Source organism: Acidovorax sp. SUPP1855 (assembly GCF_030158955.1).
Taxonomy (GTDB): domain Bacteria; phylum Pseudomonadota; class Gammaproteobacteria; order Burkholderiales; family Burkholderiaceae_C; genus Paracidovorax.
Map to the genome: position 1 here is coordinate 1 of NZ_BQXI01000038.1, position 41633 is coordinate 41633.

The 41633-nt window shown below is 69.9% G+C and carries 32 protein-coding genes and 2 pseudogenes; 14 read left to right on the top strand and 20 right to left on the bottom strand.

All coding sequences use genetic code 11. The features are described 5' to 3' along the window. Positions 1 to 148, bottom strand: a pseudogene (locus AVMA1855_RS23140) (isocitrate/isopropylmalate family dehydrogenase); the annotation flags it as partial. A 108-nt stretch (positions 149 to 256) separates the two neighbouring features. Here AVMA1855_RS23140 and AVMA1855_RS23145 point away from each other — a divergent pair. Next, positions 257 to 1207 carry a LysR substrate-binding domain-containing protein gene (locus AVMA1855_RS23145; protein WP_284427483.1) on the top strand — a complete coding sequence of 317 codons (951 nt, stop codon included), beginning with the start codon at positions 257 to 259 and terminating at the stop codon, positions 1205 to 1207. A 78-nt stretch (positions 1208 to 1285) separates the two neighbouring features. Here the strand turns inward: AVMA1855_RS23145 and AVMA1855_RS23150 are convergent, their stop codons facing one another. Together AVMA1855_RS23150 and rpsU are read right to left on the bottom strand one after the other, a co-directional pair. Next, complete coding sequence (locus AVMA1855_RS23150) at positions 1286 to 1732, bottom strand: GatB/YqeY domain-containing protein (RefSeq protein WP_284427484.1); 447 nt, start codon at positions 1730 to 1732, stop codon at positions 1286 to 1288. 118 nt (positions 1733 to 1850) lie between these two features. Next, positions 1851 to 2063, bottom strand: a complete 213-nt coding sequence (gene rpsU / locus AVMA1855_RS23155) for a 30S ribosomal protein S21 (protein ID WP_007833691.1) — start codon at positions 2061 to 2063, stop codon at positions 1851 to 1853. Between the two features lie 299 nt (positions 2064 to 2362). Here rpsU and AVMA1855_RS23160 point away from each other — a divergent pair, with 299 nt between their 5' ends. Further along, the gene (locus AVMA1855_RS23160; protein ID WP_284427485.1) at positions 2363 to 5677 is read left to right on the top strand and encodes an EAL domain-containing protein; all 3315 of its coding nucleotides are present in this window, start codon (positions 2363 to 2365) and stop codon (positions 5675 to 5677) included. Here the strand turns inward: AVMA1855_RS23160 and AVMA1855_RS23165 are convergent. Together AVMA1855_RS23165 and AVMA1855_RS23170 are read right to left on the bottom strand one after the other, a co-directional pair. Beyond that, positions 5635 to 6012, bottom strand: a complete 378-nt coding sequence (locus AVMA1855_RS23165) for an antibiotic biosynthesis monooxygenase family protein (protein ID WP_284427486.1) — start codon at positions 6010 to 6012, stop codon at positions 5635 to 5637. The genes AVMA1855_RS23160 and AVMA1855_RS23165 overlap by 43 nt on opposite strands. Continuing rightward, positions 6009 to 6404, bottom strand: coding sequence for an NIPSNAP family protein (locus tag AVMA1855_RS23170; protein ID WP_284427487.1), 396 nt, complete (start codon positions 6402 to 6404; stop codon positions 6009 to 6011). The genes AVMA1855_RS23165 and AVMA1855_RS23170 overlap by 4 nt, the downstream gene beginning before the upstream one ends. Positions 6405 to 6560: 156 nt before the next feature. Between AVMA1855_RS23170 and AVMA1855_RS23175 the strand changes: the two genes are divergently transcribed. The 3 genes from AVMA1855_RS23175 to AVMA1855_RS23185 all read left to right on the top strand — a co-directional run bounded on the left by AVMA1855_RS23175 (position 6561) and on the right by AVMA1855_RS23185 (position 11124). Next, positions 6561 to 7304, top strand: a complete 744-nt coding sequence (locus tag AVMA1855_RS23175) for an ArsR/SmtB family transcription factor (RefSeq protein ID WP_284427510.1) — start codon at positions 6561 to 6563, stop codon at positions 7302 to 7304. Between the two features lie 317 nt (positions 7305 to 7621). Next, a complete protein-coding gene (locus AVMA1855_RS23180; RefSeq protein WP_284427488.1) occupies positions 7622 to 9970 on the top strand; it encodes an FdhF/YdeP family oxidoreductase in 2349 nt (782 codons plus the stop codon). A 38-nt stretch (positions 9971 to 10008) separates the two neighbouring features. Then, entirely contained in the window at positions 10009 to 11124 is a 1116-nt protein-coding gene (locus tag AVMA1855_RS23185; RefSeq protein ID WP_284427489.1) for a catalase family protein, read from the top strand. 60 nt (positions 11125 to 11184) lie between these two features. On the opposite strand, the gene AVMA1855_RS23190 is transcribed toward AVMA1855_RS23185, so the two are convergent. Together AVMA1855_RS23190 and AVMA1855_RS23195 are read right to left on the bottom strand one after the other, a co-directional pair. Continuing rightward, positions 11185 to 12438, bottom strand: coding sequence for a BaiN/RdsA family NAD(P)/FAD-dependent oxidoreductase (locus AVMA1855_RS23190; protein WP_284427490.1), 1254 nt, complete (start codon positions 12436 to 12438; stop codon positions 11185 to 11187). An 8-nt stretch (positions 12439 to 12446) separates the two neighbouring features. Further along, the gene (locus AVMA1855_RS23195) at positions 12447 to 13571 is read right to left on the bottom strand and encodes a sterol desaturase family protein (RefSeq protein ID WP_284427491.1); all 1125 of its coding nucleotides are present in this window, start codon (positions 13569 to 13571) and stop codon (positions 12447 to 12449) included. Positions 13572 to 13690: 119 nt separating this feature from the next. On the opposite strand from AVMA1855_RS23195, the gene AVMA1855_RS23200 reads away from it, so the two are divergent. Next, positions 13691 to 14191 (top strand): acyl-CoA thioesterase, encoded by a 501-nt coding sequence (locus tag AVMA1855_RS23200; protein WP_284402939.1) that lies wholly within the window; start codon positions 13691 to 13693, stop codon positions 14189 to 14191. Between the two features lie 13 nt (positions 14192 to 14204). On the opposite strand, the gene AVMA1855_RS23205 is transcribed toward AVMA1855_RS23200, so the two are convergent. Then, the gene (locus AVMA1855_RS23205; protein WP_284427492.1) at positions 14205 to 14678 is read right to left on the bottom strand and encodes a hypothetical protein; all 474 of its coding nucleotides are present in this window, start codon (positions 14676 to 14678) and stop codon (positions 14205 to 14207) included. Positions 14679 to 15041: 363 nt separating this feature from the next. On the opposite strand from AVMA1855_RS23205, the gene AVMA1855_RS23210 reads away from it, so the two are divergent. Next, a complete protein-coding gene (locus AVMA1855_RS23210) occupies positions 15042 to 15230 on the top strand; it encodes a hypothetical protein (protein WP_284427493.1) in 189 nt (62 codons plus the stop codon). A 63-nt stretch (positions 15231 to 15293) separates the two neighbouring features. On the opposite strand, the gene cobA is transcribed toward AVMA1855_RS23210, so the two are convergent. From cobA to nirB, 5 genes are all read right to left on the bottom strand, one after another. Continuing rightward, positions 15294 to 16124, bottom strand: a complete 831-nt coding sequence (cobA, locus tag AVMA1855_RS23215; RefSeq protein WP_284427494.1) for a uroporphyrinogen-III C-methyltransferase — start codon at positions 16122 to 16124, stop codon at positions 15294 to 15296. Beyond that, complete coding sequence (gene ybiB, locus AVMA1855_RS23220) at positions 16121 to 17044, bottom strand: DNA-binding protein YbiB (RefSeq protein ID WP_284427495.1); 924 nt, start codon at positions 17042 to 17044, stop codon at positions 16121 to 16123. Before ybiB ends, cobA begins: the two co-directional genes overlap by 4 nt. Before the next feature lie 64 nt (positions 17045 to 17108). Beyond that, a complete protein-coding gene (locus tag AVMA1855_RS23225) occupies positions 17109 to 20048 on the bottom strand; it encodes a nitrate reductase (protein WP_284427496.1) in 2940 nt (979 codons plus the stop codon). 745 nt (positions 20049 to 20793) lie between these two features. Next, positions 20794 to 21192, bottom strand: coding sequence for a nitrite reductase small subunit NirD (nirD, locus tag AVMA1855_RS23230; RefSeq protein WP_284427497.1), 399 nt, complete (start codon positions 21190 to 21192; stop codon positions 20794 to 20796). Positions 21193 to 21258: 66 nt separating this feature from the next. Next, the gene (nirB, locus tag AVMA1855_RS23235; RefSeq protein WP_284427498.1) at positions 21259 to 23703 is read right to left on the bottom strand and encodes a nitrite reductase large subunit NirB; all 2445 of its coding nucleotides are present in this window, start codon (positions 23701 to 23703) and stop codon (positions 21259 to 21261) included. Here nirB and AVMA1855_RS23240 point away from each other — a divergent pair. Beyond that, positions 23666 to 24010, top strand: coding sequence for a hypothetical protein (locus AVMA1855_RS23240; protein ID WP_284427499.1), 345 nt, complete (start codon positions 23666 to 23668; stop codon positions 24008 to 24010). The two genes, nirB and AVMA1855_RS23240, sit on opposite strands and share 38 nt — an antisense overlap. Before the next feature lie 158 nt (positions 24011 to 24168). Here AVMA1855_RS23240 and AVMA1855_RS23245 read toward each other — a convergent pair whose 3' ends face one another. After that, positions 24169 to 24972, bottom strand: a complete 804-nt coding sequence (locus tag AVMA1855_RS23245) for a hypothetical protein (protein WP_284427500.1) — start codon at positions 24970 to 24972, stop codon at positions 24169 to 24171. Positions 24973 to 25236: 264 nt separating this feature from the next. Here AVMA1855_RS23245 and AVMA1855_RS23250 point away from each other — a divergent pair, with 264 nt between their 5' ends. Continuing rightward, positions 25237 to 25671, top strand: coding sequence for a GNAT family N-acetyltransferase (locus tag AVMA1855_RS23250; protein WP_284427501.1), 435 nt, complete (start codon positions 25237 to 25239; stop codon positions 25669 to 25671). Between the two features lie 1050 nt (positions 25672 to 26721). On the opposite strand, the gene AVMA1855_RS23255 is transcribed toward AVMA1855_RS23250, so the two are convergent. The 3 genes from AVMA1855_RS23255 to AVMA1855_RS23265 are packed head-to-tail and all read right to left on the bottom strand — an operon-like array spanning position 26722 to position 32826. Then, entirely contained in the window at positions 26722 to 28374 is a 1653-nt protein-coding gene (locus tag AVMA1855_RS23255) for an efflux transporter outer membrane subunit (protein ID WP_284427502.1), read from the bottom strand. Then, positions 28371 to 31529: an efflux RND transporter permease subunit gene (locus AVMA1855_RS23260; RefSeq protein ID WP_284427503.1), complete on the bottom strand. Its 3159-nt coding sequence runs from the start codon at positions 31527 to 31529 to the stop codon at positions 28371 to 28373. The genes AVMA1855_RS23255 and AVMA1855_RS23260 overlap by 4 nt, the downstream gene beginning before the upstream one ends. Before the next feature lie 13 nt (positions 31530 to 31542). Next, entirely contained in the window at positions 31543 to 32826 is a 1284-nt protein-coding gene (locus AVMA1855_RS23265) for an efflux RND transporter periplasmic adaptor subunit (RefSeq protein ID WP_284427504.1), read from the bottom strand. Between the two features lie 608 nt (positions 32827 to 33434). Here AVMA1855_RS23265 and AVMA1855_RS23270 point away from each other — a divergent pair. From AVMA1855_RS23270 to AVMA1855_RS23280, 3 genes and pseudogenes are all read left to right on the top strand, one after another. Continuing rightward, positions 33435 to 35188, top strand: a pseudogene (locus tag AVMA1855_RS23270) (methyl-accepting chemotaxis protein). Between the two features lie 131 nt (positions 35189 to 35319). Then, entirely contained in the window at positions 35320 to 35967 is a 648-nt protein-coding gene (locus AVMA1855_RS23275) for a DUF937 domain-containing protein (RefSeq protein WP_284427505.1), read from the top strand. 162 nt (positions 35968 to 36129) lie between these two features. Then, complete coding sequence (locus AVMA1855_RS23280) at positions 36130 to 36576, top strand: CBS domain-containing protein (protein WP_272568313.1); 447 nt, start codon at positions 36130 to 36132, stop codon at positions 36574 to 36576. 30 nt (positions 36577 to 36606) lie between these two features. Here the strand turns inward: AVMA1855_RS23280 and AVMA1855_RS23285 are convergent, their stop codons facing one another. The 3 genes from AVMA1855_RS23285 to AVMA1855_RS23295 are packed head-to-tail and all read right to left on the bottom strand — an operon-like array spanning position 36607 to position 38746. Then, a complete protein-coding gene (locus AVMA1855_RS23285; RefSeq protein ID WP_284427506.1) occupies positions 36607 to 37560 on the bottom strand; it encodes a DUF2145 domain-containing protein in 954 nt (317 codons plus the stop codon). Further along, entirely contained in the window at positions 37560 to 38018 is a 459-nt protein-coding gene (locus AVMA1855_RS23290) for a hypothetical protein (RefSeq protein ID WP_284427507.1), read from the bottom strand. Before AVMA1855_RS23290 ends, AVMA1855_RS23285 begins: the two co-directional genes overlap by 1 nt. A 59-nt stretch (positions 38019 to 38077) precedes the next feature. Further along, positions 38078 to 38746, bottom strand: coding sequence for a DUF3313 domain-containing protein (locus AVMA1855_RS23295; protein ID WP_272568316.1), 669 nt, complete (start codon positions 38744 to 38746; stop codon positions 38078 to 38080). A gap of 161 nt (positions 38747 to 38907) precedes the next feature. On the opposite strand from AVMA1855_RS23295, the gene AVMA1855_RS23300 reads away from it, so the two are divergent. Beyond that, positions 38908 to 39528 (top strand): TetR/AcrR family transcriptional regulator, encoded by a 621-nt coding sequence (locus tag AVMA1855_RS23300; RefSeq protein WP_284407248.1) that lies wholly within the window; start codon positions 38908 to 38910, stop codon positions 39526 to 39528. A 164-nt stretch (positions 39529 to 39692) separates the two neighbouring features. Further along, positions 39693 to 41363, top strand: a complete 1671-nt coding sequence (gene treF, locus AVMA1855_RS23305) for an alpha,alpha-trehalase TreF (RefSeq protein ID WP_284427508.1) — start codon at positions 39693 to 39695, stop codon at positions 41361 to 41363. Positions 41364 to 41633 lie beyond the last annotated feature (270 nt).

The window sequence follows — 41633 nt, forward strand, 5'->3', positions numbered from 1 at the left end:
CGCAGCTGGCCCAGTCGATGGTGCGGCATTCCAGCTCGAAGCCGAAGCGTTCGGCCGCGGTCTGGATGGCCCGCAGGCCTTCGGGCATGACTTCCTTGCCGATGCCGTCGCCGGGGATCACGGCGATCTGGTACTTGGTTTTTTGCATGGGGTTCCTTGTGGAAAAAAGGGGAGCGGCAGGTGCCGGATGGGGGAATTGTTCGGCAGTGCTGCGCAAAATACAATCAGCCGCCTGTGGTCTCATTCTTCACACTTCGTGCACAAGATTCCCTCCAACGACGACCTGCGCGTGTTCACCGTGGTGGTGCGCAAATCGAGCTTCGGCGAGGCCGCGACCGAGCTGGGCACCTCGCCCGCCTATGTGAGCAAGCGCATCCGACTGCTGGAGGAGGATTTGGCCGTCAAGCTGCTGCACCGCACCACGCGCCGCGTGGTGGTGACGGAGGAGGGCGAGCGCGTGTTCCACTGGGCGCAGCGCATCCTGGACGATGTGGACCAGCTGCTGCAGGAGGTGGCGGTCACGCGGCGCGAGCCCCGCGGCCTGCTGCGGGTGAGCTGCAGCTTCGGATTCGGGCGGCGCGTGGTGGCGCCGGCGTTGTCGCGGCTGGTGGAGCGCCATCCGGCCCTGCAGGTGCGGCTGGAGGTGTTCGACCGGCTGGTGGACGTGGCGGGCGAGGGGTTCGACCTGGACGTGCGCGTGGGCGACGAGATCGCGCCGCACCTCATCGCGCGGCGGCTGGCGGACAACCACCGGGTGCTGTGCGCGGCGCCCGCCTATCTGGCGCGCCATGGCACGCCGCGCACGCTGGCGGAGCTGTCCAGTCACGACTGCCTCGTCATCAAGGAGCGTGACCACCCGTTCGGCGTGTGGCGCCTGCGCAGCGGCGGCGTGGAAGAGTCGGTGAAAGTGCGCGGCCCGCTGTCGGCCAACCACGGGGAAATGGTGGTGCAGTGGGCCGTGGACGGCCGCGGCATCACGCTGCGCTCGCTGTGGGACGTGGGACCGCAGTTGCGTGCGGGGCATCTGGTGCCGGTGCTGCCCGAGTGGCGGCAGGAGGCGAATGTGTGGGCCGTCTATCCCACGCGTCTCCATCTGTCGGCCAAGGTGCGCGTGTGCGTGGAGTTTTTGCAGGAGCACTTCCGCCAGGAGTGGGCGGCCAGCGGTGATGCTGAACTCAGCGGTGCGGTGGACGGTGCCGGGGATTGAGAGGGAAGGGCAGCCGGGTGCGGTGCGCCGTCACCCGGCTTTGCAAGGACGCGCATTGCACGCATCCCGAGGGCCCGATCAGCCGGCCAGCGCGGCCTTCACGGCGGCCGACACCTGGCCCATGTCGGCCTTGCCGGCCAGCCGCGTCTTCACCACGCCCATGACCTTGCCCATGTCGCCGGGTCCCGCGGCACCCAGTTCAGCCACGATGGCTTTCACGGCGGCCAGGGTTTCCTCGGCGGACATGCGCGCGGGCAAGTAGGCCTGCAGCACGGACGTTTCGGACTTTTCCTTGTCGGCCAGGTCCTGGCGGCCCGCGCCTTCGAAGGCGGTGATGGAGTCCTTGCGCTGCTTGATGAGCTTGTCCAGGATGGCGACGACGGCAGCGTCGTCCAGCGTGATGCGCTCGTCGACTTCCTTTTGCTTGATCGCCGCCTGCAGCAGGCGGATGGTGCCCAGGCGCTCGACGTCCTTGGCGCGCATGGCGGTCTTCATGTCTTCGGTGATCTGCTCTTTGAGGCTCATGGTGTTCTCCGTTCAAACCAGGGGTGGGTGGGGTGGCGCGCTGTGCCCCAAACGAAAAAACCCGCGCTTGGCGTCCCTAGCGCGGGTTTTGCGGCGGTGAGGCCGGCTCTGTCAGAGCTTAGTACAGCTTCTTGGGCAGCTGCATGCTGCGAACGCGCTTGTAGTGGCGCTTGACGGCAGCAGCCTTCTTGCGCTTGCGCTCGGCGGTGGGCTTCTCGTAGAACTCACGGGCGCGCAGGTCGGTCAGCAGGCCGAGCTTTTCGATGGTGCGCTTGAAGCGGCGCAGGGCGACGTCAAAGGGTTCGTTTTCTTTTACGCGGATGGTGGTCATTAGCTAATGGTTTCCAAAATGTGCCCACAGAGGGTATCCAGGAGATCGGGCCTGAATGCCGTGTGTAGCGGGTTCCCCGTCTGTAACTAGTATTGGCCGACGGGGTATTGCCAGCAAAGCCGAAGATTATAGCCCTGTAATCCGCTCTGTGGATGGGTGCGGTCCGATCGCGTTGTCACCAGGCGTATGGCTTGGAATTTGCATGGGGCCCGGTGGCGCTGATTCGATTCATCCCCCCGTTCGTTCCCGCAACCGCCCCGCGCCGTTCTTTCCCCGCGCGGGGCCCCAAGCACGACACCATGGCAATCATGCACCGCGTATCGGGCTGGCTGGGCCGGCTCAGTGTGGGCCGCAAGCTCATGCTCATCTACCTGCTGGACCTGACGGCCGTGATCTACGTCTCGGGCATCCTGATCCACGAGAAATTCCTGGCCATCGATTTCGCGCGCAAGGAGATCGTGGGTACCGCCTATGCCTCGGTGGTGCGCGACGGGCTGATGGGGGCGTTCATGGAGGGCGACGGCATCGCGGGCATCCTGCTGATGGACCGCCTGGCCGCGGTGCGCAGCGCGCACGACGGCGCGCTCAAGACCGGCGAGCCGGCCGCGCGCTTCGAGGCGCTGCTGCGCCAGTCGGCCACCGGCGACCTGGCGGGGCGTGGAGCGGGGGGCGCGATGGGGGCGGCCGGCGAGCCGGTGCGCGGTCCCTTGCTGCGGCAGGGGCGCGAGCTGCTCACGACCGTGGGCAACCAGTCCAACCTGATCCTCGACCCCGACCTGGACAGCTACTACGTGATGTCGTTGATCCTGCTGCGCTTTCCGGAGCTGCTGCAGGTCACGCACGACACGGCGGCCTTCCTGAATGCGCCCGGCGCCCGCCAGGGCGACCACCGCGCGGCCGAACTGCTCACGCTGGCGGGCCGGCTCGATGCGGTGATGCTGGGCATCGATGCCGACTACGACCAGGCCTTCATCGCCGGCTCGCCCGCGCTGAGGGCGGCGCTGGATGCGCAGCGTGCGGCCTTGCGCCAAGCCGGCAACGACCTGCAGGCGCTGCTGCAGGGCATCGCCCAGGGCGAGGGGCGCACCGCCGCGGCCGAGCTGCCCGCGCGCCAGCGTGCGCTGCTGGGCGCGCTGCAGACGGCGTGGGTGCAGGGCACGGCGCAGCTGGACCGCCTGCTCTACGCCCGGGTGGACGACCTCTTTGCGCGCATGTGGCTGCACCTGGGCACGGCCGTGCTGCTGCTGGGCTGCATCCTGAGCCTGGTCACGCTGGTGGCGCGGCAGATCGCCAAGCCCCTGCAGCAGCTGGCCCGCGTGGCCGACGAGGTGCGCCGCAGCGGCGACCACACCCTGCGCGCGCACTGGACCAGCCGCGACGAGATCGGCCGGCTGGTGACGGCCTTCAACGGCATGCTGGCGCAGCTCGACCGCGAGCGCGTGCTGCAGCAGGAGCTGGCCGCCAGCGCGCGCGCCGCCGAGGCCCAGCGCGAGCTTGTGGAGGCGCTGCCCATTCCGATGGTGGTCACCTCGGTGCCCGAGCACGAGGTGCTGCACGCCAACGCCCCGGCCGGCCTGTGGCTGAACGGCACCACGCTGGACCCCTGGCGCACGGGCATGGAGCCGGGCGTGCGCGCGCGGTTTTTCCAGCGGCTGGCCGACCAGGGCGTGGTGGACGAGTTCGAGGTGCGCTGGAAGGGCAGCGCCGAGCCGCTGTGGGCCGTGCTGTCGGCGCGGCGCCTGCACTTCCAGGGGCGCGATGCCATGCTGACCGCCTTCACGCCCATCAACGTGCTCAAGGTGATGGAGCAGCGGCTGGAGCTGTGGGCCAAGGTGTTCGAGGCCTCGTCCGAGGGCATCATCATCATGGCCGCGGACCAGAAGATCCTGAGCGTGAACAAGGCGTTCTGCCGCAGCACGCACTACGACTTCTACGAGGTGATCGGCGAGAACCTGGGCTTCCTGCTGGAGGACCCGGGCGAGCCGCCGCTGGGCGCGCGCATCGCCCGCACGCTGCTGGACAAGGAGTCCTGGCAGGGCGAGGTGCGGTTCCGGCGCCGCTCGGGCGAGACCTATCCGGCCTGGCTGATGGTGTCGGCCGTGCGCGAGGGCGGCAAGGGCGGTGCCGTGGCCAACCACATCGGCATCGCCATCGACATCACCGACCGCAAGCGCAACGAGGAGCGCATCCAGTTCCTGGCCCACCACGACGTGCTCACCGAGCTGCCCAACCGTTCGCTGTGCGTGCAGCGGCTGCAGGCGGCCATCGCGCATGCCGCCATCACGGGCGAGCGCGTCGCGGTGCTGTTCATCGACCTGGACCGCTTCAAGTCCATCAACGACACGCTGGGCCACCACATCGGCGACGGGCTGCTGCGCTCGGTGGCGGCGCGGCTGCTGCAGGCCGTGCGCACGCACGATACCGTGAGCCGCCTGGGCGGCGACGAGTTCGTGATCGTGATGCGCGACGTGGAAGGCCCGGACGACGTGCTGCAGGCCGTGGAGCGCCGGTTGATCCCGCTCATCCGCCAGAGCCACCCGGTGCAGGGGCACGAGCTGAACGTTTCGTGCAGCGTGGGCATTGCCGTGTACCCTGACGACGGCACGGGGCTGGACGAGCTGATGCGCCGCGCCGACGCCGCCATGTATGAGGCCAAGACCACCGGCCGCGACATGGCGCGCCTGTATTCGCTGGAGACCGACCGGCGCGTGCAGGCCCGCCAGGCCATGGAGCAGATGCTGCGCCGCGCGCTGGAGCGCCACGAACTGGAGCTGCACTACCAGCCGCGCGTGGACACGCGCTCGGGCCGCCTCACGGGCGTGGAGGCGCTGGTGCGCTGGAACCATCCGGTGCTCGGCCAGGTGCTGCCGGGCGAGTTCATCCCCATCGCGGAAGAGGCCGGCCTGATCCGCGCGATCGGCGGCTGGGTGCTGGAGCAGGCCTGCCTGCAATGGGCGCGCTGGCAGGCCGCATACGGCGGTGCGCGCCACGCCGCGGGCCCGGGCGCACAGGGCCCGCAGGAGGGCCAAGGCATCGCCCACGACGCCCGGCGGGCGAGGCCGCCCCTGGCGCTGGCGGGGCTGCCGGTGTCGGTCAACCTCTCCGCCGCGCAACTGGCCGACCCGGCGCTGGTGCCCGACATCCGCACCCTGCTCGCGCGCTGCGGCATGCCGCCCAAGTGGCTGGAGCTGGAGCTGACCGAATCGCAACTGATGGAGAACGCCGAGGCCACGCAGCAGCAGCTGGCCGCGCTCAAGGGGCTGGGCGTGCAGTTGTCCATCGACGATTTCGGCACCGGCTATTCGAGCCTGGCCTACCTCAAGCGCTTTGCCATCGACAAGCTCAAGGTGGACAAGTCGTTCATCCGCGACATGCTGACCGATGGTGCGGACATGGCCATCACCCGCGCCGTCATCGCGCTGGGCCACACCCTGGGCCTCAAGGTGGTGGCCGAAGGCGTGGAGGACCTGGCCACGGCGCAGGCGCTGGGTTCGCTCGACTGCGACGAACTGCAGGGCTACCACTTCAGCCAGGCGCTGCCCGTGCCGGCCCTGGAGGCCTGGGTGAGGGGCTACGCGGGCGAGCGCCCGCGGCTGGCGCTGCTGCCGTCGTGAACCGTGCGCGAATCGGCCGGTGCCTGCGCGCGCTCGTTCAGCCCGTAGTCGCGCAGCACGGCCGCCACGCGCAGGCGGTAGTCGGCGAACACGCCCGCGCGACCGGCGGCCTGCGCATGGCGGTGGCTCTCGCACTGGCGCCACTGCGCCACGGCGGCCTCGTCGCGCCAGAACGACAGCGACAGCAGCTTGCCCGGCTGGCTGAGGCTCTCGAACCGCTCGATGGAAACGAAGCCGTCCATGCGCTCCAGCTCGCAGCGCAGCGCGGCGGCGGTGTCCAGGTAGGGCTGGCGGCCCGCGGCACTGGGCACGACCTCGAAGATGACGGCGATCATGCGGCGGCTCCGGGCGAGTCCTGGGTTGGCTGGGCGGATGCCATCGACAGCGGCGGGTGCGGCGGCAGGGCGGGGCGCTGGAACGTGCCCTCCACCACCTCGGCGAACGTGCGCTGCTCGCGCAGGATGAAGCGCTGGCGCTGCGCCCGCTCGAAGTTGGCGCGGCCTTGCGGGTCGGTCCGCAGACGCGCGCGGTAGGCCTCGTAGGCCGCGAGGCTGTCGAACGCGATCAGGCCCCAGGCCTCGTCGTTGGTGCCCTCGCTGGGCACGAAGTAGCCCAGCAGGTGGCCGCCGCAGCGCGGAATGATGTGGCCCCAGTGTGCGGCGTACTCGCGAAACGCGGCGATCTGGAAGGGGTCGAGCTGGTAGCGGATGAAGCAGGTGAGGGCCATGGAGGGTTCCTTGGGTAGAAGGTTGGGGGCGAAGGCACAGGGCCGGCGGGGCGCCGCATCCGCACGGCATGGTGGCCATTGGGCCGCGTTCCGCGGGGTCGATGCTTCGCCGTGGAACGAAGCATCGCGGCCGGCGCCTGCGGCACACTGGCCGGCATGAACACCAACCAGATCGCGCACATCGCCGCGCTCGTGGGCGAGCCGGCGCGCACCGGCATGCTGCTGGCGCTGATGGACGGGCGGGCGCTCACGGCGCGCGAGCTGGCCGATGCCGCGCACATCACCCCGGCCACCGCCAGCCGGCACCTCGCGCTGCTGGTGCAGGCACGCCTGCTGTCCGTGCAGAGCCAGGGCCGCCACCGCTACCACCGCCTCGCCTCGGCCGAGGTGGCGCGGCTGCTGGAGGGGCTGATGCAGCTGGCCGCGGGCCAGGCCTCGCCGGCGCGCCCGGTGGCGGTGGGCCCGCGCGATGCGGCGCTGCGCAGGGCGCGCACCTGCTACGACCACATTGCCGGGCGCCTCGGCGTGGCGGTGGCCGAGCACCTGCTGCAAGAGGGCGCGATCGTGTTCGACGCCGAGGCGGGCGGTCAGGTGACCGACCGGGCCGCCGCCGTGCTGGGGCGCCTGGGGCTGGACCTTGCGGGCCCGTCTGCCGGCCCGCCGCAGCGGGGCCCGCGCCCGCTGTGCCGACCGTGCCTGGACTGGAGCGAGCGGCGCCCGCACCTGGCCGGGCGCCTGGGCGCGCTGGTGTGCGCGCACTGCCTGGACCAGGGCTGGCTGGTGCGCCGCGAAGGCTCGCGCGCGCTCGCCATCACCCCGCCCGGGGCCGCCGCCCTGCAAGGCTGGCTGGGCACCGCGCGCTGGAGCGGCGTGGTGCAAGCACCATTGCCCGGCGCCTGAAACGACGAAGGCGCGATCGGGCCCTGGCCCTCCCTGGCCTGCAGCGGCAGCCGCTCGGCTTGCCGCGCCGGCGTGTTGGCGAAGGGTCCATCGGCCCGCTGTCGGCCAACGCGCATGGCCAATAGGCGCTCCATCCGACAGGGCCTGCACGGCCCCCAGCCGCGTAATCGGGGGCCACGCCCCATTGCCCGCCGAGCCCCGCATGCCACCCCTTTCGATCGATCGATTCCGACACCGCCATCCACTGCGTGCCTGCCCTGGCTTCCTGGAGCGGGCCGCTGCCCCGCACCGCCGCAGGCCCGCGTCGAAAGCGGTCCATGCGCGATAAGCCGCCGCCGTCCACCGAAGCCCTGGCCACGCCAGCCAGCAGCGCCTCCCCCGATGCAGGGCAGGATCCTCCGTCGTCCGGCGGCTGGGGTTCCGTCAGAGCGGTCGCCGGCACCTTGCTGCGCGATCGCCCGGGCGTCACGGTGATCAAGGCGCTGGCCCTGCAGAACAAGCACGACGGTTTCACCTGCTCCAGCTGCGCCTGGGCCAAGCCGCTGCATCCGCATCCCGCCGAGTTCTGCGAGAACGGCGCGAAGGCGACGTCGTGGGAGCTGACGGACCGGCGCCTGGACGCCGCCTTCTTCGAGGCCCACCCCTTGGCGGAACTCGCCGGCTGGACCGATCACGCGCTGGAAGCGGGCGGGCGGCTGACGGTTCCTCTGCGCTACGACGCCGGCCGGGACCGGTATGTCGAGGTCTCCTGGCAGGAGGCCTTCGACGGCATCGGCCGGGAACTGAAAGCGCTGCAGCCCGATGCGGTGGTGTTCTACGCGTCAGGCCGGGCGTCGCTGGAGACGTCGTACCTGTGGCAACTCTTCGCCCGGCTGTATGGGACCAACAATCTGCCCGACAGCTCGAACATGTGCCACGAGAGCACATCGGTCGGCCTCAAGCAGTCCATCGGGTCGCCGGTGGGCACGGTGGACCTGGACGACTTCGACCAGTGCGACGCCATCTTCTTCTTCTTCTTCGGCCAGAACGTCGGCGTGTCCAGTCCGCGCATGCTGCATCCCCTGCAGGACGCGCGGCGCCGGGGCGTGCCCATCGTGACCTTCAATCCGCTGCGCGAGAGCGGCCTGGTGGCGTTCAACAACCCCCAGTCGCCGGTGGACATGCTCACGCCGGGCAGCACCGCCATCAGCACGCAGTACCTGCAGGTCCGGCCCGGGGGCGACATCGCCGCGCTGACCGGCCTGTGCAAGTTCGTGATCGAGGCGGACGACGCGGCGCTGGCATCGGGCGGCCCCCGCGCCATCGATGCCGGGTTCGTCGCCGAGCACACGCAGGGCTACGACGAACTCGCGCAGGCGATGCGCGCCGCCCCGTGGGCCGACATCGAAAGCGACTCCGGCCTGTCCCGCTCGGCGCTGGAGGAGGCCGCACGCACCTACCTTGCGGCCGAACGCGTCATCGGCATCTACGGCATGGGGCTCACGCAGCACCGCGAGGGCGTGCTGAACGTGCAGATGCTCGCCAACCTGCTGCTGCTGCGCGGCAACGTGGGCAAGCCCGGTGCCGGGCTGTGCCCGGTGCGCGGGCATTCCAACGTGCAGGGGCAGCGCACGGTGGGCATCACCGAGAAGCCGGAACTCGCCCCGCTGGACCAGCTGGCCTCGCAGTTCCAGTTCGAGCCCCCGCGCAAGAAGGGCCTGGATACCGTCGCCGCCTGCCGGGGCATCCTGGACGGGTCGGTGCGGGCGTTCCTCGGCCTCGGCGGCAATTTCGTGCGCGCGGTGCCCGAGACGGGGCTCATCGAGGCCGCGTGGCGCCGGATGCGGCTGACCGTTCAGATCGCGACCAAGCTCAACCGCAGCCACGTGGTGCATGGCGAGGTGGCCTACCTGCTGCCGTGCCTGGGCCGGGTGGAGATCGACCGGCAGGCCAGCGGCGAGCAAACGGTCTCGACCGAGGATTCGACAGGTTTCATGCACCCCTCCCGTGGCGTGGCCGAGCCGGCGGCCGCGACGCTGCGCTCCGAGCTGTCGATCGTGGCGGGCATCGCGCAGGCCACCCTCGCGCCGAACGCCTGCGTTCCGTGGGCCGGGTGGACCGACGACTACGCCCGCGTGCGGGACGCCATCGCGCTGACCTTCCCCAGGATCTTCCACGACTTCAACCGCCGGTTGGCCGTCCCGGGCGGCTTCGCGCGGCCCATCGCGGCACGCCATCGGGTGTGGGAGACCGACAGCGGCAAGGCCGCTTTCGTCGCGCCCGGCGGCCTGCAGGCCGATCCGGACCAGGTGCCCACGCCCGTGGACGGCGAGGTGCTGCGCCTTTTCACGATCCGCAGCGACGACCAGTTCAACACCACCATCTACAGCCTGAACGACCGCTTTCGCCGGATCGAGGGCACGCGCCAGGTGCTGTTGATGAATGCCCACGACATCGAGCGGCTCGGCCTGCAGGCCGGCGCCCGCGTGACGGCGCGCACGCAGTGGCGGCAGGACGATGTCCGCCGCGAGGTTTCCGGACTGACCGTCGTGGCCTACGACCTGCCGCGCGGCGCCGTGGCGGGCTACTACCCCGAACTCAATCCGTTGATGCCCCTGGACCACCACGCCAGGGAAAGCCACGTTCCCGCCGCCAAGTCCATTCCCGTCCGCCTGTTCCCAGGCTGATGCACCCGCCCCAATCCTCTCACTGCCAAGGACCCGCCATGCGCCAAGACCCCGCCAGCCAGTCGCCCGTTCGCTACCACCCTGCCGTCGAGCAGGCCGATCCCGACGAGGCGCAGGTGTTCGCCGATCTGGACCAGACGCTCGCCAAGATCCGCGAGACGACGTTCGAGCACAGCGGCCACGCGCGCCGCAGCGTCCATGCCAAGGCGCACGGCGTGCTGCGGGCGCAATTGACGGTGCTGCCGGACTTGCCCGAGCCGCTCGCCCAGGGGCTGTTCGCCCGGCCCGGCACGTACGACGCCATCCTGCGGTTCTCCACCAACCCGGGCGACGTGCTGGACGACAAGGTGTCCCTGCCCCGGGGCCTGGGCTTGAAGGTCCTCGGCGTCGAGGGCGAGCGGCTCCCGGGTTCGGAGTCCGACACCACCCAGAACTTCGTCTTTGCGGACAGCCCGGTCTTCGCCGCGCCCACGGCCCGGAAATTCCTGAGCAACCTCAAGCCCCTGGCGGCCACGACCGATGTGGCGGAGGGGGCCAAGAAAGCGCTGTCGGCCACCCTGCAGGTGGCCGAGAGGGTCGTCGAGGCCTTCGGCGGCAAGAGCGGCAAGCTGATCTCGCTGGGCGGCCATGCCCCGACGCACGTGCTGGGCGCCACCTTCTTCTCGGGCGCGGCCTTGCGGCACGGCCAGTACATCGCCAAGCTGTCGCTGGCGCCGGCATCGGACGCCTTGAAGGCGCTGGTGGACCAGAAGGTCGATCTCGACGGCCGGCCCGATGGCCTGCGCGAGGAGGTGGTCCGCTTCATGGCGGTGAATCCCGCGCAGTGGGACCTGCGGGTGCAGCTGTGCACCGACCTGGACTCGATGCCGGTCGAAGACGCGTCCGTGGAGTGGCCGCAGGAACAGAGCCCCTACATCACCGTGGCCCGGCTGGTGGCGCAGCCGCAGACCGCGTGGAGCGAGGCCGTGGCCGCCGTGTCGGAAGACGGCCTCTTCTTCAGCCCCTGGCGCGGTCTGGCGGACCACCAGCCCCTGGGCAACGTGATGCGCGCCCGCAAGCTGGCATACGAACGCTCGGCGCAGTTCCGCGCGGACCGCAACCAGACGCCCGTGCGCGAACCGAGCGAGATTCCGCCGTCCATCGGGCGCGCATGACCGCATGCGCTGGCCTCGTGCCGGGGCCCGGGCTGGCGTCGGTGCCCGTGCCGGCGGGGCTCAGCCGCCCGGCAGCGCCTGCGCACAGGCGTGCGCGCTGGCCCAGGCCCACTGGAAGTTGTAGCCCCCCAGCCAGCCGGTCACATCGACCACCTCGCCGATGAAATACAGCCCCGGCTGGGCCTTGGCCTCCATGGTCTGCTGCGACAGCGCCCGCGTGTCCACGCCGCCCAGCGTCACCTCGGCCTTCTTGTAGCCCTCGGTGCCCGTGGGCACCAGCTCCCAGCGCGACAGCCGCTCGGCCAGCCGCGCCAGCGCCTTGTCCGAGGCCTCGTTGATGGGCCGCTGCCAGTCCGCGTCCTGCTGCACCCAGGTGTCGGCCAGGCGGCTGGGCACCAGGCCGGCCAGTTCGTTGGCGATGCGCTTTCTCGACCGCGCCTTGGCCTGCGCGAGCAGGGCGGGCAGGTCGGTGCCCGGCGCCAGGTGGATGGACAGGGGCAGGCCCTCCTGCCAGTAGCTGGAGATCTGCAGCACCGCCGGGCCCGACAGCCCCCGGTGGGTGAACAGCAGGTCTTCGTGGAAGGCCATGCGCGCCTTCCTGGCGCCCGTGGAAATCTCCACCGGCAACGCCAGCCCGGCCAGCTGGGCGTAGGGCGCCCAGGCATCGCCGTCGAACGTCAGCGGCACCAGCCCCGGGCGGCGCTCCACCAGCGGGATGGCGAACTGCTGCGCGATCCGGTAGCCGAAGTCGGTGGCGCCGATCTTGGGGATCGACAGCCCCCCGGTCGCCACGACCACGCTGCGGGCCAGCACGGGACCGCGATCGGTATCAATTTGATAGCAGAACGCCCTAGTGGAATATGTGCTGGAGGCCGAAAAGACCACATTTTTCACCCGGCACGGCTGCCAGCGCTGCACGCCGCCCGCGGCGCATTCGGCCAGCAGCATCTGGATGATGTCCTCCGCCGAGCGGTCGGCGAAGAGCTGGCCCTTGTGCTTTTCGTGGTGGGCGATGCCGTGCCGGTCCATCAGCGCGATGAAGTCGGCCGGCGTGTAGCGCGACAGCGCCGAGCGGCAGAACTGCGGGTTCTGCCCCACGAAGTGCTTGTGCGGCGCGGCCGGGTCCAGGTCGCGGTTGGTGAAGTTGCAGCGACCGCCGCCCGAGATGCGGATCTTCTCGGCCACCTTCTCGCCGTGGTCGATCAGCAGCACCGAGAGGCCGCGCTGCCCCGCCTGCGCGGCGCAGAACAGGCCCGCCGCGCCGGCGCCGATGACGACGGCGTCGAACCGCCGCGCGGTGTCCGCCGTGTTCATGGAAGCCACTAGCCCTTCCACGTGAACGGGAACTTGAGCTGCTTCATGAACCCGTTGGGCACGTAGTCGCCCAGCACGCCGTAGTGCTCGGGCCAGAGCTTGGTGCTCTTGACCGCCGTGCCGAAGGCGTAGTCGATGAAGGCGAAGTGCGCCGCGTAGTTCTTGTCCAGCGCCTCCTGGTCCTGGCTGTGGTGCCAGTGGTGGAAGTTGGGCGTGACGATCAGGTAGCGCAGCGGCCCCAGGCGCACGCTCACGTTGGCGTGGTTGAACACCGCCTGGAAGCCCACGATCACGATGTACGCGTCGATCACCTCCTTGGAAAAGCCCAGCACGTAGATCGGTGCCAGCACCAGCGTGCGCGTGATCAGCAGCTCCAGGATGTGCTGGCGCGAGCCGGCCATCCAGTCCATGCTTTTCACGCTGTGGTGCACCGCGTGCAGGCGCCACAGCACCGGCACCTCGTGGTAGGCCCGGTGCGTCCAGTACTGCACCAGGTCGGCCACCAGCACGATGAGGAACAGCGCCACCCAGAAGTTCAGCCCCTGCACCCAGCCGCGGACGCCGTCGCTCGCGGCCCAGCCGAAGAACTTGTGCACCAGCAGGTTGGTGGCCAGCAGCACGAAGCCCACCACCATGTGGTTCACGATGAAGTGGTGGAAGTCGGTCTGCCACTCGGCGCGGAACACCGGCTGGTCGCGCCGCAGGGCGAACAGCTTTTCGATGAAGATGAAGATCAGCGCGCTGCCCAGCAGGTCGAGGATGAACCAGTCCAGGCCGATGTAGGGCGTGTTGTCCGCGAAGTCGTTCACCGGCACCTTGTGCCCGCCCAGCAGCGCGGTGGACACCACCAGCAGGAAGGCCGCCGCCGACAGCCAGCGCGAGCGGTTGAACAGCATGTTGACGAGCGAGATGCCGCCCGCCGCCACCAGCGCGGCCAGCATGATCATGCGGATCACGTCCACGTTGTAGCTCTTGCGCAGCTCCGGCGTGGTGAGGTATTGCGGGAAGTGGAAGGCCAGCACCCCCAGCATGCACAGGATGGCCAGCGACAGGGCGATGACGCCCGAGACCAGGCCGCGGCCGGTGCGCAGTTCGCCATGGCTGGCGGTGAGTTCGTTGAGTTTGTCGAGCATTTTTTCTCCGGGCGGGAACGCCGGGCGCGAGTGTAGCGAAGCCGCATCACCGGCCCGATCCGCGCCACGCAAGGCCCGTGCCGCAGGCCCTCGCGCTTCTAAAATCGCGCGCCATGACGATCAACCTTCCGGCCAACCAGCTCAGCATGACCGTGCTGATGTCCCCCGACATGGCCAACTTCTCGGGCAACGTGCACGGCGGCGCGGTGCTGCGGCTGCTGGACCAGGTGGCCTACGCCTGCGCCACGCGCTACTCGGGCTGCTACGCCGTCACGCTCAGCGTGGACCAGGTCACCTTCCTGCAGCCGATCCACGTGGGCGAACTCGTCACCTTCCTGGCCTGCGTGAACTACACCGGCAACTCGTCGATGGAAGTGGGCATCAAGGTGGTGGCCGAGAACATCCGCACCCAGGTGGTGCGCCACGTGAACAGCTGCTTTTTCACAATGGTGGCCGTGGACGAGGACCGCAAGCCCGTCGCCGTGCCGCCCCTGTCGCCCTCCACCGCCGACGAGCGCCGCCGCTGGGAGGCCGCGCTGCTGCGCAAGGCCCTGCGCAAGGAGCAGGCCGAGCGCTTCGAGCAGGTGCGGCTGGCGGCGGCCGGGCCGGCTGGCCTGTAAGAGGTAAGAGACGTCAGGGACGCGTTGGCCGTGCGCCGGGGCGCACACGGCTTCGCATGGTGGCTTGCCCCGGTCGGGCCTGCCGCCCACCATGCTCCCCCACCGCCCGCCAGAGGGCGGGGCGCCAAAGGGAGCGAGCCATGAAAACCACCGACCGGGACGGGTCCAGCGCCAGCGCTGCGGCCCCGGCCTTGACCACCCCATCCACTGCATCCCACGCACCCGTGGCACCCGCTGCTGCCTTGCCGCCACGGCGCCGTGCGCGCAGCGCGGAGCCGCCCGCCGGGTTTCCGATCGACACCCGGGCGCGGGCGGCGGGCGCCGAGACCAGCGCCTCGGGCGCGAAGCGGCGCAGGATCGGCCCCACGGCGTTGCCGCAGCCGGGGCGGCCCCAGGGGAGGGCTGCGGAGACGGAGACGGAGGCGGCACCGCGGCGGGCGCGTTCGGCCTCGCCCGACAGCCGCCCGGCGCATTCCGCGGACGCCATGCCGTTCGCGCAGCTGGTCGGCGAGGCAGCGGCCCGGGGGCTGGACCGCGACTGGGGCACCTTGCAATCGGTCCGGGTCAAGAACGGCCACCCGCAGATCCACCCCTGGGAAGAGGCCTTGCACCCGCAGCGCGTCTCCATCCCGCTGGGCAACTCCCGCGGCGTGCGGCTGCCCGAGGTGCTGGACCTGCAGGCCATCCGGGAGGGAACGCCGGTCCTGTGGTCGATCGGCATGGGCGCCACGCTGCACCTGGGGCCGCACGCACGGGTCGAGACGCCGGCCGGCGAGCCTGCCGGCAAAGAGCGCCGGATGGGCCACCCTTCACTGGTCGCGGGAACCCGGGACGATGCGACCGGAGACTGGTGGGGAAGCAGACCCGCATCTCGGGCGAGCTGCTGTGGGATGCCCAGCGCGAGACGTTCTTCATCACCAACCAGTCGGGCCGCTACTCCAGGCACCCCGACCGCGGCGCCCCGCAGATGGCCCAGGTGGCGCGGCATTTCGAGGAGGGCGGGATGGTGGTGGAGGTGCGGCTCATCGGGGCGCCGTGAACGCGGGCGCGGCGACGATGCCGCGGCGCATCGCGGTCGCTTGCCCGCAGCCCGCCGCGCGCCTCAGCCGCCCGCTGCGTTGCGCTTCGCGGAGGGCAGGGGGTCCGCGCCGCGGGTGCTGCCCCTGGCCGCCGCTACGCCGCTCACCACGTCGCCCACGACGATGACCGATGGGCTGGCGAGCTGCTCGCGCTCGATGGTGGCGTGCAACTCGCCCAGGGTGGTGAGCGCGTGGCGTTGCTGGGGCAGGCTCACGTGCTGGATGACGACCACGGGGGTGCTGGCGGGCAGGCCGGTGAGCAGTTCCTGCTGGATGTGCGCGGCGCTGCTCACGCCCATGTAGATGACCAGGGTGAGGCGGGCATCGCGCGCGGTGGCGGCCAGCTGGCGCCAGTCGGTGCCGGCGTCGCCGGGCTTGGCGTGGCCGGTGACGAAGACCACGCCGTGCGCGTGCTCGCGGTGGGTGAGGGGCGTGCCCAGCAGCGTCATGCCGGCCAGGCCCGCGGTGATGCCGTTGACCACCTGCACGTCGATGCCGGCCGCGCGCAGGTGCTCGACCTCTTCGCCGCCGCGCCCGAAGATGAACGGGTCCCCGCCCTTCAGGCGCACCACGTTCTCGCCCTCGTTCACGGCCATGACCATGAGCTTTTCGATGAAGGCCTGGGGCGTGCTCTTGCAGCCGCCGCGCTTGCCCACATGGACGATGCGCGCGCCGGGCGGGGCCATGGCCACGATCTCGTCGCTGACCAGGTCGTCCACCAGCAGCACAGTGGCGGCCTGGATGGCCTTGAGGGCCTTGATGGTGAGCAGTTCCGGATCGCCCGGGCCGGCGCCGACCAGCGTGCAGCGGCCGGGGGGGACGCCTTCGAAGGCGGGGGGGGATGGGCGATTCATGGGTTTGTCTCCAAAGGGATTTGCCCGGCCAGACGCAAGATGTGTTCCACCTGACGGGACAGCGGCGCGGGCACCGGCAGCGCGCCGTCGAGCACCTGGCGCGTGTAGCGGGCGGTGGTGTCCACGTCGATGTCCTGGGGCAGGCCGGGCACCTCGCTGGCCGTGCCGGGCTGCTGCTCTTCCCACAGATGGTGCGCGCCGGCGACGAAGGCGTCGTAACGGGGCGTTCGTCGCGGGTCGGCGGCCACTTCGCCCTCCAGCCCGCGCGAGAGCAGGGCGTTCATGCCCAGCGTGCTGAAGGTGGCGTGCAGCATGTCCTGGTACTCGGGGTGGGTGTAGGCGGTGACGACCAGCGACGGCCCGGCGCAGGGGTTCATCAGCTTGACGACGCTGTGGCCCGGGTTGCGCAGGCCGATGGCCTCGCGCGCGGCCAGCAGGCGGGCCAGGCCCGGGTGCAGGGCTTCGGTGTGAATGTGGGTCACGGTGCCGTTTGCTATCTTTTCAGGAGCATTCAGGGCAGATATTCCTAGGGCGTCGAGCACATCCGATGCCAGAATGCGCCGCGCCTCGGTGCGCATGCCGTGCAGCAGCACGGGCAGGCCCTCGCGCGCCAGCAGCAGCGCCAGCAGCGGGGTGAGCACGGGCAGCTTGCGCGCGCCGTTGTAGCTGGGCAGCACGACCACGGGCCGGTCGCTGGCGGGCAGGCGGGCCAGGCGGGCGTGGGTGGCGTCGAGAAAGCCGCACATCTCCTCGGCGGTCTCGCCCTTGATGCGCATGGCGATGCAGAAGGCGCCGATCTCCAGGTCGGTGACCTGGCCGTCCAGCACCTGGCCGAACAGGTCGTTGGCCTGCTCGCGGCCGATGGCGCGGGCGCCGCGCGCGCCGCGGCCGAGGTCCTTGAGATAGTGGCTGATGGCCATGGCGTGGGGTTTTTCTGGCGGATCGAAGGGGACCGGATTCTCCCCCACTTATGCCAACTTTTGGTTATATGGAGAGGGCGGCGGCGGGGGGCTGCGGGGAGGCCGGGGCCAGCGGCCCGGTGGCGCGCACCATGCGCTTGAGTTCGGGCACGCAGGAGCCGCACTGGGTGCCGCAGCGCAGCGCGCCCTGCAGCTGCGCGAGCCGGTCGGCATCGGTGCCGTGGCACTGCGCCAGGTGGGCGGTGATGGCGGCGTCGGTCACGTTCAGGCAGGAGCACACGGGCTTGCCGCGCGACTGCACGGCCTGCGCGCCGGAGGGCGCCTGGGCGCCGGGCACGAGCAGCAGGCGGCCGTAGCCTTGCGCGGGCAGCTCTTCCTGCAGCAGGGTCTTGAGCCAGGCCTCCGCCCGGGTGTCGCCGGCCAGCAGCATGCCGGCCAGCAGGGTGTCGCCGCCCTGGCGCTCCAGGCGCAGCGCGCGGCGCTGGCCCTGGCGGCGGTCGGCGTAGCGCAGGGTGTCGCGGGTGTCCAGGCCCAGCAGGGCCTCGATGCGTTCGATCAGCGCATCGGGCGCGGGCTCGTGGCCGGCGGCGCGCAGCAGCACGCCGTGGCGCTCGCGCTGCGGGCCGGCCAGGGGCGCGTTGTTGCTGAAGGGCACGCAGCTGGCGAAGGGCAGGGCGGGCATCAGCGCGGCCAGCGCCTCGCGCGCGGCCAGGGCGCTGTCGGCCGGCAGCCAGGCCATGGCGAGCAGCCGCCAGGGCAGCTCGGCCTTCAGGATCTTGACGGCGGTGTGCTTGAGTTCGGGCTGCTTGGAGGTGGGGCAGAAGGCCGGCGTGGTGAGCGCGTTCACGCCCGCCAGCGGCGTGCCGGTGGACGACTGCCCGCTCAGGTATTCGCTGCCCCAGTGCATGGCGATGAAGGCCTGCGACAGGCCCACGTCGGTGCTGCCCTGCACCGGCACCACGACGGCGCCGCGCGCGCTGGTGACGTGCACCAGGTCGCCCTCGGCCAGCTGGCGGCGCGCCATGTCCTGCGGGTGCATCTGCACGCTGGGCTCGGCCACGTGGCCGAACAGGCGGCCCAGGGTGCCGGTGCGGCTCATGCCGTGCCACTGGTCGCGCAGGCGGCCGGTGGTCAGGCTGAACGGGTAGCGCGCCTGGCGCGGCTCGGCCACGGGCTGCCAGGCGTTGGCGGCGAAGCGCGCGCGGCCGTCGGCGGTGGGGAACACGCCGTCTTCGTACAGGCGCGCTTTGCCCAGCGGGCGGGGCGGGGCCGAAGGGTCGGCATCGGCATCAGTGTTGTCGGCGGCGCCGGCCGGGCAGGGCCACTGCTGCGGGCCCTGCGCATCGAGCAGCGCCCACGACAGGCCGGTGATGTCCAGGTCGCGCCCGCGCGTGCTCTCGCGGTGCTCGTTCCACACGGCCTCGGCGCCGCGCTCGGCCTCGCCGTCCCCGGTGGCGTACGGAAAGAGCGTGGGCCGCCCCGGGCGCAGCCGCGCCTCCAGCCGGTGGGCGAACTGCACGGCGATGGCCCAGTCGTGGCGCGTGTCGCCGGGCGCGGGCACCGCAGGGCGCACGCGGGAGATGCGGCGCTCGCTGTTGGTCACCGTGCCGGTCTTCTCGCCCCAGGTGGTGGCGGGCAGCAGCAGGTCGGCGTACTGCGCGGTGGCGGTGGTGGCGAAGGCCTCCTGCACCACCACGAACTCGGCGCGCTCCAGCGCGCGGCGCACGGTGGCCTGGTCGGGCAGGCTCTGCGCCGGGTTGGTGCAGGCGATCCACAGCGCCCGGATCTCGCCGTCGGCCGCGGCCTGGAACATCTCCACGGCGGTCTTGCCGGGCGTGCCCGGCACCTCGGGCACGCCCCACAGGGCGGCCACTTCGGCGCGGTGCTGCGGGTTGGCCAGGTCGCGGTGGGCCGACAGCAGGTTGGCCAGCCCCCCCACCTCGCGCCCGCCCATGGCGTTGGGCTGCCCGGTGAGCGAGAACGGCCCCGCGCCCGGTCGGCCGATCTGGCCCGTGGCCAGGTGCAGGTTGATGAGGGCGGCGTTCTTGGCCGTGCCGCTGGTGCTCTGGTTCAGGCCCTGGCAGTAAAGGCTGAGCGTGGGCTGGCGCGCGGCACCAGCACTTGCACCGGCACCCACACCGGCAAACCAGCGCGCGGCGGTGGCCAGATCCGCCTCGCTGATGCCGCACACCTCGGCCACCCGGGCGGGCGTGCAGTCGCGCACCAGGGCCTTGAGCGCGTCGAAGCCGGTGGTGTGCGCGGCGATGTAGGCGCTGTCCACCCAGCCTTCCCACAGTATGAGGTGCAGCATGCCGTGGAACAGCATGACGTCGCTGCCCGGCTGGATGGGCAGGAACAGGTCGGCCAGCCCGGCGGTCTCGGTGCGGCGCGGGTCGGCCACGATGATCTTCATGCCGGGGTTGGCGGCCTTGGCGTCCTCGATGCGGCGAAACAGGATGGGGTGCGCCCACGCGGTGTTGCTGCCCACGATGAAGAGGCACTGCGCGTGCTGCACGTCGTCGTAGCAGGTGGGCGGGGCGTCGGCGCCGAGCGTGGCCTTGTAGCCCGCCACGGCGCTGCTCATGCACAGGCGCGAGTTGGTGTCGATGTTGTTGGTGCCGACCAGGCCCTTGGCAAGCTTGTTGAAGACGTAGTAGTCCTCGGTGAGGAGCTGGCCGGAGACGTAGAAGCCGACGGCGTCGGGGCCGTGCCGGGCGATGGTGTCGGCGAATTTTTGTGCGGCGGTGTCGAGGGCTGCTTCCCAGGCGATGGGCTGGGGCTTGTCGCCGCGCTGGGGGCGGTGCTGGGGGGTGAGCAGTCTTGTCTGGAGGGTGACGGGGCTGGCGGCGGTGAGGTGGAGGGTGGAGCCCTTGGTGCACAGGCGGCCGAAGTTGGCGGGGTGGGTGGGGTCGCCTCTCACGCCGGTGATCTGGGGGCCGGTGGATTCGATGATCACGCCGCAGCCTACGCCGCAGTAGGGGCAGGTGGATTGGGTTTGGGTCATGGCGTGATTTTTGGTTAACTTTGACTTTGGTTGGGCTGACCGATGGGGTGGGGGCTAATTTTGGTTGATTGCTGTTAAGTTACGTTCCGGGGCCGGGAGTTGCGCCCGGCGGCGCACTCACTTTCTTTTGCTTCGCCAAAAGAAAGTAAGCAAAGAAAAGGCGACCCTGCTGGCTGCGTCCCCGTTCGCCTTTCGGCGAACGGGGAAACCTGCGGTGCTCGGTCGCGGGTCGCGCTGCGGAACTCGCTGCGTTCACTGCGTGAACTCCGCTCGGACAACCGCAGCGAGTCAGATGACGAAGGCAGGTGTGTCCTGCGGCACACCTGCCCGCCCCGCGCCCTGCGCTCCTCGGCGCATCCAGAAGGGAACCCGCCAGCCGGGCCATCGCTGCGCTCGGCCCGGCCTTCGCGGCGCGCAGCGCCTGCGCGTTGGGGGCCGAGCGCAGCGATGGCCCGTGTGTGGGCTGTTGGGTTCCCTTCTGGATGCGCCGAGGAGCGCAGCGGCTGGCGGAAAAAGGGCCGCGCGCTGTCTGAGCGCAACGTAGTGGAGCGAGTTTGCGCGGACCCCGCCAGCCGCGAGCACCGCAGGTTGCCCGGAGCGAAGCGCAGGGACGCAGCCAGTAGGGTCGCCTTTCTTTTGGGTACGTTTCTTTGGCGAAGCAAAGAAAAGTACCTCGGCCGCCGGGCCGAGACCCGGCCCCGGGAGAAAAATCCGCAGCCACCGCAAAAACAAAACACAGCCAGCCTCAAGCATCCAACCCAGAACCAACAACACCCCGCCTCAAAGGCCCCGCCACCGGCCGCACCAACTCCACCGCATGCCCCGCCAACTCAACAGCATCCAAAAACACCTCCCCCCCCTCCACCTTCACCGCAAACTTCGGCGTACACCCCTCGTCCGGCGCCGAAGCCTGCCCATCGCACAACCCGATCGTCCAGTTGTGCAGCGGACACGCCACGCTCGTCCCGAACACGATCCCCTGCGACAGGGGCCCCCCCTTGTGCGGACACCGGTCCAGCAGCGCGAACACCTCGTCCGCCCCGTTGCGGAACACGGCCACGTCCAGGCCCTGCGGCCGCGCCACGCGGCGCGAGCCCAGCACGGGAATGTCGTCCACACGGCAGATGTATTTCCAGTCGCTCATGGCGGCTCCTTGCGAATCGGGGGGATGAATGAATGAAAGGGGTGGTGGCAATGGCTGGGCCGGGGCTCATGGCGCGATGGCGGCGAACTGCCGCGTGTCCACGCGGGCTTCCTGGAAGTCGAACCACGGGTCGGGCTCGCCGTCCAGCGCGAACTGCAGCTGCTCCCACAGCGCGCGGCGGCCTTCGTGGTCTTCGAGGATGCGTTTTTTCACGTGATCGAGGCCCACGCGATTCACGTAGTGCACCGTGCGCTCCAGGTACCAGCCTTCCTGGCGGTACAGCTCGCAAAAAGCCCCGGTGTACTCCAGCACCTCGGCCGCGGTCTTGAGCTTGGTGAAGAAGTGCGCCACCTCGGTCTTGATGCCGCCGTTGCCGGCGATGTACATCTCCCAGCCGCTGTCCACGCCGATGATGCCCACGTCCTTGATGCCGCTCTCGGCGCAGTTGCGCGGGCAGCCGCTCACCGCGAACTTGACCTTGTGCGGGGCGTACATGCGCCACATCGCGCGCTCCAGGTCCTTGCCCATCTGCGTGCTGTCCTGCGTGCCCATGCGGCACCACTCGCTGCCCACGCAGGTCTTTACCGTGCGCAGGGCCTTGGCGTAGGCGTGGCCGCTGGGCATGCCGATGTCCTTCCACACGGCCTGCAGGTCTTCCTTCTTCACGCCCAGCAGGTCGATGCGCTGGCCGCCGGTCACCTTCACGGTGGGGATCTGGTATTTGTCCACCACGTCGGCGATGCGGCGCAGTTCGCTGGCCGTGGTCTCGCCGCCCCACATGCGCGGGATCACGCTGTACGTGCCGTCCTTCTGGATGTTGGCGTGGCTGCGCTCGTTGATGGCGCGGCTTTGCGGGTCGTCCTTGGCCTCCTTCGGCCAGGTGCTGATCAGGTAGTAGTTGACGGCCGGGCGGCAGGTGGCGCAGCCGTTGGGCGTCTTCCATTCCAGAAAGGCGAACACGTCGCCGATGGACAGCAGCTTGTTGGCGCGGATCGCATCGCGCACCGCCTGGTGGCCGTGGTCGGTGCAGCCGCACACGGCCTTGGTCTTGGGCGTGGCGGAGTAGTCGCCGCCGGCCGTGAACATGATGATCTGCTCCACCAGGCCCGTGCACGAGCCGCAGCTGGCGCTGGCCTTGGTGTGCTTTTTCACGTCGTCCAGCGTGAACAGGCCCTTGTCCTTGATGGCCTTGCAGATCGCGCCCTTGGTCACGCCGTTGCAGCCGCACACCTCGTCGGTGTCGGCCATGGCGGCGGCCTTGCTGTGGCCCTGGTGGCCCGCGTCGCCGATGTTGCTCTCGCCGAACATCAGCTTGTCGCGGATGTCGCCCACCGTGCGGCCGTCGCGCAGCAGCTTGAAGTACCAGCTGCCGTCCACCGTGTCGCCGTAGAGGCACGCGCCCACGAGCTTGTCGTCCTTGATGACGAGTTTTTTGTACACGCCGCCGAAGGGGTCGCTCATCACGATCTCCTCGGTGCCTTCGCCGCCCTGGAAGTCGCCCGCGCTGAACAGGTCGATGCCCGTCACCTTGAGCTTGGTGGAGGTGAGCGAGCCCTGGTAGCGCCCGATGCCGAACTCCGCCAGGTGGTTGGCCAGCACCTTGCCCTGCTCGAACAGCGGCGCCACCAGCCCGTAGGCGATGCCCCGGTGCGCGGCGCATTCGCCCACGGCGTAGATGCGCGCGTCGGTGGTGGTCTGCAGCGTGTCGCTCACCACGATGCCGCGGTGGACGTGCAGGCGCATCTTTTCGGCCAGCTGCGTGTTGGGGCGGATGCCCACGGCCATCACCACCAGGTCGGCGGGCACCTCGGTGCCGTCCTTGAACCGCACGGCGGTGACGCGGCCGTCCGCCCCGCCCACCAGCTCCTGCGTCTGCGCCTTCATCAGGAACTGCATGCCGCGCTCGGCCAGGGACTTTTGCAGCATCTTGCCCGCCACGTCGTCCAGCTGGCGCTCCATGAGCCAGTCGCCCACGTGCACCACGCTCACCTGCATGCCGCGCTTCATGAGGCCGTTGGCGGCCTCCAGGCCCAGCAGCCCGCCGCCGATGACCACCGCATGCTGGTACGTGGCGGCGGCGTCGATCATGGCCTGCGTGTCGGCGATGTCGCGGTAGGCCAGCACGCCTTGCAAGTCCTTGCCCGGAATCGGCAGGATGAACGGGTTGGACCCGGTGGCGAGGATGAGCCGGTCGTACTCGGCGCTGATGGCCTCGCCCGCCGCGTTGGTGGCATGCACTACGCGGCGCACGCGGTCCACCTCGTTCACGGTGAAGCCCGTGTGCAGGTGGATGCCGTGCTCCTCGTACCAGGACCAGTCGTTGAGGATGATCTCGTCGATGGTCTGCTCGCCCGCCAGCACGGGCGACAGCAGGATGCGGTTGTAGTTGGGGTGCGGCTCGGCGCCGAACACCGTGATGTCGTAGAGGTCCGGAGCGATCTTGAGCAGCTCTTCGAGCGTGCGCACCCCGGCCATGCCATTGCCCACCATCACCAGCCTGGATTTTTTCATCGTGACCCCCATGGGTGCCCGCCGCGGCGCTGCAAAAACGAATGAACAGCGCCTGCCGGCAGACGAAGCCGAAACCAAAAAACAAAAAAGGCGTCCGCACAGGGCGCGGGCGGTTGAAGCCTGCACTGCCTGTGGGGACGCCTTCGTCCTGACCGCCCCGTTTCCGCCATTGGAAGGGGCCAGCCATGTGACCGGCATTGGTCACGGGGACGCTGTTGCAATGCGCGTGCCAGGTCTTGGTGGGATCGGAGGGGTTGAAGGGAAATCGGGCCCCGGCGCATATTCCACCAGGGCATTTTGCTATTGATTTAATAGCGTCAGGCGGCGTGGCGTGGCCTGCACGGAGGCGAGGGCAGGGCGGGGGCGACCCGCCTTGGTGCATGGCGCCCAGGCCGGTGCACAGCGCCGGCCTGCGGGCTTCTGCGGGCGGGGCCGCTTCGGCCTCGGTGGCGATCCAAGGCACATTCATATGGAATTCCCTTTGGAGGCGTTGCAGCGCAGGCACGACGGCTTCAGATTCAGGAAGGAGTTCATGCAGTTCTGCATGACCTGCCGGATATCCCCGGACCAGACCAATACGGAGTAAATGAGTGTGCCGAAATCATTCAAAGTGGTGCCAAGGTCTGGTTTGGTTTTTGGCGCTCTCTGTGGAAACGGGTAGTGCGCCGTCGGCCATGAGGGAGGCGCCATGATCGCTGCGGCAAGATGCTCGGGTGAATGTGCGGATTGGCCGGCGTAGAACTTTCCCAGTTCGCCCGAGGGGCCCTCTTGCGTCAGATGGCACGCCCTCAATACCTTCAGAAGGGCCAGCATCTCGCCTCCGGTTTGAGGGTAATGGTGGTCGATGGTGATTTGATCTTCCGGCAAAATAATACCGCAGTGAATGCAGGGAAAGCTGCCCAGCGTCCTGGTCACTTCTTTTCCTTGGTGCATGAAAAGAATTTGACGCTCGGAATAATGAAAGAAATGGCGGAAAACTTCATGCTTTTTAATTGTTTTGTAGTCTGCACAAAAATACGAGAGCATGATCTTGTTCAAAATTTGCCGCAGCACTGGCCATGTCAATTGCGGGTGCGATACGGGATCGCCAATCCACCTTTGTTTGAATGCGATGTCTCCGCTGGATTGGATTGAAATCTCTATTTCGTGGCCGGGCAGATTTTTGGATAATCCTTTATCGATCGTGTACACCGGAATCGGCCCGCCAGCGGTGACGTTGAGGTGCTTTGTCTGAAGGGTGGCGACGATATTTTCCAGATTTTTGTACATGGATTCTGGTGTGGATGGAGTGGCGAAAATATTGTACCGAACGCCAAAAGCGGTGTGGAGGGATTAGAGGGTCCAATGAATTTCAGCCTTGCACGCTAATAGTCTGCAGCGCAGCAGTTAATTTTCAATCGCACGGCGCCATTCACAAATCGCGATGTTTTGGCGTGCCACGCCCATCTTCGGCCGCAGGCGCATTTCTTCGTTGCCTGATTCTGGCTCGCCTGGGCGCGCACCTACGCTCGGTAGCCACGGAGGTTAAAAACGATGTCGTACCAAGAGATGAAAGCCAGCGTCGAGCTGCTGCCCACCCAGGCCCCGAAATTCGAAACCGAACGTTTCGTGGTCGTTCCGCTGGGGGCCGAGCCGGCGCGCGACCTGCTGAACGTGCTGCTGCAGGACGAGCTGCTGGCCGAACAGTTGCCCTGGATGGTGGAGAAAACCGCGGACGGCGCGCGCAAGGAGGCGTTCCTGATCGGCCTGCAATGCGCCGCCGAGACCACGCTGGTCTGGGGCATCGTCGAGCGGGCGCGCAGCGCCTACATCGGCGCGGTGCTGGCGCGCAGCACGCTGGAGGGCCTGGACGTGGAGGTGCTGTGCGCCTCGCAGTTCTGGAACCAGGGCGTGGCCGACGAGGCCGGCTTGCCGGTCGCGGAGTGGCTGGAAGAGCACGCCGCCGTCGAGCTGGTGCCGGCCGGCTGAAGCCGGCCTGTCGATCCGTCGGCGCAACCGGCTTGGGAACGGGCAGCCGCCAGCCCTGGCGGTCCTGCCCGCCCTCTCAATGGGCCGCCCACTCTTGGTGCTTGGGGTGGTGCGCAGCAGATGCATCACGAGGCGATGTGCTCATCGCACCATCGCTGCTTCGGTCATCCAATCAATGCTTCGCATCCTTTTTCCATTAAATGGAGTTCTGGGCACACTGGGGTTTTCAACTTTTCAAAGGAACCCCCCCTTATGGGATGCATTCAATCCAGCACGTCGCGCCGTTCCACGCCGATTCAGACCCCCGCCGCAAATACCCCCATCGCAACCCCAGGGAACCGATCACCGCTGCAACATGGCTCGCCGTATGCAGGCCCAGGCCCCGGCCGAGGACGGACCAGTACGGCGGGATCCATGGCGCCGCGCTCCCCACTACACGCGACAGAGACAACCACGCGAAACGCCGCACGAACTCTCCGACGGCAGCAGGAAGCCATATCGCTTTTGCTGGAGCATGCGATTCAGTACCCTGGCCATGGCGGCATGAAGAGCGCCGTGGCAGCGTGCGAGAAACTGAGTGCAAAAATCCAGAGCTACCTTGTCGGAACAGGACTTCCCGTAGGACCGGATGATGTCAGCGAAAAATTGCAGCGACTTACCAGAATCGTGAACGAACACCGTGCCGGAGTCGTTGGGGCGATGATTGCTCGAGACGAGAGTAGTCCTGCCCAGTCGCCGGTTCGGCCGCGTTACAACCCCGCTGATTTCGAGGCATCGACCGCTTTCCCTGCAGGAAATCTCGAATACGGCGCCTACCTTCGTTAGAGCGGGTTCATCAGCAGGCCTGGCGATGACTGAATGCATGCAGGCTGCTTCGGGGCGGGGGCTCGGACCTTCGCCCCTGGATTCGCGCAGCGTAGGGGCAAGAGGCTCGGCTCGGTCCAGCCCTGCCCGCCGCATCGGCTTGCCGCCTGCAGCCCGCCTTCGGCCGTCAATGCATTGCTTCGTTGGCAGGCTGGGGTACACCGAGCGCACCCGTCGCACCTCGCGTCAGCGCAGAACGGGATCGTCCGCCGCCGCGCCCGCACCGCCGGCGGCCCAGCCGCCGCCCAGCACCTTGTACAGCGTGACCCGGTTGGTCTGCTCGGCCAGCAGCAGGGTGATCTGCGTCTGCTGCGCCGCGTACAGCGAGCGCTGCGCGTCCAGCACCGTGAGGAAGCTGTCGGCCCCGAGCCGGTAGCGCGCGTCGGACAGGTCCAGCGCGCGCTGGGTGGCGTCCAGCAGCGAGCGCTGGGCGGCCAGGCGCTCGTCCAGCGTGGCGCGGTCGGCCAGCGCGTCGGACACTTCGCGGAACGCGGTCTGGATGGATTTTTCGTACTGGGCCAGGGCCGTATCGCGCGTCACTTCGGCCACGCGCAGGTTGGCGTTGTTGCGGCCGGCGTCGAAGATCGGCAGGCGGATCTGCGGCGCGAAGCTCCAGGTGCCGTTGCCGCCGTCGAACAGGCCCGACAGCGCATTGCTGGCCGTGCCGATGGAACCGGTGAGCGTGATGGACGGAAAGAACGCCGCGCGCGCCGCGCCGATGCTGGCGTAGCTGCCCTGCAGCGTGCGCTCGGCCGCGCGCACGTCGGGCCGGCGCAGCAGCACGCCGGAGGGCAGGTCGGCGGGCACGGCGAGCAAAGCGGCGGCCGGCGTGGTGGGCACGATGGCGGTGCTGGTGTTGCGGGGGGCGCTGCTGCGCGAGGTGCCGTCGGCCGTTGCCGTTGCCGTTGCCGTGGCGGGCGGCACCGTGGCGGGTGCGGCATTCGCCGCGGCGGCCAGGGCCACGGGCGGCAGCAGGTCGTCGGGCACGGTGGCACCCACCAGCAGCGCGAGCGCGTTGCGGTCGCGCGCGACCTGGGCGGTGTAAGTGGCGACGTCGGCGCGCGCGGTGTCCACCGTGGTCTGCGTCTGCGCCAGGGTCAGGCCCGAGGTGGCGCCCAGCGCATGGCTGCGCTGCGTGAGGTCCAGCGACTGCTGGCGCGTGCGCAGCGTGTCGCGCGCCAGTTGCAGGCGGCGGCCGTCGGCATCGAGGGTGAGCCAGGCGTTCACCGCCTCGGCCACCAGGCTCAACTGCACGCTGCGGCGGTTCTCGGCGGCGCGGAAGAAGTCCTGCAGCGCGGCGTCGTTCAGGTTGCGCACGCGGCCGAAGAAGTCGATCTCGTAGCTGGCAAAACCGAGTTGCGCGCTGTATTGCCCGCCCACGTTGGAGCGGCCCGCGGTGGTCAGGTCGTCGGCCGTGCGGCTGCGGCTGCCCGCGCCGGTGGCGTTCACGCCGGGGAACAGGTCGGCGCGCGAGACGCCGTACTGCGCCCGCGCCCGCTCGATGGCCAGCACGGCCACGCGCAGGTCGCGGTTGTTGGCCACGGCCATCTCGGCCAGGGCGCGCAGGCGGGGTTCCTGCAAGAATTCGGCCCATTCCAGGGGGCGGTCCAGCGGATCGGACGGGACCGCCGCGGCGGACCCGTCCCCCAGGGCGGCGGGAGCGGTCACGGCCACCGGCACGGAGCCCGTGCCCAGGGCGGCCGGTACCGGCAGCGCGGGCGCCTGGTAGGGCGGCGCCAGGTTGGTGCAGCCGGGCAGCGCTGCCAGCGCCACGGTGGCGGCCACCGCCCAGGCCAGCGGGCGCAGGGCGGGGAGGGTGGGGGCTTGGCGCGGCGTCATGCGGGGGCTCCGGTGGGCTGGCCGCCGGCCTTGGCGGCCCGGTTGGCGAAGAAGCCGCGGATGAGAACGAAGAACACGGGCACGAAGAAGATGCCCAGCACGGTGGCGGAGATCATGCCGCCCAGCACCGCGGTGCCGATGGCCTGCCGCCCGCCCGCGCCGGCGCCCGTGCCGATGGCCAGCGGCAGCACGCCGAAGCCGAAGGCCAGCGAGGTCATGAGAATCGGGCGCAGCCGCAGGCGCACGGCCTCCAGCGTGGCGTCGATCACGCTCTTGCCCTGGGCCTGCAGCTGGGTGGCGAACTCCACGATCAGGATGGCGTTCTTGGACGACAGCCCCACGGTGGTGAGCAGCCCGACCTGGAAGTACACGTCGTTGGACAGCCCGCGGATGCCAATGCCCAGCAGCGCGCCCACGATGCCGAGCGGCACCACCAGGATCACCGAGAACGGCACCGACCAGCTTTCGTACAGCGCCGCCAGGCACAGGAACACGAACAGGATGGACACGGCATACAGCAGGGGCGCCTGCGAGCCCGACAGCCGCTCCTGGTAGGAGGCGCCCGTCCATTCGTAGCCGATGCCGGGCGGCATCTCCTTCATGATGGTTTCCACCGCGTCCATGGCCGCGCCGGAGCTGACCCCCGTGGCCGCGTCGCCCACGAATTCGTAGCTGGGGCTGCCGTTGTAGCGCTGCAGCTGGGGCGAGCCGTAGGTCCAGCTGGTGCTGGAGAACGCCGAGAACGGCACCATGAGGCCCTGGCTGTTGCGCACCGTCCAGGGCGCGATGTCCTGCGGCAGCATGCGGTAGGGCGCATCGCCCTGCATGTACACGCGCTTGACCCGGCCCTTGTTTAGGAAGTCGTTCACGTAGGTGCCGCCGATGGCGCTGCCCAGCGTGTTGTTGACGTCGGTGGTGGCCAGGCCCAGGGCGCCGGCCTTGGCGTCGTCGATGGCCACGCCCAGCTGCGGCGTGTCGTCCAGGTTGTTGCTGCGGGTGTTGGACAGCTCGGGCCGCTGGCCGGCCAGCTGCAGCACCTTGTCGCGCGCGGCCACGAGCGCGTCGTGGCCCAGCCCGTTCAGGTCCTTGAGCTGGAAGTTGAAGCCCGCATTGGCGCCCAGGCCGCGCACGGCCGGCGGCAGCACGACGAAGATGCGCGCGTCGCGGATCCTGGACAGATCGCGCGTGGCCTTGCGGGCGATGGCGTCGGCGCTTTGCGAGGCCAGGGGGCGCTCGCTCCAGTCTTTCAGGCGCACGAAGCCGCGCGCCGAGCTCTGGTCGCCGTTGGAGCCGGTGATGGAGTTGAAGCTCACCACGTCGGGCTGCGCGGCGAAGTACTTCTGCACCTCGGCCATCACCACCTGCAGGCGGGTGTTGGAGGCGCCCGGGGGCAGGGTGATCTGCACCTGCACGGCGCCCTGGTCCTCGTTGGGCAGGAACGAGGTGGGCAGGCGCATGAACAGCACGGCCATGCCGCCCACGATGAGCGCATAGACCAGCATCATCCGCCCGCCGCGGCGCACGATGCGGCCCACGCCGCGCTGGTAGCCGTCGGCGGTGCGGTCGAAGCGGCGGTTGAAGCCGGTGAAGAAGCGGTCCACCCAGCCCAGCACGCCCCGGCGCGGCGCTCCGTGCGGGCTGTGCTGGCCCTGGGGGATGGGCTTGAGCAGCGTGGCGCACAGCGCCGGCGTGAGCGTGAGCGCCACCAGCACCGACAGCACCATGGCCGAGACGATGGTGATGGAGAACTGCCGGTAGATCACCCCGGTGGAGCCGCCGAAGAACGCCATGGGGATGAACACCGCCGACAGCGTGAGCGCGATGCCCACCAGCGCGGGCGTGATCTCGGCCATGGACTTGCGCGTGGCCTCTTTCGGGGGCAGACCCTCCTCGCTCATCACGCGCTCGACGTTCTCCACCACCACGATGGCGTCGTCCACCAGCAGGCCGATGGCCAGCACCATGCCGAACATGGTCAGCGTGTTGATCGAGTAGCCCGCCACCGACAGCACGCCGAAGGTGCCCAGCAGCACCACGGGCACCGCGATCGCCGGGATCAGCGTGGCGCGGAAGTTCTGCAGGAAGATGTACATCACCAGCACCACGAGCAGCATGGCCTCGACCAGCGCCTTGACCACCTCTTCGATGGAGGCGCTCACGAAGGGCGTGGTGTCGTAGCTGGTGAAGGGCTTGAGCTGGTACGGAAAGAACGGCTGCAGCTCGGCGATCTTGGCGTTCACCGCGTTGGCCACCGCCATGGCGTTGGCGCTGTCGGCCAGCACCACGCCCATGCCGGCGCCGGGCTGGCCGTTCAGGCGCGAGGTGATGGTGAGGTTCTCGGCGCCCAGTTCGATGCGGGCCACGTCTTTTAGGCGCACGATGGCGCCGTCCACCGTGGACTTGAGAACGATGTTCTCGAACTCTTCGCGCGACTGCAGCTTGCTGCGCGCGGTGATGGTGGCGTTGAGCTGCTGCTCGCCCACGGCGGGCAGGGCGCCCAACTGGCCGGCGGAGACCTGGGCGTTCTGCGCGTTGATGGCGTTGCCGATGTCGGACGGCATGAGCGCGTACTTCTCGAGCTTGGCCGGGTCCATCCACACGCGCATGGCGTAGGGCGTGCCCAGCGTGGCCACGTCGCCCACGCCGTCGATGCGGCTGATGACGTCCACCAGGTTGCTGGAGATGTAGTCGCCGATATCCACCTGCGTCACGCTCGGGTCGGGCGAGGTGAAGGTGACGATCATCAGGTAGTCGTTGCCGCCCTTGGTGACGGTGACGCCCCGGCTCTGCACCGCGGGCGGCAGGCGCGACATGGCCTGCTGCAGCTTGTTTTGCACCTGCACCTGCGCCACGTCGATGTTGGTGCCGGCGTTGAAGGTGAGCGTGGTGCGCGAGCCGCCCGAGGCATCGCTGGTCGAGCCCATGTAGATCAGGTTGTCGAGGCCCTTCAACTGCTGCTCGATCACCTGCGTGACCGATTCCTCCACCGTCTTGGCCGAGGCGCCGGTGTAGGTGGCGCTGATGGACACGCGCGGCGGTGCGATGTTGGGGTACTGCTCCAGCGGCAATGTCTTGATGGACATGGCCCCCGCCAGCATGATGACGATGGCGATGACCCACGCGAAGATGGGCCGGTTGATGAAGAACTGTGCCATGGCGGGCGGTCCTTCAGCGGGCGGCCGGGGCCGCAGCGCCGGACGCCGCGGGTGCCGCCGCCGATGCCGCCGCCGATGCCGCCGCCGATGCCGCCGCCGATGCGGCCGGTGCCGCCGAGGAGGCGCCGCCTGCCGGGGCTGCGGCCGCCTTGGCCGCCACCTCCACCGGCTTGACCGTGTCGCCCACCTTCACGCGCTGCAGCCCGTCCACCACCACGCGGTCGCCGGCGGCCAGGCCCCCCACGGCCTGCCAGCGGTTGCCCACGGCGGCCTCGACCTGGATCTTGCGGCGCTCGACCTTGTTCTCGGCATTGACCAGCAGCACGCTGGCGTTGCCGGCGGTGTCGCGCGTCACGCCTTGCTGGGGCACGAGCAGGGCCTGCTCGTTCACGCCCGTCTCCAGCACCGCGCGCACGTACATGCCCGGCATCAGCAGGCCGTCCGGGTTGGGGAACACCGCGCGCAGGGTGACCGCGCCGGTTGCGGGGTTCACCGTCACGCCGCTGAACTGCAGCCGGCCGGCCTGGGCGTAGGTGCTGCCGTCCTCCAGCTTGAGCGCCACGCGCGCCTGGCCTTCGCCCGCACGCTGGAAGCGGCCCTTGGCCAGGTCGGTCTTCAGGCGCAGCACGTCGGTGCTGGACTGGGTCACGTCCACGTACAGCGGGTCGATCTGCGAGATGGTGGTGAGCGCCGTGGTCTGGTTGGCGGTGACCAGCGCGCCCGGCGTCACCGCCGAGGTGGTGGTGCGGCCCGAGATGGGCGCCTTGATGCGTGTATAGCCCAGGTTGATGCGCGCGTTCTCGACCGCCGCGCGGTTCACGGCCAGGTCCGAGCGGGCCTGCACCAGCACCGCCTGGCTGTCGTCATACACCTGCCGGCTGATCGCATCGATCTTGACCAGCTCGGCATTGCGCCGCGCGTTGGTCTCGGCCGTGCCCACCGTCGCCTGGGCCTTGCCCAGCGACGCCTGGGCGCTCGCCAGCGCCACCTCGAAGGGCGAGGCATCCAGCTGGTACAGCACCTGGCCGGCCTTCACGTCCGCCCCTTCGGTGAAGAGCCGCTTTTGCACGATGCCGCCCACCTGGGGCCGGATCTCGGCGACCAGGAAGGCGCTGGTGCGCCCGGGCAGCTCGGTGGTGATCGACTGCCGCTCGGGCTGGATCGTGACCACGCCGGCTTCCACCGGGGCGCGCGGCGCGGGCTGCTTGGCCGCCTTGTCCGAACACCCGGCCACCACGAAGGCGGCCGCCAGCACGGCAGCGCCGGCCCGGCGCAAGGCACCGGGGACAGCGGTCATGCAGGAAGAAGTCAAGGAGGAGGGCCGTGGGGCCATGGCAGCGGGCGTGGAGGGCAGCGAGCGTGTGGCGGGGCGTGGGCAATTCATGGACAGGGCACGGCTTTCGTTGTGGCGAGCATTCTGACGGTCAATTGAAAAGATCGTGTGAAGCTGTAGCAGGCTGGAAAGCCCTCCGGCGGGCCTCGTGTCCGGACCTTGCAACCTTCATGCCGCCTGCGGGCCGCGCGCGCCCCTCGCAGGCGGTGGCGGGCCCCTCGGGCGCTGGCCCGGGAGTGTGTGGCCGCGCTGGCGGGCCGCCGGCCGGCCGGGCCGTCGATCCGACGGGTTTCTGCGGGGCGGAACGGCGTTTGGAGGGCCAAATCGCCCGCATGCCGTTGTTTTTATTGCCTTGATAGCTATTAAATTAATAGCAAATGGGTGGTCGGGAAACGACGGTCCGCGTTCGCGGCGTCCCCGGGCTCTTGACCCAGATCAAGCCCCGGCCGAAAGGTTTCCACAAGCCGGGATGTGCCACCTACCATCGGCCGCACTGCATCCCCGCAGGGGCCCGCGGCGCCGTGCCGCACCGTCCGTACGAGACAAAAGCTTCTTCCCCAGAAAGGCTTCCCATGCGAAGAAATCTTCCGGTCAGCACGCAGGAATACCCGTTTCCTTCCGGCGAAACCCTGGTGTCCACCACCGACCTCAAAGGGCGCATCCTGTACTGCAACCCGATGTTCATCGAGGTGAGCGGCTACGAGCGCGAGGCCCTGCTGGGCCAGCCCCACAACCTGATCCGCCACCCCGACATGCCCGAGGAGGCGTTCCGCGACATGTGGAACACCATCGGCCAGGGCCGGCCCTGGTCGGCCGCGGTGAAGAACCGGCGCAAGAACGGCGACTTCTACTGGGTGATGGCCAACGTCACCCCGCTGATGGAAGGCGACCGCCCCGTGGGCTACCTGTCGGTGCGCACCGAGGCCAGCCGCGAGCAGGTGCAGGCCGCCGACGCGCTCTACGCCCGCATGCGCGCCGAGGCCGAGGCCGGCCGCCCGGTGCACGTGCTGCGCGCGGGCCGGCTGGCACGCCTGACCGCCCTGGGCCGCATCGCGGAGTGGACCCGCATCGGCGTGGGCGGCCAGGTGGCCATGGCGTTTTTGGCCGTGCTGGTAGCCGCCTTTCTGGCGGGGCTCGTGGATGAAGCGCAGGGCCTGTTCTCGGCCGCCGCCTGGGCTGCCGTGGCCGGCGTGGCGATGGCCGCCTTCGCCCAGGTGCGCCGCGTGGCCGTGCTGCCGCTGTCGGACATGGTGCGCGCCGCCAACCGCATGGCGGCGGGCGACCTGACCGAGCGCATGCGCGTGACCCGCTCCGACGGCGTGGGCGACCTGCAGAAGGCGCTGAGCCAGCTCAACGTGAACCTGCAGTCCATCGTGCGCGATGCGCTGCAGGAGACCGAGAAGATGCGCGTGTCCAGCCGCGCCATCGCCCAGGGCAACCAGGAACTGTCCGGCCGCACCGAGACACAGGCCAGCAACCTGCAGGAGACGGCCGCCTCGATGGAGGAGATCACCGGCACCGTGCAGCAGACGGCCGAATCGGCCCGCCAGGCGGCGGACCTCGCGCGGCAGGCCACGGGCGTGGCCGAGCGCACCAGCGGCGCGGTGGACGGCGTGGCCGCCACCATGCAGCAGATCCAGGCCGCCTCGGGCCGCATCGGCGAGATCACGCAGCTCATAGGGAACCTCTCAAAACTTCCGAATTTGCAAGGCTTGAACGCCGTAACTCGTGATTTGTAAGCGCGCCAAGTGGCTGAGACAGGGGTTTTGAGAGGTTCTCCATAGACTCCATCGCCTTCCAGACCAACATCCTCGCGCTGAACGCGGCGGTGGAGGCGGCGCGGGCGGGCGAGCAGGGCCGGGGCTTCGCGGTGGTGGCCGGCGAGGTGCGCAGCCTCTCGCAGCGCACGCTGACCGCCGCGCGCGAGATCCGCCAGCTCATCGACCAGTCGGCCGAGAAGGTGGGCGAGGGCCGCCAGCGCACCGAGAGCGCGCAAAAGACCATGCAGGAGTCGCTGGACCTGGTGCGCCGCGTGGGCGCCCTCATCGGCCAGATCCACAGCGCGGCCGACGAGCAGCAGGCCGGCATCTCGCAGGTGAACAGCGCGGTCTCCCACCTGGACGGCATCACCCAGCAGAACGCGGCGCTGGTGGAGGAGAACGCCGCCCTGGCGCTGGAACTGCAGTCCCAGGCGCAGACGGTGTCGGACGCGGTGCAGGTGTTCCGCGTGCACGGCGGCCCGCGCGGCGCCGCGGAGTTCGATGCCGTGGCCCTGCGCAGGGCGGCGCGCCCTGGCCCATCGCTCATCGCCGCGCGGGGGGCTTGAAGGCAAATGCGGTGGCGGCCGGGGGCGCGCCCGGCCGGATAGCATGGGGCCCGGGGCCGATGTCCGGCCACCACGCCCACGGCAACGCCACGCGCTGCCACCCGCACCGAATGTTGATGAAGGAGCCGCCCATGAACCCGTCCACCCCCTCCCTGGCCGATGAACTGATGGCCCAGTTGCAAGGGGCCCCGCTCCAGCAGCTGTCCAGCCAACTGGGCACCGACGCCACGCAGACCCGTTCCGCGGTGGCGACCGCACTGCCCCTGCTGCTGGGCGCGCTGGGCCGCAACGCCGCGCAGCCACAGGGCGCCGAGGCCCTGCTGGGCGCCCTGCAGCGCGACCACCAGCCGGCCGGCGGCGGCGGCGCGGGCGGGCTGGACCTGGGCGGGCTCCTGGGGTCGCTGCTGGGCGGCGGCGGTGCCGCCAGCGGCGGGCAGGGCGCCGACATCCTGGGCCACGTGTTCGGCAGCCAGCGCCCGCAGGCCGAGGCCGGGCTGGGCCAGGCCACGGGCCTGGGCGCCAATGCGGGGCAACTGCTGCAGTTGCTCGCGCCCATCGTGATGTCGTTCCTCGCGCAGCGCGTGCAGGCCGGTGGGCTGGATGCTGGCAGCCTGGGCCGCACCCTCGGTCACGAGCGCGACCGCGCCCAGCAGTCGGGTGGCCTGGGTGGCCTGGGTGGGGGCGCGCTGGGCAGCCTGCTCGATCAGGACGGCGACGGCCAGGTCGGCCTGTCGGACCTGGTCAAGCTCGGCGGCGGCCTGTTCGGTGGGCGACGCTGAGCTGAAAACGCAAGTGCGGTCCTAGGGCCGGGCGACCGGCGGCGCGCGGGTTTGCAACCAACTGCATCGCCGCCCCGGGCGGCTTAGCAAACCCCTGTTGCGCGCACCCCGCCGTTGGGCGGAAACTGCGGCCATCCATGCCACTTCACTCAGGGAGGCCCCATGACCGCAGTCGCCGACATCCTCAAGTCCAAGCCCCATGCCCAGGTCCACACCATCGGGCCTTCCGATTCGATGCTCGATGCGCTGCGGCTCATGGCCGACAAGGGCATCGGCGCGCTCCTGGTGATGGAGGGCGAGCAGATCGCCGGCATCGTGACCGAGCGCGACTACGCCCGCAAGGTGGCCCTGCTGGGCCGCACCTCCGGCGCCACCCAGGTGAGCGACGTGATGACCCGCGCCGTGCGCTTTGTGCGGCCGCACCAGAGCAGCGAGCAGTGCATGCAGCTCATGACCGACAACCGGCTGCGCCACTTGCCGGTGGTGGACGATGCCAACCGGCTCGTGGGCCTGATCTCCATCGGTGATCTGGTGAAGAACATCATGTCCGAGCAGCAGTTCATCATCGAGCAGATGGAGCAGTACATCACCGGCGGCCAGCGCAACTGACGCCGCCGCGCGCCGCCCGGCCCCATCTGGCTAGGGATTGAGGGCGATCAGCTCGTCCTGCGGCCCCGCCTCGCACCCCGGGCCCAGCGCCTGCCAGCCGCGGCGCACCACGATCTGGCGGCGGTCGTGGCACAGCTCGATGCGCTCGGCGCCCGGCATGCGATCGTGCACGAAGGCCTCCAGCGAGGCCGGCAGGCTCACCCGCATGCGCAGCGCATACAGGTCGTCCCGCGGGTGGTCGTCCACATGCACCAGCGGCGCGAAGTGCGCGGCGAACACCACCCCGTGCGATCCCAGGTCGATCGGCTCGGGCCGGTAGCCCGCCGAGTGCAGCCACGCCTGCGCGCGCTCGCGCGTCGGGGGCGCGTCGCCGGCCGGTGCCCAGGCGCTGGCCATCATCTCCGCCACCCACTGGTTGCAGTTCTGGTAGCGCGTGCTGAACGGGTAGGCATTGGCGCTGTAGTCGGCCGCCAGCAGGGCCAGCGCGGCACGCTTGTCCTGGGCCGTGCGCTCCAGCGCGTCGGCGGGCAGCGCGGGCAGCAGCACGATGGCAACGTAGCCCCGGGACGGATCGTCCCGGCCCATCAGGAACCCCGGAATGCCCTGGTCGAACAGCCGGGGCCGCGACTCCTCGCAGGTGTAGTACAGCTGGCGCACCGCCCACGGGCGGTCCGGCTGCGGTCGCAGGGCCAGGCCGGCGTGCGAGTAGCGCACCCCGAAGCGGCCCAGGTCCAGGCCCGAGCGCGAGATCAGCGCCACGCGCTGGCCCGAGGCGTCGAGCACCTGCTTGACCACCGCGGCAAAGCGCAGGACGCGGTCCTGATCGGTGGCGCTCAGCGGCGCGGCGGCATCGCACAGGCCCCAGGTGCCAGCGCGGGCCGGAGCCTCCGCCCCCAGCGCGGCGAGGCCGATGGCGGCGATCCCGGTCCAGCGCGCCAGCGCGCGCCGGGGCCGCACGCCGGATGGCAAGGCGGCGCGCCGCATCACAGGGCGAGCGGCCGGGAGTCCATCTCCTCGTACCAGTCGTCGTTGAGCACCAGGAAGAAGGCTTCGCGGGTGTCGCCGCGCGCGAACTCGAAGCCATAGGGCCGCTCGCGCGCCTGCACCAGATCGCCGGCGGCGAGCGGCCGCGCGCCCTGCGCCTGGCGCGGCAGGTTCAGCACGAACTCGCGCGCGGCGCCGGTCTCGGTCGCGCGCAGCCTGAGGCCCGTGGCGTCGGGCCGGCCGGGCACCTGCTCCACGCCGATCACGCGGTACTCGCCCTCGGCCAGGCGCCGGTCGCGGCCCCCGCCGCCGCTCGAATGGCCGATCGAGTCCGAGGCGCTCGAGGCCGCCGACCCCGCGCTGGAGGCCATGGAGGTGAACAGTTCCGCATGGCCGGGCAGGGCGGCGGCGAGCAGCGAAGACACGCACGCGGCGCGAACGAAGGCAATCAGGGGCATGGCAATCCTCGGGGCCGCGGCGGGCAGGGGGGCGGGGTGGGTGGGGATCATGGCGGCGGTCACTGGAACTGGGCGGTGAGTTCCTGCGCGCCCTTTTCGATGCCGGCCTGCGCCGCATCCAGGGTGCCGAAGGTCGCGCCGATGTTCAGCGCGTTCGGGTATTGCTTGGTGACGAAGGCGTCGAGCAGCTGGTTCGACACCGCATCGAAGATCTCCACGGCGTAGCTGACCGAGCCGGTGAAGGTGCCTTCCTTGCCGCGGATGCCCTGCACCAGGTTGTAGGGCCCGCCGCCGATGTCGAAGCGCGTGAAGGTGCTCAGGCCCCGCGTGGTGAGCCTGGCGCCGGTGAGGGTCACGCGCAGGCGCAGCGTGGCGGGGGCGGGCTGGGCCACGATCTGAAAGCGCGTGGCCAGCCGCGCCGTGAACTGCCGGCGCATGTCGCCGGCCAGCTGGCGCCGCTGGGCCTCGGGCACGTCCTCGAACTGGTGGTCCGGCCCGCCGTAGATCACGATGGGGTCGAGGATCACCTTGGTGTACTGGCTCCAGTCGCGGTGCGATGCCACGCGGTAGGGAATGCGGCCGGTGTCGTCGTCCAGGTTGGGCCGCAACTGGGGCGCGGACTGCAGCCCGGTGTAGGCGATGGGCTGCGTGCTGGCGCAGCCGGCCAGGGCGGCAACGCACAGCAGGGGCAGGAGCGCCGCGGGGCGCAGGAAAGGGGTGGCATGCATGGGAGCTTCTCCGAAAGAAAGGGGCGAAAATGGGTCCAGCCCCGGGCCGCGGGGCCAGGGGATGGGTCTATAACTGAACATGAATGTACGGTATAGTATAATTTGCCCGAGGGAGCCCTGTCAAGTAAAGAGTACAAGTTAGTTCACTTTTGGAGATGCGAATGCGGGTCAGGACCCAGGCGCGGCGGGATGCCATCGTGGAAGCGGCGGCCAAATTGTTCGAAGAGGTGGGGTACGAGGCAGCATCGATGAACGAGCTGGCCAAGCGGCTCGGGGGCTCCAAGGCCACCCTCTACGGCTATTTCCCGTCGAAGGAGCCGCTGTTCGTCGCCGTGGTGCAGTCGCTGGCGACCTCCCACCTGGCCGACGCCACCTCCCACCTGCTGGCGGCGTTGGAAACGCGCCCGCCGATGCGGCCCACGCTGACCCGGTTCGGGGACGAGGCGCTGCAGGTGATGCTGAACGACCGCCGCGCGCTCTCGGTGTACCGCATGGTGCTGGCGGACGCGGGCCGCTCCAACATCGGCGAACTGTTCGACGGCGCCGGCCCGCGCCAGTGCATCGACGCGCTCACCCGTTTCATGGGCGCCGCCATGGCGCACGGCGAGGTGTGCGAGGGCGATCCCCAGGTCATGGCGATGCAGTTCATGGCGCTGCTCACCGCGGAAACCGGGCCGCGCCTGTACCAGCAGGACCCACCCGCCGTCTCCGTCGCCGACATCCACGCGCGGGTGGTGCGAGCCGTCGACTTTTTCCTGAGGGGCACCGCCCCCGGGCGCTAGGCGCGACCCGAAGCGCGCCGGCATGCCCTGCGGCGCCGACGCCGGTTCGGCGTCTTGTCCTGCGCATTTGCCGGGGCCGCGGGCCGGCGCGGTCGGCTCAGCCGTCGTTCAATAGGGCCATCTCCCGCCGACCCTTCTCTTTGGTCCCTTCGCCTGGAACCCGAATGTCTGCCTTGCCGTCCCGCACCGAATCTCCCGCCGCCCCGCCGCCGTCCTTGCCGGGCGGCGATTCGCCCACCCACCGTGCGCACAGCGCCTCGCGGCGCGCCGCGGCCGCGCTGGCGCCGCCGGCCGACACCCACACGCCTGCGGACCGCTATGAAGAGCTTTTCATCGAAGTGCAGCGCCAGCGCATCTTCGAAGACTCCAAGACCTTCGTGGACTGCGCCCCGCGCCAGCCGCCCGAGACCATCCTCGCGGCCTACCGCGCGCAGTGCCAGGCGCCGGACTTCGACCTGCATGCCTTCGTGCACCGGCATTTCAAGCCCCAGACCCGCGCCTGTGACGGCCCCACGGTCGAACCCGGGCTGACCATGGCGGCGCACATCGATGCGCTGTGGGACGAGCTCACCCGCCACCCGGCCCACCACCCCCCGCGCGGCTCGCTGCTGGCGCTGCCGCACGCCTACGTGGTGCCGGGCGGCCGGTTCGTGGAGATGTATTACTGGGACTCGTACTTCACCATGCTGGGCCTGGTGCGCAGCGGCCGGCGGCACCTGCTGCACACGATGACGGACAACTTCGCCTACCTCATCGACACCTACGGCCACGTGCCCAACGGCACCCGCACCTACTACCTGAGCCGCTCGCAGCCGCCGGTGTTCTCGTTGATGGCCGAGCTGTGCGAATCGTGTGCAGGGCACGGCGCAGCGCAGTACCTGCCGCAGATGCGGCGCGAATACGAGTTCTGGATGGAGGGCGCGGACACCCTGGCCCCGGGCAGCGCCCACCGCCGCGTGGTGGCGCTGCCGGACGGCGCCGTGCTCAACCGCTACTGGGACGACCGCGACACGCCGCGCGAGGAATCGTGGCGCGAGGACGTGGAGACCGCCGCCCAATGCCAGCGCCCCGCGAACGAGGTGTACCGCGACCTGCGCGCCGCCGCCGAGTCGGGCTGGGACTTCAGCGCGCGCTGGCTGGACGATGGCGCCTGCGGCACCTGCCGCACCCAGACCCTGTCCACCATCGGCACCACGCGCATCCTGCCGGTGGACCTGAACGCGCTGCTGCACAAGGCCGAGACCACCATCGCCCGCCTGAGCCGCAGCGTGGGCGACACGGCCACGGCCGACGCGTTCGACCACCGGGCCCGCCAGCGCGCCGAGGCCATGTCCCGCGTGCTATGGAACGCCGAGGCCGGCGCCTTCCTCGACCACGACTGGCAGGCCGGCACGCCGCGCCCGGCGCTCAATGCCGCCACCGTGGTGCCGCTCTTCACCGGCACGGCCACGCCCGAGCAGGCCCATGCGCTGGCCGCCACCGTGCGCCAGCGCCTGCTGGTGCGGGGCGGCCTGTCCACCTCGGAGACCGCCAGCGGCGAGCAGTGGGACCGCCCCAACGGCTGGGCGCCGCTGCAGTGGATGGCGGTGGAAGGCTTCGCCGCCTACGGCGCGGCCGACGAAAGCTGCCGCCAGCTGTCGGACGACATCCGCACGCGCTGGCTCAAAACCGTGCAGGACGTGTACGACCACGAGGGCAAGCTGGTCGAGAAATACTCGCTGTGCGAATCCGGCGACAGCCCCTCCACCGGCGGCGATGGCGGCGAATACCCGCTGCAGGACGGGTTCGGCTGGACGAACGGGGTGGTGCGGGGCTGGCTGGACGACCCCGCCTGACGGCCCGGCGCCCGCGCCACCCGTCGGACCACGTCCCTTATGAGGGAATGGCCCAGACCGTCGAGGTGGCCCGCGTCGGGGTATCGGCCTGCGTGGTCACGATGCAGGCGGTGCCGTGGGCGCCATCGGTGCCGAAAGACATCACGGGAACCTCTCAAAACCCATCCGGTCCCTTGTTGATCGAGAACGCGTGCTCCATCCTTTGCCATGATCACTCCCCGTAGCGCCCTGAAGTTCGACCTGTTCGCTGAGGCCTCGCGCCAACACAAG

Bases quoted from the DNA above. Each gene is read 5' to 3' on its own strand.
- AVMA1855_RS23250 (WP_284427501.1), top strand. From the start codon at position 25,237: ATGTCGTACCAAGAGATGAAAGCCAGCGTCGAGCTGCTGCCCACCCAG.
- AVMA1855_RS23260 (WP_284427503.1), bottom strand. From the start codon at position 31,529: ATGGCACAGTTCTTCATCAACCGGCCCATCTTCGCGTGGGTCATCGCC.
- rpsU (WP_007833691.1), bottom strand. From the start codon at position 2,063: ATGACCACCATCCGCGTAAAAGAAAACGAACCCTTTGACGTCGCCCTG.
- AVMA1855_RS23290 (WP_284427507.1), bottom strand. From the start codon at position 38,018: ATGCCCCTGATTGCCTTCGTTCGCGCCGCGTGCGTGTCTTCGCTGCTC.
- AVMA1855_RS23165 (WP_284427486.1), bottom strand. From the start codon at position 6,012: ATGATCGCCGTCATCTTCGAGGTCGTGCCCAGTGCCGCGGGCCGCCAG.
- AVMA1855_RS23160 (WP_284427485.1), top strand. From the start codon at position 2,363: ATGGCAATCATGCACCGCGTATCGGGCTGGCTGGGCCGGCTCAGTGTG.
- AVMA1855_RS23285 (WP_284427506.1), bottom strand. From the start codon at position 37,560: ATGCGGCGCGCCGCCTTGCCATCCGGCGTGCGGCCCCGGCGCGCGCTG.
- AVMA1855_RS23190 (WP_284427490.1), bottom strand. From the start codon at position 12,438: ATGAACACGGCGGACACCGCGCGGCGGTTCGACGCCGTCGTCATCGGC.
- cobA (WP_284427494.1), bottom strand. From the start codon at position 16,124: ATGAATCGCCCATCCCCCCCCGCCTTCGAAGGCGTCCCCCCCGGCCGC.
- AVMA1855_RS23295 (WP_272568316.1), bottom strand. From the start codon at position 38,746: ATGCATGCCACCCCTTTCCTGCGCCCCGCGGCGCTCCTGCCCCTGCTG.
- ybiB (WP_284427495.1), bottom strand. From the start codon at position 17,044: ATGGCCATCAGCCACTATCTCAAGGACCTCGGCCGCGGCGCGCGCGGC.
- AVMA1855_RS23265 (WP_284427504.1), bottom strand. From the start codon at position 32,826: ATGACCGCTGTCCCCGGTGCCTTGCGCCGGGCCGGCGCTGCCGTGCTG.
- AVMA1855_RS23245 (WP_284427500.1), bottom strand. From the start codon at position 24,972: ATGTACAAAAATCTGGAAAATATCGTCGCCACCCTTCAGACAAAGCAC.
- AVMA1855_RS23175 (WP_284427510.1), top strand. From the start codon at position 6,561: ATGAACACCAACCAGATCGCGCACATCGCCGCGCTCGTGGGCGAGCCG.
- AVMA1855_RS23150 (WP_284427484.1), bottom strand. From the start codon at position 1,732: ATGAGCCTCAAAGAGCAGATCACCGAAGACATGAAGACCGCCATGCGC.
- AVMA1855_RS23275 (WP_284427505.1), top strand. From the start codon at position 35,320: ATGAACCCGTCCACCCCCTCCCTGGCCGATGAACTGATGGCCCAGTTG.
- AVMA1855_RS23280 (WP_272568313.1), top strand. From the start codon at position 36,130: ATGACCGCAGTCGCCGACATCCTCAAGTCCAAGCCCCATGCCCAGGTC.
- nirD (WP_284427497.1), bottom strand. From the start codon at position 21,192: ATGAGCGACTGGAAATACATCTGCCGTGTGGACGACATTCCCGTGCTG.
- AVMA1855_RS23185 (WP_284427489.1), top strand. From the start codon at position 10,009: ATGCGCCAAGACCCCGCCAGCCAGTCGCCCGTTCGCTACCACCCTGCC.
- AVMA1855_RS23205 (WP_284427492.1), bottom strand. From the start codon at position 14,678: ATGGCGTCCGCGGAATGCGCCGGGCGGCTGTCGGGCGAGGCCGAACGC.
- AVMA1855_RS23195 (WP_284427491.1), bottom strand. From the start codon at position 13,571: ATGCTCGACAAACTCAACGAACTCACCGCCAGCCATGGCGAACTGCGC.
- AVMA1855_RS23240 (WP_284427499.1), top strand. From the start codon at position 23,666: ATGCCATTGCCCACCATCACCAGCCTGGATTTTTTCATCGTGACCCCC.
- AVMA1855_RS23225 (WP_284427496.1), bottom strand. From the start codon at position 20,048: ATGACCCAAACCCAATCCACCTGCCCCTACTGCGGCGTAGGCTGCGGC.
- AVMA1855_RS23170 (WP_284427487.1), bottom strand. From the start codon at position 6,404: ATGGCCCTCACCTGCTTCATCCGCTACCAGCTCGACCCCTTCCAGATC.
- AVMA1855_RS23180 (WP_284427488.1), top strand. From the start codon at position 7,622: ATGCGCGATAAGCCGCCGCCGTCCACCGAAGCCCTGGCCACGCCAGCC.
- nirB (WP_284427498.1), bottom strand. From the start codon at position 23,703: ATGAAAAAATCCAGGCTGGTGATGGTGGGCAATGGCATGGCCGGGGTG.
- AVMA1855_RS23300 (WP_284407248.1), top strand. From the start codon at position 38,908: ATGCGGGTCAGGACCCAGGCGCGGCGGGATGCCATCGTGGAAGCGGCG.
- AVMA1855_RS23255 (WP_284427502.1), bottom strand. From the start codon at position 28,374: ATGACGCCGCGCCAAGCCCCCACCCTCCCCGCCCTGCGCCCGCTGGCC.
- treF (WP_284427508.1), top strand. From the start codon at position 39,693: ATGTCTGCCTTGCCGTCCCGCACCGAATCTCCCGCCGCCCCGCCGCCG.